The 56673-nt window shown below is 73.8% G+C and carries 50 protein-coding genes and 3 tRNA genes (1 of these 53 only partly in view); 22 read left to right on the top strand and 31 right to left on the bottom strand.

Features of this window, described 5'->3' with window-relative positions; translation table 11 throughout:
* The 6 genes from AB0469_RS16875 to AB0469_RS16850 all read left to right on the top strand — a co-directional run.
* Positions 1-946 carry the 3' portion of a peptidoglycan-binding protein gene (locus tag AB0469_RS16875; RefSeq protein ID WP_366452293.1) on the top strand. The gene continues 134 nt to the left of window position 1, outside the view, so the window shows 946 of its 1080 coding nt (coding positions 135-1080); the start codon falls outside the window, past its left edge; it ends in the stop codon at positions 944-946.
* A 1340-nt stretch (positions 947-2286) separates the two neighbouring features.
* Positions 2287-4290, top strand: coding sequence for an SPFH domain-containing protein (locus tag AB0469_RS16870; RefSeq protein WP_366452151.1), 2004 nt, complete (start codon positions 2287-2289; stop codon positions 4288-4290).
* A 211-nt stretch (positions 4291-4501) separates the two neighbouring features.
* Positions 4502-5113: a lytic polysaccharide monooxygenase gene (locus AB0469_RS16865; protein ID WP_366452150.1), complete on the top strand. Its 612-nt coding sequence runs from the start codon at positions 4502-4504 to the stop codon at positions 5111-5113.
* Between the two features lie 26 nt (positions 5114-5139).
* On the top strand, positions 5140-6930 hold the full coding sequence (locus AB0469_RS16860) for an AMP-binding protein (protein ID WP_366452149.1): 1791 nt from the start codon (positions 5140-5142) through the stop codon (positions 6928-6930).
* Between the two features lie 50 nt (positions 6931-6980).
* Entirely contained in the window at positions 6981-7736 is a 756-nt protein-coding gene (locus tag AB0469_RS16855; RefSeq protein WP_366452148.1) for a hypothetical protein, read from the top strand.
* Positions 7737-7795: 59 nt separating this feature from the next.
* A tRNA-Lys gene (locus tag AB0469_RS16850) sits at positions 7796-7869 on the top strand.
* A gap of 95 nt (positions 7870-7964) precedes the next feature.
* On the opposite strand, the gene AB0469_RS16845 is transcribed toward AB0469_RS16850, so the two are convergent.
* Entirely contained in the window at positions 7965-8723 is a 759-nt protein-coding gene (locus AB0469_RS16845) for an IclR family transcriptional regulator C-terminal domain-containing protein (protein WP_366452146.1), read from the bottom strand.
* A 248-nt stretch (positions 8724-8971) separates the two neighbouring features.
* On the opposite strand from AB0469_RS16845, the gene AB0469_RS16840 reads away from it, so the two are divergent.
* Both AB0469_RS16840 and AB0469_RS16835 read left to right on the top strand, forming a co-directional pair.
* Positions 8972-10189 carry an LLM class flavin-dependent oxidoreductase gene (locus AB0469_RS16840; protein WP_366452145.1) on the top strand — a complete coding sequence of 406 codons (1218 nt, stop codon included), beginning with the start codon at positions 8972-8974 and terminating at the stop codon, positions 10187-10189.
* A gap of 277 nt (positions 10190-10466) precedes the next feature.
* Positions 10467-12170: a glycosyl hydrolase family 18 protein gene (locus tag AB0469_RS16835; RefSeq protein ID WP_366452144.1), complete on the top strand. Its 1704-nt coding sequence runs from the start codon at positions 10467-10469 to the stop codon at positions 12168-12170.
* 105 nt (positions 12171-12275) lie between these two features.
* Here the strand turns inward: AB0469_RS16835 and AB0469_RS16830 are convergent, their stop codons facing one another.
* On the bottom strand, positions 12276-14105 hold the full coding sequence (locus AB0469_RS16830) for an EAL domain-containing protein (RefSeq protein WP_366452292.1): 1830 nt from the start codon (positions 14103-14105) through the stop codon (positions 12276-12278).
* Between the two features lie 459 nt (positions 14106-14564).
* On the opposite strand from AB0469_RS16830, the gene AB0469_RS16825 reads away from it, so the two are divergent.
* The gene (locus AB0469_RS16825; RefSeq protein WP_366452142.1) at positions 14565-15806 is read left to right on the top strand and encodes a M6 family metalloprotease domain-containing protein; all 1242 of its coding nucleotides are present in this window, start codon (positions 14565-14567) and stop codon (positions 15804-15806) included.
* A 67-nt stretch (positions 15807-15873) separates the two neighbouring features.
* On the opposite strand, the gene AB0469_RS16820 is transcribed toward AB0469_RS16825, so the two are convergent.
* The 4 genes from AB0469_RS16820 to AB0469_RS16805 form a co-directional block, all read right to left on the bottom strand.
* Positions 15874-15947, bottom strand: a tRNA-Lys gene (locus tag AB0469_RS16820).
* Positions 15938-16543 carry a bifunctional DNA primase/polymerase gene (locus AB0469_RS16815; protein ID WP_366452141.1) on the bottom strand — a complete coding sequence of 202 codons (606 nt, stop codon included), beginning with the start codon at positions 16541-16543 and terminating at the stop codon, positions 15938-15940. Before AB0469_RS16815 ends, AB0469_RS16820 begins: the two co-directional genes overlap by 10 nt.
* 142 nt (positions 16544-16685) lie before the next feature.
* Positions 16686-17030, bottom strand: a complete 345-nt coding sequence (locus tag AB0469_RS16810; protein ID WP_042809094.1) for a hypothetical protein — start codon at positions 17028-17030, stop codon at positions 16686-16688.
* Between the two features lie 73 nt (positions 17031-17103).
* On the bottom strand, positions 17104-17661 hold the full coding sequence (locus tag AB0469_RS16805; RefSeq protein ID WP_366452140.1) for an NAD(P)H-dependent oxidoreductase: 558 nt from the start codon (positions 17659-17661) through the stop codon (positions 17104-17106).
* A 135-nt stretch (positions 17662-17796) separates the two neighbouring features.
* Between AB0469_RS16805 and AB0469_RS16800 the strand changes: the two genes are divergently transcribed.
* A complete protein-coding gene (locus tag AB0469_RS16800; protein ID WP_366452139.1) occupies positions 17797-18279 on the top strand; it encodes a MarR family winged helix-turn-helix transcriptional regulator in 483 nt (160 codons plus the stop codon).
* A 34-nt stretch (positions 18280-18313) separates the two neighbouring features.
* Here AB0469_RS16800 and AB0469_RS16795 read toward each other — a convergent pair whose 3' ends face one another.
* Genes AB0469_RS16795 through AB0469_RS16780 form a run of 4 tightly spaced genes read right to left on the bottom strand, consistent with a single transcriptional unit; the run spans position 18314 to position 23169 of the window.
* On the bottom strand, positions 18314-19645 hold the full coding sequence (locus AB0469_RS16795) for an AAA domain-containing protein (protein WP_366452138.1): 1332 nt from the start codon (positions 19643-19645) through the stop codon (positions 18314-18316).
* Positions 19642-21213, bottom strand: coding sequence for a hypothetical protein (locus AB0469_RS16790; protein ID WP_366452137.1), 1572 nt, complete (start codon positions 21211-21213; stop codon positions 19642-19644). The genes AB0469_RS16795 and AB0469_RS16790 overlap by 4 nt, the downstream gene beginning before the upstream one ends.
* A complete protein-coding gene (locus AB0469_RS16785; protein WP_366452136.1) occupies positions 21201-22370 on the bottom strand; it encodes a hypothetical protein in 1170 nt (389 codons plus the stop codon). Before AB0469_RS16785 ends, AB0469_RS16790 begins: the two co-directional genes overlap by 13 nt.
* Entirely contained in the window at positions 22309-23169 is an 861-nt protein-coding gene (locus AB0469_RS16780) for a phosphatase PAP2 family protein (protein ID WP_366452135.1), read from the bottom strand. Before AB0469_RS16780 ends, AB0469_RS16785 begins: the two co-directional genes overlap by 62 nt.
* Before the next feature lie 117 nt (positions 23170-23286).
* Between AB0469_RS16780 and AB0469_RS16775 the strand changes: the two genes are divergently transcribed.
* The gene (locus tag AB0469_RS16775) at positions 23287-23883 is read left to right on the top strand and encodes a histidine phosphatase family protein (protein ID WP_366452134.1); all 597 of its coding nucleotides are present in this window, start codon (positions 23287-23289) and stop codon (positions 23881-23883) included.
* Between the two features lie 42 nt (positions 23884-23925).
* Here the strand turns inward: AB0469_RS16775 and AB0469_RS16770 are convergent, their stop codons facing one another.
* Positions 23926-25248, bottom strand: a complete 1323-nt coding sequence (locus AB0469_RS16770) for a tetratricopeptide repeat protein (RefSeq protein WP_366452133.1) — start codon at positions 25246-25248, stop codon at positions 23926-23928.
* Positions 25249-25483: 235 nt separating this feature from the next.
* Between AB0469_RS16770 and AB0469_RS16765 the strand changes: the two genes are divergently transcribed.
* Together AB0469_RS16765 and AB0469_RS16760 are read left to right on the top strand one after the other, a co-directional pair.
* Positions 25484-25930, top strand: a complete 447-nt coding sequence (locus AB0469_RS16765; protein ID WP_366452132.1) for a hypothetical protein — start codon at positions 25484-25486, stop codon at positions 25928-25930.
* A 25-nt stretch (positions 25931-25955) separates the two neighbouring features.
* Entirely contained in the window at positions 25956-26849 is an 894-nt protein-coding gene (locus AB0469_RS16760) for a fused MFS/spermidine synthase (protein ID WP_366452131.1), read from the top strand.
* Positions 26850-26867: 18 nt separating this feature from the next.
* On the opposite strand, the gene AB0469_RS16755 is transcribed toward AB0469_RS16760, so the two are convergent.
* Positions 26868-27428, bottom strand: coding sequence for a hypothetical protein (locus AB0469_RS16755; RefSeq protein WP_366452129.1), 561 nt, complete (start codon positions 27426-27428; stop codon positions 26868-26870).
* A gap of 78 nt (positions 27429-27506) precedes the next feature.
* Between AB0469_RS16755 and AB0469_RS16750 the strand changes: the two genes are divergently transcribed.
* The 4 genes from AB0469_RS16750 to AB0469_RS16735 all read left to right on the top strand — a co-directional run bounded on the left by AB0469_RS16750 (position 27507) and on the right by AB0469_RS16735 (position 30894).
* Positions 27507-28193 carry a response regulator transcription factor gene (locus AB0469_RS16750; RefSeq protein WP_366452128.1) on the top strand — a complete coding sequence of 229 codons (687 nt, stop codon included), beginning with the start codon at positions 27507-27509 and terminating at the stop codon, positions 28191-28193.
* A 109-nt stretch (positions 28194-28302) separates the two neighbouring features.
* Positions 28303-29709, top strand: a complete 1407-nt coding sequence (locus AB0469_RS16745) for a HAMP domain-containing sensor histidine kinase (RefSeq protein ID WP_366452127.1) — start codon at positions 28303-28305, stop codon at positions 29707-29709.
* A 133-nt stretch (positions 29710-29842) separates the two neighbouring features.
* Positions 29843-30517, top strand: coding sequence for an NAD(P)-binding domain-containing protein (locus AB0469_RS16740; protein ID WP_366452126.1), 675 nt, complete (start codon positions 29843-29845; stop codon positions 30515-30517).
* An 86-nt stretch (positions 30518-30603) separates the two neighbouring features.
* Positions 30604-30894 (top strand): hypothetical protein, encoded by a 291-nt coding sequence (locus tag AB0469_RS16735; protein WP_366452291.1) that lies wholly within the window; start codon positions 30604-30606, stop codon positions 30892-30894.
* A gap of 274 nt (positions 30895-31168) precedes the next feature.
* On the opposite strand, the gene AB0469_RS16730 is transcribed toward AB0469_RS16735, so the two are convergent.
* From AB0469_RS16730 to AB0469_RS16715, 4 genes are all read right to left on the bottom strand, one after another.
* Positions 31169-31241 (bottom strand) — tRNA-His (locus tag AB0469_RS16730).
* Positions 31242-31345: 104 nt separating this feature from the next.
* Positions 31346-31948 (bottom strand): oligoribonuclease, encoded by a 603-nt coding sequence (gene orn / locus AB0469_RS16725; RefSeq protein WP_366452124.1) that lies wholly within the window; start codon positions 31946-31948, stop codon positions 31346-31348.
* A 91-nt stretch (positions 31949-32039) separates the two neighbouring features.
* Positions 32040-33212 (bottom strand): helix-turn-helix domain-containing protein, encoded by a 1173-nt coding sequence (locus tag AB0469_RS16720; protein ID WP_042814801.1) that lies wholly within the window; start codon positions 33210-33212, stop codon positions 32040-32042.
* 376 nt (positions 33213-33588) lie between these two features.
* Positions 33589-33912: a hypothetical protein gene (locus AB0469_RS16715; RefSeq protein ID WP_366452290.1), complete on the bottom strand. Its 324-nt coding sequence runs from the start codon at positions 33910-33912 to the stop codon at positions 33589-33591.
* Positions 33913-34387: 475 nt separating this feature from the next.
* Here AB0469_RS16715 and AB0469_RS16710 point away from each other — a divergent pair, with 475 nt between their 5' ends.
* Together AB0469_RS16710 and AB0469_RS16705 are read left to right on the top strand one after the other, a co-directional pair.
* The gene (locus AB0469_RS16710) at positions 34388-34918 is read left to right on the top strand and encodes a universal stress protein (RefSeq protein WP_366452123.1); all 531 of its coding nucleotides are present in this window, start codon (positions 34388-34390) and stop codon (positions 34916-34918) included.
* A gap of 96 nt (positions 34919-35014) precedes the next feature.
* Positions 35015-35584 (top strand): GPR1/FUN34/YaaH family transporter, encoded by a 570-nt coding sequence (locus AB0469_RS16705; protein ID WP_366452122.1) that lies wholly within the window; start codon positions 35015-35017, stop codon positions 35582-35584.
* A gap of 88 nt (positions 35585-35672) precedes the next feature.
* Here the strand turns inward: AB0469_RS16705 and AB0469_RS16700 are convergent, their stop codons facing one another.
* The 4 genes from AB0469_RS16700 to AB0469_RS16685 form a co-directional block, all read right to left on the bottom strand.
* Positions 35673-36083, bottom strand: coding sequence for a hypothetical protein (locus AB0469_RS16700; protein WP_366452121.1), 411 nt, complete (start codon positions 36081-36083; stop codon positions 35673-35675).
* 144 nt (positions 36084-36227) lie between these two features.
* Positions 36228-38045: a glutamine--fructose-6-phosphate transaminase (isomerizing) gene (glmS, locus tag AB0469_RS16695; protein WP_366452120.1), complete on the bottom strand. Its 1818-nt coding sequence runs from the start codon at positions 38043-38045 to the stop codon at positions 36228-36230.
* A 90-nt stretch (positions 38046-38135) separates the two neighbouring features.
* Complete coding sequence (locus tag AB0469_RS16690) at positions 38136-38411, bottom strand: hypothetical protein (RefSeq protein ID WP_366452119.1); 276 nt, start codon at positions 38409-38411, stop codon at positions 38136-38138.
* Positions 38412-38517: 106 nt separating this feature from the next.
* Complete coding sequence (locus tag AB0469_RS16685; RefSeq protein WP_366452118.1) at positions 38518-39408, bottom strand: DUF4429 domain-containing protein; 891 nt, start codon at positions 39406-39408, stop codon at positions 38518-38520.
* A 63-nt stretch (positions 39409-39471) separates the two neighbouring features.
* Between AB0469_RS16685 and AB0469_RS16680 the strand changes: the two genes are divergently transcribed.
* Positions 39472-41079: a family 20 glycosylhydrolase gene (locus tag AB0469_RS16680; RefSeq protein ID WP_366452117.1), complete on the top strand. Its 1608-nt coding sequence runs from the start codon at positions 39472-39474 to the stop codon at positions 41077-41079.
* Here the strand turns inward: AB0469_RS16680 and AB0469_RS16675 are convergent.
* The 11 genes from AB0469_RS16675 to AB0469_RS16625 form a co-directional block, all read right to left on the bottom strand.
* Positions 41046-41366, bottom strand: a complete 321-nt coding sequence (locus tag AB0469_RS16675; RefSeq protein WP_366452116.1) for a serine hydrolase — start codon at positions 41364-41366, stop codon at positions 41046-41048. The two genes, AB0469_RS16680 and AB0469_RS16675, sit on opposite strands and share 34 nt — an antisense overlap.
* Before the next feature lie 249 nt (positions 41367-41615).
* Positions 41616-43400: an IucA/IucC family siderophore biosynthesis protein gene (locus tag AB0469_RS16670; protein WP_366452115.1), complete on the bottom strand. Its 1785-nt coding sequence runs from the start codon at positions 43398-43400 to the stop codon at positions 41616-41618.
* Entirely contained in the window at positions 43397-43984 is a 588-nt protein-coding gene (locus AB0469_RS16665) for a GNAT family N-acetyltransferase (protein ID WP_366452114.1), read from the bottom strand. Before AB0469_RS16665 ends, AB0469_RS16670 begins: the two co-directional genes overlap by 4 nt.
* Entirely contained in the window at positions 43981-45282 is a 1302-nt protein-coding gene (locus AB0469_RS16660; RefSeq protein WP_366452112.1) for a SidA/IucD/PvdA family monooxygenase, read from the bottom strand. Before AB0469_RS16660 ends, AB0469_RS16665 begins: the two co-directional genes overlap by 4 nt.
* Positions 45266-46765 (bottom strand): aspartate aminotransferase family protein, encoded by a 1500-nt coding sequence (locus tag AB0469_RS16655; protein ID WP_366452111.1) that lies wholly within the window; start codon positions 46763-46765, stop codon positions 45266-45268. Before AB0469_RS16655 ends, AB0469_RS16660 begins: the two co-directional genes overlap by 17 nt.
* A 139-nt stretch (positions 46766-46904) precedes the next feature.
* Positions 46905-47831 carry a siderophore-interacting protein gene (locus tag AB0469_RS16650; RefSeq protein WP_366452110.1) on the bottom strand — a complete coding sequence of 309 codons (927 nt, stop codon included), beginning with the start codon at positions 47829-47831 and terminating at the stop codon, positions 46905-46907.
* Positions 47832-47858: 27 nt separating this feature from the next.
* Positions 47859-48902, bottom strand: a complete 1044-nt coding sequence (locus tag AB0469_RS16645) for an ABC transporter substrate-binding protein (protein WP_366452109.1) — start codon at positions 48900-48902, stop codon at positions 47859-47861.
* 191 nt (positions 48903-49093) lie between these two features.
* Positions 49094-50254 (bottom strand): acyl-CoA dehydrogenase family protein, encoded by a 1161-nt coding sequence (locus AB0469_RS16640; protein ID WP_042810595.1) that lies wholly within the window; start codon positions 50252-50254, stop codon positions 49094-49096.
* Between the two features lie 7 nt (positions 50255-50261).
* On the bottom strand, positions 50262-51182 hold the full coding sequence (locus AB0469_RS16635; RefSeq protein ID WP_366452289.1) for a hydroxymethylglutaryl-CoA lyase: 921 nt from the start codon (positions 51180-51182) through the stop codon (positions 50262-50264).
* An 11-nt stretch (positions 51183-51193) separates the two neighbouring features.
* A complete protein-coding gene (locus AB0469_RS16630; protein WP_366452108.1) occupies positions 51194-53368 on the bottom strand; it encodes a biotin carboxylase N-terminal domain-containing protein in 2175 nt (724 codons plus the stop codon).
* Between the two features lie 30 nt (positions 53369-53398).
* Entirely contained in the window at positions 53399-55015 is a 1617-nt protein-coding gene (locus tag AB0469_RS16625; RefSeq protein WP_366452106.1) for a carboxyl transferase domain-containing protein, read from the bottom strand.
* A gap of 101 nt (positions 55016-55116) precedes the next feature.
* Here AB0469_RS16625 and AB0469_RS16620 point away from each other — a divergent pair, with 101 nt between their 5' ends.
* Positions 55117-55695, top strand: coding sequence for a TetR/AcrR family transcriptional regulator (locus tag AB0469_RS16620; RefSeq protein WP_366452104.1), 579 nt, complete (start codon positions 55117-55119; stop codon positions 55693-55695).
* Between the two features lie 68 nt (positions 55696-55763).
* Positions 55764-56582: a phosphatase gene (locus AB0469_RS16615; protein ID WP_366452103.1), complete on the top strand. Its 819-nt coding sequence runs from the start codon at positions 55764-55766 to the stop codon at positions 56580-56582.
* Positions 56583-56673 lie beyond the last annotated feature (91 nt).

The following is a 56673-nucleotide window of genomic DNA, read 5'->3' as shown; positions in this document are numbered from 1 at the left end:
GGTCCCCTACAGCATGTCCGAGTACTGGACGGACGGATACCGGCAGGACTGCTCGGGATACGTCTCCATGGCCTGGAACCTCGGCACGAACGAGTGGACCGGCAGCCTCGACACCTTCGCCACGAAGATCACCAAGGAAGAGCTGCTGCCCGGGGACATGCTGCTGTTCCACAACCCGGCGGACCCCAACAAGGGCTCGCACGTCGTCCTCTTCGGCGGCTGGGTCGACGAGACGCACACGCACTACATCGCCTACGAGCAGACCCCGCCGCTCACGCGGCGGCTCGCCACGCCGTACGGGTACTGGGAGAACAGCGCGAAGTACGTCCCGTACCGGTTCAACGGGGTGGCCGGCGGGATCCTCCCGGGCGACTCGGTGCCGCCCGCGCAGCAGCCCACGGTCACCTTCCCAGGGGCGTCCAAGTTCGGGCCCGGCGCCGACAACAAGTACGTCGCCGAGCTGGGCCGGATGCTGATCGACCGCGGCGCCCTGCGGTTCTACCCGCACGGGCCGAGTACGAAGTGGAGCGAGGCCGACCGGCAGGCCACGCAGGCGTTCCAGCAGGCGCAGGGCTGGACGGGCACCGATGCGGACGGCATCCCCGGCGAGCACACCTGGCGGCTGCTGGTCCAGCGCCAGGGCAACGACATCGTGCCCACGAGCCGCACGACGCCCCCGCCGGCCCCGCGTCCCGGCCCCGCCGGAGCCCCCGCCCACCCGGGGCCGGGGGTCTTCCGGCCGGGCGGCTCCCATCCGGCGATCGCGGCGATGGGCCGCCGGCTGGTGCAGAAGGGCTTCGGCAAGTACTACACGTCCGGCCCGGGCCAGGCCTGGACGGAGGCCGACCGCCGCAACGTCGAGGCCTTCCAGCGCGCGCAGGGCTGGCGCGGCGCCATGGCCGACGGCTACCCGGGCCCGGAAACCTGGCGCCGGCTGTTCGCATGACGGAGGCAACGATGCAACCCACCCGCACCACGTCCACGACGGGCACGTTCCACCCCTGCGCGCCCTCCGCCACCCGGCAGACCGCACCCGGGCATGCGGCGACGCACCCCGCCACCGCGCAGCCGGTCTCCCGGCCCGATGCCGCGGCGCCCCGGCGGCCGGCCCCACCGGGAACGCACCCGGTGGAGCAGGCCGCGGCGTCGCCCACCACCCCGGACTCCCGGCACGGCGCCCCGCCAGCCGGGCTCCGCCCCGACGCCCCGAGCAGCGGACGCCCGCCCGCGTGCGGGCCGGCGGGGGCGTACCCCGGCGCCCCGGAGTCCCGGTACGGCGTACCGGCGCCCGAGGCCGGGCCCGGTGACCTGAGCACCCGGCGTCCGCCCGCGTCACCCCCGTCCGGGCAGGCGGAGATGCGCCCCGGCGCCCCGGAGTCCCGCCTGGATGCCCCGAGCGCGCCGCCCGCGTCGCCGGGGGAGACCCCGGCCGGGCGGGCCGCGGCGTACCCGGGAGCCCCGTGGGCCCGGTACGACACCCTCCCACCGGTGTCCGGCCCCGACGCCCCGACCCTCCAGCGACCCATCCCGCCGGGAACGCTCCCGGTGGCCGCGGCGTACCCCGGCGCCCCGGAATCCGGGGAGGGCGGCCCGACTTCAGGGGTTCGACCCGATGCCCCGGGCCTTCAGCGGCCCACGCCGCCGGGGACGACTCCGGCGTACTCCGGAGCCCCGGCGTTCCAGGAGGGAGGTTTGACCTCCGGGGGCCGGGCCGGTGTCCCGAGCAGCCCGCAGCGGCCCATCCCGCCGGGAACGCTCCCGGTGGCCGCGGCGTACCCCGGCGCCCCGGAATCCCGGGAGGGCGGCCCGACGTCCGCGGCCCGGGCCGGTGATCCCGCCGTGCGGCGGTCGACGCCGTCCCCCGCACGGGACGCGGCGGCCCCGGCCCGCGCCGGAGACTCCGTCTCCCGGTTCGACGGATCCGGGGCCCAGCCGCACCGGGCCCCCGTCCGCACCGAAAGCGCCGCCCCGCAGGCCCGGGCCCGGACCGACGGTGTCGCGTCGGCCTGGGCCCCGGATCCGACGCGCGTGGTTCGGGCCGCGGCTCCCGCCCGCCCGACGGGCCCTGGCGCGGAGCCCCGTCCGGCCGGAGCCACCCGCTTCACCTCCGGCCCCGCCGCCCCGGCCCTGACGGCCCGCCCGGAGCCGCAGGCCGCGCACACCGCCGCCCCGGCCGAACCGGTACGCGCGGCACACCCCGCCACGGCAAGGCTCCCGCACCGTGCTGAGGGCCCGGCCGACCCGGTACGGGCGGTCCGGTCCGCCGATCCGCGCGCGGTGGCCCCCGTGCCGCAGCCGAACCTGCCCCCGCACGCCACCGCGGCGCGTGTGGAGGCGGCCCTGTCGTCGGCCGGCCCCACCACGGCGGCTCCGTCCGGGAGCCCGGAGCCGTCGATCCGGGCCGGCCACCCCGCCCACACCGACCCCGCCCGAGAGCCGGCGGCCACCCCGGCCCGGACGACCGCTCCCGTGCCGGAGGCCGCCGCTTCGACCCGGACGAGTCGTTCCTCGTCGGAGGTGACAGACGCGGCCCTGGAGGCCGTTCCCGCGCCGGACGTTCACGTCGCCGACGCGCTCCGCCCCCCGCCCGCGGAAGCGGGCGCCGAGGAGCAGCCGCGCCCGGCCGCCCCGGCACCCCGTGCCGAGCGGCACCCCCGCACCGACCTCGTCGGGCCGGACTCCACGGTCGGTCCGGTGCGCACCGCGTGGCAGGCCCCGGCCGCCCGCACCGGCCCGCAGGGCGACACCGACCCCGCGGAGCCGCCGCAGCCGGACGCCCGCAGGGGGCCCCGCCCCTGCTCCTCCGGCGGGCAGCCGCCGTACCCGGACGCTCCGGCCGCCCCCTCCGCGCCACAACCCCCGGTCGCCTGCCGGGAACCGCACCCCTCCGCCCCCGCCGCGCAGCGCCCGCAGACGGCCCGGGCCGAAGCGCCGCCCCCCTCCGCGGCCACCCGCGCGGAGCCGCCCCCGGCCGCCCCCGCCCCCCGTACCGCGCCGCACGACCCGCCGGTCGTGCCCCTCGCGCACGCCGGGCCGTACGACCGGGACCACACCGCCCGGCCGGAGCCGGGGCGTGCCGGTGGTTCCCGGGGGGAGGTGCCCGCCGCGCGGGAGGCCGTCGTGGGGATCCCGCATCCGCAGGGGTCCGGCGTTCCCGGGCCCGGGGTGGCCGAGATCGTCGCCCAGGCCGTCGCCCGGGGGATCGACGGCAAGGACGGGGTGCGCGGGGACGCCGACGCCGGCCCGCTCGCCCGCCGCGGGCCCGTGAAGGGGGCCGCCGTGACGGAGGTTCCAGTGCACCTGCCGTTCCGCCCCGGCCCCGGGGCCCCCGCCCCCGCCCCCTCCCGCCGCCCCGCGGAGCGCACGGCGCCGGCCGGGCGGCGGGTGCCCCGGGCGGACGAGCGGCTCCGGGAACACCGGGGTCCGGTCCTGCCCGGGTGGATCGCCGTGGCCGTCGGCGCGCTCGCCCTCGCCGGCTGCGCGGCCGTGCTGTGGCGGGCCGGAGTGGTCCCCGCCCCCCTGGTGGCCGCCTTCGGGGTGCATCCCCGCCCCTACCACGGGCTCCGCGCCACCCACTGGCCCCCGCTCGCCTTCCTCGGCGTCGTCACCCTGCTCTCCCTCGGAGGCCTCGGCCGGGCCAGGGCCGGCCACGCCTGGGTGCTCACCCTGTTCGGCAGCTACCGCGGCACCGTCCGCCGTACCGGCCTGACCTGGATCAGCCCCCTCCTGCTGCGCCGGCGCGTGGACGTCCGGCTGCGGCACTGGCGCAGTGAGCCCATGCCCGCCGTGGACTCGGGCGGCCTCGCCCTCCAGGTGGTCGTCCAGGTCGTCTGGCAGGTCCGGGACACCGCCCGTGCCACCCTCGCCGTCGAGGACCACATCGAGTACCTCGCCGAGCAGGTCGAATCGGCCACGGCCCGGGTGCTGTCCCGGCTCCCGGCCGACGCCTTCCACGACGACGCCCCGACCCTGCGCGACGCCGAGGCCGTCGGCGAGGCGCTGACCCGGGCCCTCGCCGCCGACACCGAGGCCGTCGGCATCGAGGTGTTCTCCGCCCAGCCCACCCGTATCGAGTACGCCCCGGAGGTCGCCGAGGCGATGCGACGCCGCAGGATCGCGGCGATCGACGCCAAGCACCGGGACACCGTCCTCACCGCCGTCGTCGACGCCGTGGACGACACCGTCCACCGGCTCACCTCGCGCGGGATCGTCGAACTCGACGACTACGAGCGCAAGGCCCTGGTGAAGGACCTCACCGTCGCCTTCTACACCGGCAGGTCCGACCAGTAGCAGCAGCCGAAACGGGTGGCCGGTGACGACCGGACCACCCGTTTTCGCATTGGTATAGACATGGCCAACTCCCGTCAATACTGTGGGACTTGGTCTAGACCTAGCGCCCCCCACCCGTACCCGGCCCCGCCGAGGGGCCCGCTCCCCCTCCCCGGCGCGCCCCCATGCGCGCACGCCCCGCCAGGCTCTCCCCCCACACCCAAGGAGCATCATGCGTCCCTTCCGCATACCCGGACGCGCCGCCGGCGCCACCGTGCTCGGCGCCGCCCTCCTCGCCGGCGCGACCCTGTTCGCCGCCCCCACCGCCAGCGGCCACGGCTACACCGACACCCCCATCAGCCGCCAGAAGCTCTGCGCCAACAAGACCGTCCCCGACTGCGGCCCCATCCAGTGGGAGCCGCAGAGCGTCGAGGGCTACAAGGGCTTCCCGGCGGCCGGTCCGGCCGACGGCCAGATCTGCTCGGGCGGCCACGGCGAGTTCGCCCAGCTCGACGACCCCCGCGGCGGCACCTGGCCCGCGACCCGGGTGAACGCCGGCCAGCCCTTCGACTTCCGCTGGCAGTTCACCGCGAACCACTCCACCACCGACTTCAAGTACTACGTCACCAAGAACGGCTGGGACCCCACCAAGCCGCTCACCCGGGCCTCCCTCGACCCCCAGCCCTTCCTCGTCGTCCCCTACAACGGCGGGCGCCCGGACATGACCACCATCCACCGCGGCTCCATGCCCGCCGGCAAGACCGGCCGGCACCTGATCCTCGCCGTCTGGACCGTCAACGACACCCCCATGGCGTTCTACGCCTGCTCCGACGTTCAGTTCTGACGTAACGTCAGCTACCCTCCGGCGGCATGCCGACGACGACCACGAACGGAACCGGTCCCGCTCCGCAGTACGGGGCGGGAACCGTCGCGGAGCTCATCGCACGCCAGTGGGGCGACCACCGGCCCGGGCTGAAGCACGGCGCGGAAGGAGGGCCCGGCGCCGCCCGGACGCCGGCCGCCGTCCTCAGCCGCCACCGGACCGCCCGGCAGTCCGCAGCCCGCGCCGCGCTCCTCGTCGACCTCCTGCCGCCGGGGGCGGAGCCGCACGTGGGGGTGCTCCTCGACAACACCCCCGAGTTCCCCTTCTGGCTCGGCGCGGCGGCCCTCGCCGGGGCCGCCGTCGCCGGGATCAACCCCACCCGGCGGGGCCCCGAGCTGGCCCGCGACATCCTGCACACCGACTGCCGCCTCCTGGTCACCGAGCCCGCCCACCTCCCGCTCCTGCGCGGCCTCGACCTGCCGGGCGTACGGATCCTGGTGACCGGCACCGAGGAGTACGAGGCCCTGCTCGCCCCCTACGCCGCAGCCGAGCCAGGCGAGGCCCGCGTACGCCCGGGCGGCCCCGGCCCGGACACCCGGCTGCTCCTCTACTTCACCTCCGGCTCCACCGGCGCCCCCAAGGCCGCCGTCTGCAGCCAGGGCCGCCTCGCCGCCGCCGGCCACTCCCTCGCACGCCACTTCCGCGTCACCCCCGACGACGTCCACTACGTCTGCATGCCGCTCTTCCACGGCAACGCCGTCATGGCCTGCTGGCTGCCCGCCCTCGCCGCCGGCGCCCCCGTCGCCCTGCGCCGCCGCTTCTCCGCCTCCGCGTTCCTGGACGACGTACGGAGCTACGGCGCCACCTACTTCACCTACGTCGGCCGGGCCGTCCAGTACCTCCTCGCCACCGACCCCCGCCCCGACGACCGCGAGCACCCCCTGCGCCTCGGCTTCGGCACCGAGGCCGGGGCCGTGGACGCGGCCCGCTTCGAGGAGCGGTTCGGCGTCCGGCTGGTCGAGGGGTACGGGGCCACCGAGGGCGGCGCCTCCGTCCAGCGCACCCCCGACACCCCGCCGGGCGCCCTCGGCCGGGCCGGCGCGGGCGACGACCTGGCCGTCGTCGACCCGGAGACGGGCCGCGAATGCCCCCCGGCCGTCCTCGACGCGCGGGGCCGCCTGCGCAACGGCGAGGAGGCCATAGGGGAGCTGGTCAACCGGGGCCGCAGCCGCTTCGAGGGCTACTGGCGCAACCCCGCGGCCGAAGCCGCCCGCACCCGCCGGGGCGCCTCCGGGACGGGGCCCGGGGAGGGCTGGTACTGGACCGGCGACCTGTTCTTCCGCGACCCCGACGGCTTCCTCTACTTCGCGGGCCGCACGGACGACCAGCTGCGCGTCGACAGCGAGAACCTGGCCGCCGCGGTGATCGAGAACATCCTGGCCCGCTGGGAGGCCGCGGCCGCCGTCGCCGTGTACGCCGTCCCGGACGAGGCGGCGGGGGACCAGGTGATGGCCGCCGTGGCCCTGCGCGGGGGCGCGTCCTTCGACCCGGAGGCCTTCGCCGCCTTCCTCGCCGCGCAGCCGGACCTGGGGACGAAGATGGCCCCGCGCTACGTCCGGATCCTCGACGCCCTGCCCGTCACGGCCACGAACAAGGTCCACCGGGCCGCCCTGCGCCGCACCGGCTTCCTCCCGCACCCGCCGCGGGACGGGGCCCCAGTCCCCGGACCCGTCTGGCACCGCGTCGGCGGGGCCTACCGCCCGCTCGACGGGCCGGCCCTGGACACGCTGCTGTCGGCGTACGCGGCCCACGGCCGCCGGGATCTGCTGGAGCGCTGAACGGAACCGGAGCGGGCGCGGAGCCCTCTTCACCGGGGAGGGGGGTTCCCATGACGACCACACCACCCGCCGCGCCGTCGCCCGCGAAGGCCTGGACGGCAGCGGCCGCCCTGCTCCTGAGCCTCGCCCTGGCGGCGTGCGGCGCGCACGTGGCGGGCCGGGCGGCCCCGCCCTCCCCCCTCCCGGCCTCCTCCACCTGCGGCCCGGGCGCCGCGGACCTCCCCACGGAGGAGCGCGGCGGCAGCGCCCCCGAACCCCCGACCGAGGACCAGACCGCCACCGCCCCCCAGCCCCCGACGGAAGAGGACCCCGGCACCCCCCAGCCCCCGACGGAAGAGGACCCCGGCACCCCCCAGCCCCCGACGGAAGAGGACCCCGGCACCCCCCAGCCCCCGACGGAAGAGGACCCGGGCGCCTCCCAACCCCCGACGGACCAGGACCCCGGCACCCCCGGCCCGCCCACCGACGGCGGCGACGGCGGCACCGGTTCCGCGCGCCCCTGCCCGGTCGTGGACGGCTGGTACGACATGACCCGCGAGTTCGAGGCCTACTACGCCCGCCACCGCACCGCCGCGGACGGCCTGATGCCGCCCGGCAGCGTCAAGGAGGTGCGGGTCCACAAGGCCGGGGGGACCTCGCAGGCCCGGGTCGCCTTCACCACCGGCTCCGTCGGGAAGGGCCTCGGCGAGGACGCCCGCCGGGTCGCCCAGGTCTTCGCGGACTGGCGCCACGAGGTCTACGGGGACACCGGCACGGTCCGGGTCCGGGGCGCCGGAGGGAACGGGGCCGCGGACCTCTCCTGGTGACCGAGGGGACCTGGTTTGGAGCACCCCTCGGGACCAGGTAGTATTTTCTCTGTCAGCAAGCGCCGCTAGCTCAGTTGGTTAGAGCAGCTGACTCTTAATCAGCGGGTCCGGGGTTCGAGTCCCTGGCGGCGCACCTGATCTTCGGGCGGTTACCGGTTCACCGGTAACCGCCCGAAGTGCTTTCCTGGCCCTGCCCGCAGGGCCCGCCCCCTGCGATCCGCCCCTCGCTCAGAGCGTGAGCGACAGCAGCAGCGGGGCGGCCTTCCGGTTCAGCGCGTCGGCGGCGGCGCGCAGCCGGTGCGCGTGCTCGACGGGCATGGACAGGGCCAGGCAGCCCACGGCCGCCCCGGCCGTGATCGGGACCGCCGCGCAGACCGTGCCCACGGCGTACTCCTGGAGGTCCAGCACGGGCACGGTGGCCGGCTGGCTGTCCAGCTTCGAGAACAGGATCCGCTCGTTCACGATCGTCTTCGACGTCAGCCGGGCGATCTTGTGCCGGGAGAGGTGGTCGCGCCGCCCGTTCTGGTCGAGCTGGGTGAGCAGGCACTTGCCGACCGCGCTGGCGTGCGCCGCGGACCGGAAGTCGACCCACTCGTGCACCTTGGGCGTGCGCGGGCTGTCCGCGAACTGGGTGATCCGGACCTCGCCGTCCACGTAGCGGCTGATGTAGACGGCCGCGCCGACCGAGTCGCGCAGCCGGTCGAGGGTGTCCTGGAGCTTCTCCTGGAGGGCCTGTTGCCGGTCGTTGCCGGACCCGAGCAGGACGAGGGAGTCCCCTATGGCGTAGGCGCCGTCGGAGACCTGGAGGACGTACCCCTCCCGGCGCAGCATGAGCAGCATCGGGGTGAGATGGACCGCGGGCAGGCCGGTCTCACGCGCGATCTGCACGTCGGTCACACCGCCGGTGTGCCGCGAGATCGTTTCGAGTACGCGCAGGGCGTACTGCACCGAGTGGAACGGCGCGGTCGGCTCGGGCTTCAGCGCCACGGTTTCCCCCTACCAGGTTGTTACCGCTTGCTCTACCACGATAGCCATCAAGAGGCCCACGTGGAGCGTCTGTTGAGGAGATTGATGGCTTAATCAGACCCGTCTGGCTGGGCCTATCCGCCTGGCATATGCCACCGGCACGAACCTGCCCTGGTCTGCCGGGAATGCCCGACGGGCGGTCGCCGTTCCCCTTCTCCGTACGGGCGCCCCCAGGGGCGCGCGAGGCGGACGGAACGGGAGTGACGACGATGAGCGACGCGGAGGCCAAGGGCGCCGGGAACGCGGGATCCGCGGGCGCGGAACCCGATACGACCGGAACCGGAGCCACACGTCCGGGCGCGGCGCGCGCCGGCGCGAGCGGAGCCGGCGTGTCGGCCCCGGGTGCGCCGCAGGCCGCCGGAGCCGGCCCCGTCCGCGGGACCGCCCGGGGCGCGGCACCGGTCCCGCTGTCCGTCCTCGACCTGGTCACCGTCGGCGCCGGCAGCACCGCCGGCGCCTCCCTGCGCACCAGCGTGGAGATATCCCGGCTCGCGGAGTCCCGCGGCTACCACCGGCACTGGGTCGCCGAGCACCACTCCATGCCCGGGGTCGCCAGCTCGTCGCCGGCGGTGATCCTGGCCCACCTCGCCGCGCACACCTCCCGCATCCGCCTGGGCTCGGGCGGGGTCATGCTGCCCAACCACGCCCCGCTGGCCGTGGCCGAGCAGTTCGGCACCCTGGAGGCGCTCGCCCCCGGCCGGGTCGACCTCGGGCTCGGCCGGGCGCCCGGCACCGACCCCCGCACGGCCGCCGCGCTGCGCGGGCCCGGACGGCTGGACGAGGCGGCGGACGAGTTCCCCCGGCGGCTCGCGGAGCTGACCCGCTTCCTCGACGACGACTTCCCCGACGGGCACCCGTACGCCCGCGTGCACGCCGTGCCCGGCCCGGTGCAGGGCCCCTCCGCCCGGCCCCCGATCTGGCTCCTCGGCTCCTCCGGCTTCAGCGCCCGCCTCGCCGGGGAGCTGGGGCTGCCGTTCGCGTACGCCCACCACTTCTCCGCCGCGGGCACCCTGCCCGCCCTCGACCTCTACCGCCAGAGCTTCCGCCCCTCGGCCGTGCTGGACGCCCCGTACGCCCTCATCGGGGTCTCGGCGCTGGCCGCCGACACCGCGGCGCAGGCCCGGGCGCAGGTGCTCACGGGCGCGCTGTCGATGCTCCGGCTGCGCAGCGGCCGGCCCGGGCTGGTGCCGACGCCGCAGGAGGCGGCCGCGTACCCCTTCTCGCCGCTGGAGCGGGAGTTCGTGGACGGCTGGCTCGCGAACGTCGTCCACGGCACCCCCGACGAGGTCCGGTCCGGACTCGACGCGCTGGTGGCGCGGACGGGCGCGGACGAGCTGATGCTGACCGCCAACGCGCACGGCGGGGACGCCCGGCTGCGGTCGTACGGTCTCGTCGCAGACGCGTACGGCATGCCCGCGGCCGCCTAGTCGCGGCCTCGATTCCCACCAGGGCCCGGGAGAACGGGGTTTGGCTGGTTTGTTGCCGAAACCTTGCCGGGGCATGGCCTAAGGGATCCTTAAACCGCTCGTCACCCGGGGTGGCGGGCGGTTTCCGTAGTGCCTCCAGGGCTCTGACGAGGGCATTTACCCGCTCAGTGGTCTAGTCCTTCTTTGGTCCAAACCATTGACTGGGGTGCGCCGTGATCGCTATCACTTCTCTCACCCGAAGCTGATGCCCTCCCCTCCCACCCCCCGGAGGCAGTTCATGCACATCCGTAAACCCCTCGTCGCGGCCGCCGCCACGGCCGCGCTGGCAGCCGGGGCGCTGGCCGCCTTCGCGGGAATCGGCACCGCCCAGGCCGCGGGCGCCTCCGCCTCCGCGGGCACCGCCGCCGGCGGCGTGCGGATCGCCTACTACGACCAGTGGAGCGTGTACGGCAACGCGTTCTACCCCAAGCACCTGGACACCCGGGGCATCGCGGGCAAGCTCGACGTCATCAACTACTCCTTCGGCAACATCCACCCCACCGACCTCACCTGCTTCGAGGCGAACAAGGCGGCGGGCGACGACAACAACCCCAACGCCGGTGACGGGGCGGGCGACTCGTACGCGGACTACGGCAAGTCCTTCAGCGCGGCCGACAGCGTCAGCGGGGTCGCCGACAAGTGGGACCAGCCGATCGTGGGCGTCTTCAACCAGTTCAAGCAGCTGAAGGCGAAGTACCCCAACCTGAAGGTCAACATATCGATCGGCGGCTGGACGTACTCGAAGTACTTCAGCGACGCGGCGAAGACCGACGCCTCCCGCAAGAAGTTCGTGTCCTCCTGCATCGACCAGTACATCAAGGGCAACATCCCCAAGGCCGACGGCTACGGCGGCCCCGGCACGGCGGCCGGCATCTTCGACGGCATCGACATCGACTGGGAGTACCCCGGCTCCTCCGGCGGCCACCTCGGCAACCACTACGCGCCCGAGGACAAGCAGAACTTCACGCTGCTGCTCAAGGAGTTCCGCGACCAGCTCGACGCCTACGGCCAGGCCAACGGCGGCAAGAAGTACCTGCTGACCGCGGCCCTCCCGGCCGGCCAGGACAAGATCAAGTACATCGAGACCGACAAGATCGGCGCGTACCTCGACTACGCGAACATCATGACGTACGACATGCACGGCGCCTGGGACGGCGACGGGCCGACGTACCACCAGTCCCCGCTGCTGAACTCGGCCGCCGACCCGACCGACCCGATCGCCCCGGGAACCCAGAAGTACGGCATCAAGAACGCCATCGACTCCTGGCTCGACGGCAACCCGGCCTACGGCATCGCGGGCGGCTTCCCCGCCAACAAGCTGACCCTGGGCTACGAGTTCTACTACCGCGGCTGGAAGGGCGTGCCCGCCGGCACCACCAACGGCCTCGCCCAGGCCGCCACCGGCCCCTCCGGCGCGCGCCCCACCTCCCAGCAGGCCGGCATCGCCAACTACAAGGAGCTCGGCGGCATCGTCGACAACCCGGCGACCACCTTCTGGGACGACCAGGCCAAGGCCTCGTACTTCTACAAGGACGGCGAGTTCTTCACCGGCCTGAACCAGAAGTCCATCCAGGCCCGGGTCGACTACGGCAGGAGCCGCGGCCTGGCCGGCGCGATGATGTACTCCCTGCTCGGCCTGGACGACAAGACCACCCTGCTGAACCAGATCAACGACGCCCTCGGCGGCACCACGACGCCCCCCACCACCCCGCCGACGACGCCGCCCACCACCCCGCCCACCACGCCCCCGACCACGCCTCCGACGACGCCCCCGGGCACCGGCTGCGGCAGCACCCCGGCGTACGTCGCGGGCCAGGTCTACACCGCCGGCAACGAGGTCGCGTACAACGGCCGGAAGTGGAAGGCCCAGTGGTGGACCCAGAACGAGGTGCCCGGCACCACCGGTGAATGGGGCGTCTGGAAGGACCTCGGCGCCTGCTGATCTCCCCCCACCCGGCGCCGAGCGCCGACCGCCCCCGTGCCTCCCGCGAGGCCGGGGGCGGCCGTGCGTGCGCAGCCCCGTCCAGGGCCCCGGCGCCCGCGGACCTCAGCGCCGGCGCACGTCCGGGCGGGCGCTGATCATCTCCGCGATCCGCTCCGGGGCCACCGCGCGCGAGTACAGCCAGCCCTGACCGGTGTCGCACCCGACCCGCCGCAGCCGGGCCGCCTGCCCGGCGGTCTCCACGCACTCGGCGGTCACCGTCAGCCCCAGCCGGTGCGCGAGCTGGACCAGGGCCTCCACGATGGTCTCGTCGGCCGGGTTCGGGTGCGCGCCGTCGTCGTAGCGGAAGCCGCGCACGAAGGAGCCGTCCAGCTTCAGCACCGACACCGGCAGCCGCGACAGGTAGGCCAGGTTGGAGTACCCGGTGCCGAAGTCGTCGATGGCGATCCGCACCCCCATGTCGCTGAGGGCCTGGAGGGCCTGGAGCGGCCGTCCCGCCGAACCCATCACCGCCGACTCCGTCAGCTCCAGCTGGAGCAGCTGAGGGGCCAGCCCGGTCTCGGCGAGGATCTCCGCGACGTCGCCCACCAGGTCCGAGTCCCACACCTGGCGCACCGCCACGTTCACCGACACGAACACCGGCGAGTCGCTGGGCTGCTCGATCTGCCAGCGCCGCGCCTGCCGGCAGGCCGTGCGCAGCACCCACTGGCCCAACTGCACGATCGAGCCGTCCTCTTCGGCGATGCCGATGAACCGATTCGGCGTCAGCGTGCCGAACTGCGGGTGGTTCCAGCGCACCAGCGCCTCGACCCCGCGCACCACGCCGCTCTCCAGGTCCACCAGCGGCTGGTACTCCAGCTCGAACTCCCCGCGCTCCACCGCCGGGCGCAGCGAGCTCGACAGGGCCTGGCGGGTCATCCGGTGCGCGTTGCGCTCGGGGTCGAAGAGGGTCCAGCGGGCCTTGCCGTCCGCCTTCGCCCAGTACAGGGTCGTGTCCGCCGCCTGCATCAGGCCCGTCGCCGAGGTCCCGGCCGCGTCCCGCTCGACCACGCCGATCGACGCGGACACCGACAGCCGCTGCCCGGCCAGGTCGAAGGGCTCCTGCACGGCGGCCAGCACGCTGCGCGCCAGGTCCGCGAGCTGCTCGGTGCCGGTGGAGTCCTCGACCAGCAGGGCGAACTCGTCGCCGCCGAGCCGGGCGACCAGGTGCCCGCCCGAGCGCCCGTACCCGGACTGGTCGGCGCAGTGGGTCAGCCGGGCCGCCACGGCGGTCAGCAGCCGGTCTCCGACCCGGTGGCCCAGGGTGTCGTTGACGGCCTTGAACCCGTCGAGGTCCAGGTAGCACAGGCCGATGCGGCCGGTTCCGCCGCTGCCGTACGCGGAGCCTTCCAGGGCCGCCGTGAGCCGTTCGAAGAACAGCGCCCGGTTGGGCAGCCGGGTCACCGGGTCGTGCATCTGGAGGTGGCGCAGCCGGGCCTGGAGGTCGCGCCGGTCGCTGATGTCGGCGACCGACAGCAGGACGTCCGGGGTGCCGGGCACCGGGCCGAGGGTGACCTCGGTCCACAGCGAGTGCCCGTCGGGGTGCTTGAGGCGGCGGGTGCAGCGCAGCCGGGCCTGCCGGCCGCGGAGCACCTCCTGGTAGGCCTGCCAGGTCCGGGCCTCCGCCGCGAGGTCCACCAGGTCGGCGGCGCACTGCCCGGCGAGCTCGTGGGGCTCGCCGCCCAGCAGGGAGGCGAGGGCCCGGTTGGCGGCGATGACGTCGCCGTCGCGGTCGACGACGGCCATGGCGAGGTGGGCCGCGTCGAAGGCGGCGCGGTAGTCGCGGGGTTCGCCCGCTCCGGCGGCGCCGCCGATCACCGCGGCGGCCCTTGCGTCGGTCCCGTCGGGGCCGGCGGTCCCGGGGGTGGACCTCGTCCTCGGCGGCGGCGCCGACATGCCCGGCACGGCCGGCACTGCTTGGTGACGCTCCGTAAGGGCCGGTCGGATGCTGTCGGCCGCCGAACCGGTTCCCTCTGAGCTTCCGTTCACCGTTGGCTCCCGCAGTGTTCGTGAGTGTCGGTGCAGGAAAGTGTGCCGATCATAGAGGGTGACGGAGGCCCTATCCAGCGGCGTCGCCGTGTGGGGCACGGGTCGTCGCCGTGCTGACGCCCTGTCGGCCGGTCGCTGACACCGTGTCGGCCGCCGCGGCGTGACGGATTCCGCACGGCTGTGAGCGCACCGTGCCCTGGTCTGATCCTGGGTGATCGATAGTGACGTTCTGTAGGCGAGGGCGTTCGACCCGGGGGTCACCGACTTGCCGTAGTGCTCACCCGTGTGGGGTAGGGGAACCATGCATAAATAAGACAATCGCCTCAAGGTGGATGGAACAAGACGAATCCACCACCGGAGGTCGATGTGCCGCGACAGCTGACACCCGGGGGAGTGGACCGCTCCCGCATGCGAAGTACGGCGGCCATCCTCACCTCGATGACGGCGCTGGCCGCCATGTCGCTCGTCTCGGGACCCGCCGTGGCCGCCGGACCCGCCACCGGCGGTCCCTGCGCGCTGACCCGCACGGCCGCGCACCACTCCCTCGGCCTGGACACCTGGAACCGGGCCTACCCCAAGCCGGAGCGCACGCTCCACGCGGTGATGGTCTTCCTCTCCTTCCCCGACCACCGGACGGCCGTCACCCCCGAGGAGCTGGCCGCCGACTACTTCCCGGCCACCAGCGACTTCTTCGAACGGGCCTCCTACGGCCGCTTCCGGCTGGTCCCGCACCCGCAGCGGCAGTGGATCCGGATGCCCCGGCCGTCGACCGCGTACGGGATACGGCGCGACTGGGCCCCGGACGCCCGGGCCGCCTACCTGCGGGACGCGGTCGCCGCCGCCGATCCGACGGTGGACTTCAGCGCGTACGACGTCGTGTACTTCGTCGCCGACCCCAACGCCCCCGGGGTGGACTCCGACGCCACCAAGGTCGTCAACTTCGACCGCCCCCTGCGGGCCGACGGCACCGACCTGCGGCGGATCGTCACCGTCTTCGAGCGGCACCCGCCGGACCGCAACGTGCTGGCGCACGAGACCGGGCACGTCTTCGACCTGCCCGACCTCTACCACCGCCCGACGGACGGCAAGGGCGACTGGGACACCTACGTCGGCGACTGGGACGTCATGGGCAGCCAGTTCGGGATGGCCCCGGACCTGTTCGGCTGGCAGAAGTGGAAGCTGGGCTGGCTGGACGCCTCCCAGGTCGACTGCGTGCGCTCCGGGACCTCCCTGCACACCCTCCAGCCGCTCTCGCAGCCCCTCAAGCCCGGCGCCACGGGCGGCACCCGGCTCGCCGTGATCCGTACGGGCCTCGGCAGCGCGATCGCGGTCGAGGCGCGGGGCTCCGCCGGCAACGACGGGGACACCTGCACGGAGGGGGTCCTGGTGTACCGGGTCCGCAACGAGGCGGCGTCGGGCGGCGGCCCGATCGAGGTCCTCGACGGCCATCCGCGCACCGAGGCCTGCTGGGACCGCTCGGTGTACCCGCCGCTCGCCGACGCCCCGCTGGAGGTCGGGGAGACGTTCACCGTCCCGGGGGAGCGGATCACCATCGAGGTCGCCGACCGGACGCTGTCGGGCGCCTACACGGTGAAGATCACGACGTGACGGCGGATCCGGTGTGACACGACGAAGAAGGCCCCCACTCTGATGAGTGGGGGCCTTCTCCCGTCTGTGCGCCGCCAGGGACTCGAACCCCGGACCCGCTGATTAAGAGTCAGCTGCTCTAACCAACTGAGCTAGCGGCGCTTGCTGACGAGGTAGACACTAGCATCCGAATCCGCCGAACCAAAAATCGATACCGGGGCCGGACCCCTCGCGGCGTGCAGGAACGCCCACAGGAGGCAGTCCGGGCCGGGCAGCCAGGGGAGCCGGGCGTCCGGCGCGACCAGCCACCGGGAGGGGCCGGGGCCGGGCCGCAGCGGGGGCACGGTGACGGCGTCGCCGTGGCCGTGGCAGAGGGGGGCCGGGGCCGGGGCGGCGGGACCCCACTCCTCCCAGGCGAGCAGCGCGGGGAGCCGCTGGGCGGTGCCGGGGGAGGCGAAGAGCAGCATCCGCCCCCGGTGCACGGCGGCCGGCCCGGAGCCGGGGCCCTGCTCCCAGAGCAGGTCGAGCATGCGCCGGCCGAGGACGAGCGGAACGTTGACGACGTCGAAGGCGGTCCCGCAGGGCAGCACGGCGTGCGCGTCGGGCCGCCCCTCCCAGACGGCGAGGGTGCTCCCCGGGTGCGCGGAGGCGGAGGCCAGCCAGGCGGCTCCCTGCGGGGTGACCTGGGTGGCGGGCGCGGTGCGCGCGTCGATGCCGTCGAGGGCGGGGCAGTCGGTGGCCGTCGTCAGGATCGTCATATGCCAATGTCTACCGCCCGTAGTGTGTCGGTTCCCACGAGTTACCGGAAACCGGGACGGGGGCGGGTCGGTTGCGCTATCGTGCGCGCCGCACGTGCCGGTGGCGACCGGCGGGGGCGGGGCCCGGCCCGCCCCCGCCCGCTCAAGCCTCCGGGGGCGTGCCGCGCTGGAGGTCCTCGCCGAACTCGATCATGCGGCGCGCGTAGTCCTCGGTCCACTCCGCCGCCTCGGCGATCGCGGACGGCGAGAGGCGGTCGAAGCGGCGGGGGTCGGCCAGCTGGGCCGCCGCCAGGGCCTGGAACTCCTCGGCCCGGTTCTGCGCGGCCCGGAACGCCAGCGTCAGTTCGGTGGCGCGCGCCAGCAGCTCCCGCGGGTCCTCGATCGACTCCAGGTCGAAGAAGTGCTCCGGGTCCGCGACGGCCTCCGAGGGCTCGAAGAGCAGCGGTGCGGGCCGCTGCCTCCGCTCGGTCCGCTCGGGCTCTGCCATGCGTGTCCTCCTGCGCTTGCGAATTCCTCCGGGCCACCCTCCATTGTCCAGCGTCACGCAAGGGCGCCGGGCGTCACGCCGACGCGGGCTCCTTCACCAGGGCCGCGATGTCGTCGAGGACGCCCGACACCTCGGCCGCCAGGCCCTCCGGGGCCTCGAACCCCTCGGCGCCGACCAGGCCGAGGACGCCGGGCACCGCCACCGAGCGGGCGGCCGGCACCAGGCCGACCTGGGTGAGCACCGGCAGCAGCATCGCGGCGGCCGGGGCGCCGCCGCTGCCGCCCGCGCTGTAGCTGACCAGGCCGACCGGCTTGCCCTGCCACTCGGCGTAGAGGAAGTCCACGGCGTTCTTGAACGGGGCGGTGAAGCCGCCGTTGTACATCGGCAGGACGAACACGAACGCGTCGGCGGAGTCGACGACCGCGCTCCAGTCGCGGGTGTGCTGGTGGGCGTAGTTGCCGCTGGAGGGGAACTCGGGCTCGTCCAGGAACGGCAGCGCGATCTCCGCGAGGTCCACCGGGGTGACCTCGAAGGTGCCGTGCTCGCGGGCGAGGTCGGCCACCCACCGGGCGAGGGGGCGGCCGGCGGAGGTGGGGCGGTTGGCGGCGGAGACGACGAGCAGGCGGGTCATGGCGCGAACTCCCTTGGGGGGCTGGTGTGATGGGTGGTGCCAGTCTTGTTGTTGACGTGTCACCTAGGAAAGTCGCCGGTGCGGGTTGTGTCAACTAGATAGGTGACGTGTCACCAAACTCGCTAGGCTGCCCCCATGACCGAAGTGCCCGAGCCGGCCCACCCCCGCTGGCTCACCGAGTCCGAGCAGGACGCCTGGTACGCCTGGCGCCGGATGTTCCCCCTCGTCGACGCGGAGATCGCCCGCGACCTCCAGCAGGACAGCGGACTGTCCGAGGCCGACTACGACGTGCTGTCCGTCCTCGGCTCGACCGACGGCCACCGCATGCGCGTCACCGCGCTCGCCGGACTGATGAGCTGGTCCCGCAGCCGGCTGTCCCACCAGCTCACCCGCATGGAACGGCGCGGCCTGGTACGGCGCGAGGAGGTCGCCGGCGACGGCCGCGGGGCGGAGGTGGTGCTCACCGCCGACGGGGTGGCCGCGATCACCGGGGCCGCCCCGCACCACGTGGAATCCGTACGCCGCCACCTGATCGACGTCCTGACCCCGGATCAGCTCCACACCCTCGCCGAGATCGGCGAAACCCTCCGCCACACCTTCGGCGCCACCCGCAAGTAGGAGCGGCTCCGCCCGATCCGGGACGCGGCAGGCCCTACGGCCGCCAGGGGACGCGGTGTTCGGCGAGGTGGGAGAGGACCGAGTGGTTGGCCTCCCAGCCGTCCGGGAACTTGATCGTCGCCCCCAGCTGCACCGGCTCCGTGGACGGGTGGTCGTCCAGGAGTTCCGCTATGCCCGCCCGGGCCACCACCACGCAGGCGTGCCGGTGCCGCGAGGCCAGGACGCACAGGCGGCCCGTCTCCAGGTGGAAGGCCGTCGCGTCGGGGCGGCCCGACAGGGGGTGGAGGACCACCGTGAGGTCGTACTCGCGGCCCTGGAGGCGGTTCGCGGTGTCCACCGTGACGCCGGTGACGCCCAGGGAGGCCAGGGCCGTGCGGACGGCCGCCGCCTGGTCGCGGTGCGCGGTGCCCACCGCGATGCGCGCCGGGGTCAGCGGAGACGGGACCGGGGAGCGCTCGTCGGAGGTCACCGCGCCGCGGTCCAGGGCGCGGCGGACCACCAGGGCCACCGCCCCGACCGCCTCCGGGTCCGTGCGCGGGGTGTGCCGGGCGGGGAGTTCCAGCAGGCCCCAGCCCGCCTCGGCCGCCTCGTCCAGCACCCGGTCCGGACCGGAACCGTCCGACGCGACCCCGTAGGCCAGCCGCCGCTCGCCCGGCCCCGTCCCGCTGCGGAACTGCGAGTACGGGTAGAAGGCGCGCGAGACCAGCGGCGCGGCCGTCGCCGGCAGCCGCCACGACACCGGCAGCCGGTGCTGCGGCAGCCGGGGGTTGTGCGCCAGCAGGGTGGAGACCGCGGAGGCGGAGGGGTCGTAGGACAGCCCGGCCCACTGCTCCGCGCCGACCACGCTGAACGGGTCCAGCTGCCCCGGGTCGCCCACGAACAGCGCCCGCTCGAACAGCCCCGCCACGGCCAGCAGTGCGTCGGAGCGCATCTGGTAGGCCTCGTCGACGATCGCGTGCTCCCAGGGCTCCGCCTTCACGTACGCCCACTTCGCGGCCGTCGAGATGGTGACGGGCAGTTCCGCCAGGTCGGCCGGCTTCGCGGAGAGGGTGACGGAGGGCAGGTCGCGCAACGCCGGGTCGTAGGCGTCGGCGTCGCTGCTGTGCAGCCGGCCCACCTTCAGCTCCGGGTCCTTGTCGGCGAGCCGCAGCACCAGGTCGTCGACCTGCGCGTTGGTCTGCGCGACCACCATCAGCCGGCGCCCTGCGGCGGCCAGCTCCCGGGCCGCACGCACCACCAGCGTCGACTTCCCGGCCCCGGGCGGGGAGTCGACGACCACGCCCCGCTCGCTGCCGTGCAGGGTGTCGCGGAGGATGGCGGCGGTCGCCCGGTCGGCGGCCGCGCCCGGGTCGAAGGCGGTGCTCACAGGATGTCCTCGTCGGTCACGGCGTCCAGGGCGGGGGCGGCGGCGGATCCCGGCGGGCCGCCGTGCGTCCAGGGGGTGTTCTCCGGGTCGGGCAGCTTCGGGCCGCCGCGGGCGTCGTGCTCGAACAGGGTCCAGCACACCCGGTCGCCCTTCTCCGGCACCGAGCCCGCCACCGGCTCCCGTCCGGCGCCCATCTTGTCGAGGACGCGCAGCACCAGCCGGCCGTCCTCCTCGCGGCGCACGAACTCGAAGGCCTGCTGGCGGCCGTCCAGCGAGCGGAAGACCTTCCCGCCGCCCTCGTCCGCCAGCTGCGGCCGGTCCTCGGTGGCCACCGTCAGCAGCGGGCGCGGGCGGGGCCGCCTGCCCTCCGTCCACTCCATGGCCACCTCGGTGACCTCGCCGGCGAAGGCCTCGCCCGCGAACCGCCGGCCCGCCATCACCAGCGGGTCGTCCAGGGCCTCCTGCGCGTCCAGGCGCACCTGCTCGGTCTCCCGCGTGGCCAGCTTCTGGGCCGCCGTCACCGCGTCGTCGCGGCGCGGCTGCGGCGGCTCGCCCGCCCGGACCCGGTCGCGGTGGCCGGTGAAGGACCAGCGGTCGCGGGTCCAGCGCTCCTCGGTCCGCTCGCCCGGAGGCAGGGCGCGCACCAGGTCGATCGCCTCCCAGGTCTGCCGCCAGGCGGGCTCCATCTGCTCCGCGACCAGCCGCCGGACCTCCTCCTCGGCCCGTCGCACGGCGTCCGCGTCGCGGGGCCCGTCCGCCGAGCGGGCGGCGTCGAACCGGGCGATCGCCGGCGCCAGCAGCCGGTTGTCGAAGGCGGGGTCGGTGGCCGGGCCGGCCGGCGGGAACAGCAGCAGGCCGTCCCGGTCCCGGCCCAGCTCCACCCTGAGCGCCCACTCGGCGCCCGAGACGCCCTCCGGCGGGGCGATCCAGCCCAGCAGGGAGCCCAGGTGCTGGTCCTCCAGGTTGCTCTGGCCCGTCGCCCAGTGCCGGGAGAGCAGGTCGGTGGCGGACAGCAGCATCGAGGACCCGGGCACCCGGGAGCGCTCGGCGAGGTGCGTGAACCAGCGGCCCAGCAGCGGGACCCGGGTGGGCGCCGGGTAGGGGTTCTCCGGGTCCTCCTCGGCGGTCCGGCGGAACCGCATCGAGCGGCCCAGCAGGCGTACGTACTCGATGCCGGCCCGGCTCGGTACGACGATCTGCGGCGCGTCCACGCACAGTTCGGCCTCGACCTTGGTCTTCTTCCCGGTCTCCGGGTCGGTCTCGGTCCGCTCGGCGGGCTCGACCACGTCCGCGTAGGACTCGACGTACGGCATCAGCTGCCGCGCCAGCTCGCCGAGGAACTGCCAGCGCAGGTCCCGGTCGCGGGGCTGCGGTATGACGAGGATCCGCGGATCGTGCCGGTCGGTGCCCAGCATCGCGCCGAGCGGGGCCCCGGCCTCACCGGCGGTGGTCAGCGGCACGAAGACCAGCGGCTGCGCGCCCAGGTGGCGGTGGCGTACGGTCGCCAGCGGCCGGGCGCGGCCCGCGCGGACCGCCTCCAGCCGGGCGAGGGTGGTCAGCAGGGGCATGCGGGGGTCTCCGGGGCCTGGTGCGGGGGTCGGACGGCGGCCGCTTCCAGGGCCTCGGCGCGCAGCCGGGCCGCCTGGCGCAGTGCGTCGGCGGTGGGATCGCCCTCGGGGCCCGCGCCCGCGGCGGCCGCGAGGGCCTCCTCGACGCTGCCCAGCCCGCCCAGCTCGCCGCGGACGGACCGGCCGAGCGCGGCCGGGTCCCCGGCGGCGCGGGAGCGCTCGCGGCAGTGGAAGGCCAGCTCGCAGGCGGCCAGGCACTCGGGGGCGTAGGCGGCGGAGACGGCGGAGACGGCCCGGGTCAGCTCCTCGGCCGGCCGGGCGGGGTCGAAGCAGAGCCCCTCCGGCAGACCCGCGGTCAGCTCCTCGATCCGGGTCAGCCGCTCCAGCTGGCGGCGGGTGACCGAGCGCTCGCGGCGGACGTCGACGGGTTCTGCGGCGGGCAGGTTCGAGAAGTCCTTCGGGCAGACCAGCAGCACCCGGTGGTCGACCTCGGCGCCGGACAGCTTCGCGGCGGTCTGCTCCAGGGCGAGGACGTACACGGCGGCCTGCCGGGCGGCGGACCCCACCTTCGCGGCGTCGGCGGCCCCGTCGATCATCGGGAACGACTTGATCTCCACGACGGTCCAGCGTCCGTCGGGGTGCACCACGACGGCGTCGGGCTCCAGGTAGGCGGGGGTCCCCGCCACCTCCAGGGCCAGCATCGGATGGTCCAGCAGGGTCCAGGTCCGCGCGGCGGTGGCCTCCCGCAGGGCCAGCGCGGTCCGGGCGGCCCGGCCCTCCGGCCCGGCGGCGGTGAGGTCGGGCACCCGGGCGTCCGGCCCGGGGGGCTCGGCGCCGGCGCCCAGCCGGGCGTGGACCAGGCGCAGCAGCTCGGCGCCGCCGTCGCCCTTGACCTTGGCCTCGAAGGAGTTCCCGCGGACGATCGCGAACTGCGACTGGCCGAAAGCCGCCGGTGTGCCGAGGGCCGCGGCCAGGGCGGTCTTGTCCACCCCGGCGCCGTCGAGGACCGCCCGTCTGCCGCAGCCCGGGTTCGCGGCGAGCGCGGCGAGCGCCCGCGCGTCGAGCGGACGGGGCGGTACGGCGGGGCCGCGCAGGTCAGCGAGCCGCTGCCGCAGTGTCGTCGTCTGGGGCGGGCCGCTGGGCGGGTAGGAGCTCACGGGCGGAAGTGTCCCATCCGCCACTGACAATCGTGGACTTACGGCGGAAACGGACCGGTTCCCGCCGCCCGGGCCCGTCCGGGCCCGCGCCCCACCGGCGGGCGAGGAGCAGGCCGGCGCCCATCACGGCGGCTCCGGCGACGGCGTCGAGGAAGTAGTGGTTCGCCGTGCCCATGACCACCACGGCGGTCGCCGCCGGGTACGTCGCCCCCAGCGCCCGCACCAGCGGCCGCCGCGCGTGCCGCCACAGCAGGACCCCGCACCACAGCGCCCAGCCGACGTGCAGGCTTGGCATGGCGGCGTACTGGTTGGTCAGCGCCCCCAGCCCGCGCGGGGCGCTGGCCTCGGCGCCCCACCAGCCGTACGCGCTGAAGCGGGCCATCGTGTCCGTGAACCCGTACGCGCCGTCGAGCAGCCGGGGCGGGCAGGTGGGCAGCAGGGCGAAGCCGGCCAGCCCGAGCAGGGTCGAGGCCACCAGCCAGCGGCGGGCGTCCCGGTAGTGCGCGGCGCGGCGGTGGTAGAGCCAGAGCAGCACGGCCGGGGTGGCGAGGTAGTGCAGGGAGGCGTAGAAGAAGTCGGCCGGTATGCCGAGCAGGCCCTCGTGGGAGAAGAGACGGTTCAACGGCCGTTCGAGGTCGAGCCCCAGCAGCCCCTCGACGCGCAGGACGGCCAGCCCGTGGCCGACGGCCAGGTCCGCGTCGCCCCGGGCGAGGAGCCTGCCGCCGGAGTAGGCGCCGTAGACGAGCACCAGGAGCAGCAGCTCCACCCGCCGTCGAAGGGGCCGCTGCGGTGTGGTCATACGTCGTATGACGCGTGCCGGCCGGACGGAGTTGCCCTGCGTTCACGTCGGCGATGATGGACGGACGACGGATTCGCGCACCACAGGGCGAACCACCACGGACCGGGAGAAACACAGATGGCCCCCCGCATCCTGCTGGCCCGCCACGGCCAGACGGCATGGTCCCTGCTCGGCAAGCACACCGGGCGCACGGACGTGCCCCTGCTGGAGGAGGGCAGGCAGGGGGCGAAGCGGCTGGGCGAGCGGCTCGCCGGCGAGCCCTGGGTCTCCCTGCGCGGCCTGGAGGTGCGCACCAGCCCCCTGGTCCGGGCGAGCGAGAGCTGCGACCTGGCGGGCTTCGGGGCGCAGGCGGAGCCCTGGGACACCCTCATGGAGTGGGACTACGGCGCCTACGAGGGGATGACGCCGGCCGAGATCCAGGCGGTCCGGCCCGGCTGGCTGATCTGGCGCGACGGGGTCCCCGGCGGCGAGTCCGTCGCCGACGTGGCGGCCCGCGCGGACGAGGTGGTCGCCTGGGCCCGCTCGGCGGAGCGGGACGTCCTGGTCTTCGCGCACGGGCACGTCCTGCGCACCCTCGCCGCCCGCTGGCTGGGCTTCGAGGCCTCCTTCGGCGCCCGCATCCGCCTGGACCCGACCTCGCTGTCCGTCCTGGGCTGGGCGTACGGGGCGCCGGCGCTGGAGCGCTGGAACGACACGGGGCACCTGGAGGGGTAGGGCCCCGCCCCGCCGAGGGTGGGCCCCCGCCCCGCCGACGGGCTACGCCTGGGCGTGCCGGGTGAGGAACGCGCCGACGCGGGGGGAGCGCTGGTGCGGGACCAGGGTGCGGGCGGTGCCGGCCAGCATGGAGCGGATGCGGGTCGACTGGACCTCCGTCAGCAGGTCCAGCACCCGTCCGCCGGCCCAGGCGGCCTCGTCGGGCGCCCCGGCGCGGGCCAGGTCGTCGGCGAGCTCGGCGGTGTAGAGGGCCACGTTCCGCGCGAAGTGCGGGTCCTGGAGGTCGGCCGCGCGGCGGGCGTGCCGGGCCGCGCGGGCGTACTCCCCGAGCGCCGCCCAGCAGCGGGACTCCAGGGACTCCAGTTCGGCCTCGCCGAAGAAGGACATCCACTCCGGGTCGGCGGCGCTCGCCCCCCGCGCGAACTCGGTGTGCGCCCGGGTCAGCGCCTCCTCGCAGGCCCGGCGGTCCCCGAGCCCCGACCAGCCGCCCGCCTCCCGCAGCGCCAGCAGCGCCAGCAGGCGGGGCGAGCCCAGCGAGCGGGCCGCGCGCCGGCCGGCCTGGGCGGCCCGCACCGACTCGCGGGGGCGCCCGCAGTCCCGGGCCAGGAAGGCCATGTTGCTGAAGGCGTGCGCCTCCAGGCCCGCGTCCCCCGCCACCCGGGCGGTGGCCAGGGCCTCGGCGTAGTGCGAGCGGGCGTCCTCGAAGCGGCCCGAGTCGTGGGCCAGCCAGCCCACGGAGACGGCCAGCTCCCCGGCCCCCGCGTGCAGCCGGTCCTCGGTGGACTGGCGGGTGGCCCCCGCGTCGAGCAGGGCGTAGGCGGTCCGCAGGGGCTGCGCGGCCCGCCGGTAGAGGGCGTCGGCGCCGTGCCGGTCGTCCAGCAGCCGGATCTGGCGCACCGCGTCCTCGACGGCGGCGGCCTCGGCCTCGCCGGCGCGGGAGGGGATCCGGCGGCTGTCGCCGAGCAGGGTGAGGCTGAGCGTCGCGGCCGCCACGGTCGCGGAGCCGCCCGCCATGAAGGCGCGGCGCAGCACGTCGCTCTCCTTGGAACGGTGGATGAGGTGGGTGAAGACGGGCGGGGCGGGCAGGGGGCGCTGCGCGGCCCGCCCGCGGACCGCCTCGCGGGGGGAGAAGCCCAGGTCGGCCAGGGTGCGGCCGGGGAACATGTGGAGGAAGACCCGCTCGTAGGCGTAGTTGGGGCAGCGGATCTCGCCCGACTCGACGCGGCCGATGTAGCGGGCGTCGCAGGAAACCGTTTCGCCGATCTCCCGTGCGGCCCGTCGCACCATGGCGGCGAACTCGGCCGGGGAGTGCGCTCCGCGAAGCCGCCGGAAGCAGGAGTTGGGTGAGTGGGGTGACGCCGCCATGGACGCTGCCTCTCTGGACACGCTCGCCCCGGAGTCGGGTGCTCCGGCGCGCACGAACGTACCGCCGGTGAGGGGGCTCCCACGCGGTGTTTGGCTACAAAACGGATATCTCACCCGCGATCCGCCATGAACTGCCATCCTTTGCAGCGTCTTGCCGCCGCACCTGTTGACGCTTCGCCGCGTTGAACCCATGCGGATACGGATCGAGGAGGGGTTCCCCTTGGTGGAGGCCGGCATGGACAGCATTGGTACGAACACCGCGCCCGACGCCGGCGCGAACCCGTTCACCGCCCTGGCCGCGGCCGGGCTCCCCGCCCCGGTTCCGGCCCCGGACCTGGTGACCGTCTCCGTCCGGCAGGGGCTGGAGGCGGTGGACATCATCCGCCGCGGCGCCGGAAGGGCCGCCCCCGCGGTCGGCCCCGTGCTGCACGACGGTTCCGGCGACACGCTCGGGTTCCTCGTCCCGCCGGGCACCGCCGACGCCTGGGACCTTCCGGGAAGCGCCTGTACGCAGACCAACGGGCGCGGCATGCGCTTCGGGGACCTCGCCGCGCCCACCGCGGGCGGTACGGGCTGGCTGCTGCCGCCCGAGTCCGTGGGCCCGGTCACCGATCCGGACGTGCTGCGGGCGGCGCTGGGCGAGGCGGCCCGGCTCATCGAGGCGGCCGACAACTGTCGGTGAGGTTCTGGCCAGCGATAATGGTGGGGTGGCAGGCAGAGGTACGGGCAGGGACAAGGGCAGGAACCGCGACGGGGGCCGGCGGGGCGCCGCCGAGCCGGTCACCGGCGAGGTGGGCGGCGGCCTGGCTGAGCTGTCCCCGGACCGCGAGCGCGCCCGCGCCTGGACCCTGCTGGTCAACGGGGCCCCGCAGTCCCACGTCGACCTGGACGACCCCGGGTACCTCGACTTCGCCTACCAGCGCCGCATCGGCCACCTGATCGACCTCGCCGCGCCCGCCCGGCAGCCCCTGAACGTGGTGCACCTGGGCGGCGGGGCCTTCACCCTGGCCCGCTACACGGCCGCCGCGCGCCCCCGCTCCGCGCAGCAGGTGGTGGAGATCGACGAGGCCCTGGTGGCCTTCGTACGGGAGCACCTGCCGCTCGACCCGCAGGCGCGGGTGCGGGTCCGGGCGGTCGACGCGCGGGCGGGCCTGGCGAAGGTGCCGGACGGCTGGGCGGACCTGGTCATCGCCGACGTGTTCAGCGGGGCGCGCACCCCGGCACACCTGACCAGCGCCGAGTTCCTGGACGACGTGCGCCGGGCGCTGTCGCCCACCGGGTGGTACGTGGCCAACCTGGCGGACGGTCCGCCGCTGGCCCACCTGCGCGGCCAGGTGGCCACCGCGGCCTCCCGGTTCGAGCGGCTGGCGCTGGCCGCGGATCCCGTCGTCTGGCGGGGGAAACGTTTCGGCAATGCGGTGCTCGTGGCCTCCGACCGGGAGCTGCCGGTCGCGGAGTTCACCCGCCGCGTGGCGAGCGACCCGCACCCGGGACGGGTGGAGCACGGCCGGGCCCTGGCGGACTTCACGGGCGGCGCCGTCCCGGTCCGCGACGCCTCGGCGGTGGCCTCGCCGGAGCCCCCGGCCTCGGTGTTCCGGTAGGCGGGAGCCCTGGCGGGGCTACGGGTCGACGGTCTCCACCGTCGGCGGGTGGTCGTGCCAGGTGCAGAACACCGACACCTCGCGGTTGTCCCGGGTGAAGGTGACCCGGATCCAGAAGTCCTGCTTCCACACCTGCACCCGCCACCCCGCCTCCGGCGTCGCCGAGACCAGGGCGGCCGAGGAGGTCCCGAGGTCGAAGACCACCCGGCCGCCCGAGACCGAGTACCCCTTCACGCCGCCGGAGCCGGAACCCTGCCCGCCGCCGTCCGGGTACGGGCGCTGCTGCCCGGCAGGCGGCGGGGACTTCGGCTTCGCGGACGGGGAGGGGGCGGCGGCCGGTGCGGAGGGCGACGGCGACCCGGACCCGGACGGCGACGGCGACGCGGAGCCCGAGGGGCCGGGCGGCGGCGGCTCCGCGCCCCGCGTCGCGGAGGCCGGCGGCAGGGTGGTCAGCGGGACCGCCAGCGGGGGATCGTAGGCCGTCCCGGACATGACGGTGTGCACACCCCACCACGACAGGGTCACGGCGGCCGCGGTCGCCACCACCCAGGCCATGGCATGTACAAGTCCTCGTCGCATCAGGGCACATACTGCACCACACGTCACAGAGCAGTCCCGGCACCTCCCGGGGTCGCCCGGATGGACTACCGTGCGCCCATGGCTAGTGTGCTCGTGGTCGAGGACGACCAGTTCGTACGTTCCGCCCTGATCCGGCACCTGACCGAGGCCGCCCACACCGTACGGAGCGTGGGCACGGCCCTGGAGGCCCTGCGCGAGGTCGCCCACCACCGGTTCGACGTGGTCATCCTCGACCTCGGACTGCCCGACCTCGACGGCTCCGAGGCGCTGAAGATGCTGCGCGGCATCACCGACGTGCCGGTCATCATCGCCACCGCCCGCGACGACGAGGCGGAGATCGTCCGGCTGCTCAACGACGGCGCCGACGACTACCTCACCAAGCCCTTCTCCGTCGAGCACCTCTCCGCCCGGATGGCCGCCGTCCTGCGCCGCTCCCAGGCCGCGGCGGCCGAACCGCCCCCGCGCGTCCTGCACGTCGGCGGGCTCGCCATCGACCCGCTGCGCCGCCAGGCCGAGCTGGACGGGGCCGTACTCGACCTCACCCGGCGGGAGTTCGACCTGCTGGCCTTCCTCGCCGGCCGGCCGGGCGTGGTCGTGGCCCGGCGCGAGCTGCTCGCCGAGGTCTGGCAGCAGTCGTACGGGGACGACCAGACCATCGACGTGCACCTCTCCTGGCTCCGCCGCAAACTCGGCGAGACCGCCGCCCGGCCCCGGTACCTGCACACGCTGCGGGGTGTCGGGGTGAAGCTGGAGCCGCCGCTGTGAGCGTCGCACGCGCGGCCGCCGGGCCGCGGACGAGCGCGATGGCCGCACCGTTGCGCCGCGCGGGCGGCCGGGACACCAGCCGCTGCCGCGACAGGGCGGGCCGACAGCGGTGAGGTGGGCGCTGGTCAAGGTCTGCCTTGCCGTCACCACCATGGTGGTCGTGGCCTTCGCGGTGCCGCTGGGGCTGGTGGTGCAGGAGATGGCCAGCGACCGGGCCTTCTCCAACGCTGAGCGGCAGGCCGCCACCATGGGCCCCACCCTGTCCATCACCACCGACCCGGTGCAGCTGCGCAAGGCCGTCGAGTCCACCGAGATGGGCGCCGCCCGGCGGATGGCCGTCCACGTCCCCGCGATGGCCGGCGCCGCCCCCGTGGACATCGGCGACGGCTGGGCGGGCGCGCACGCGGTGGCGGAGACCCGCTCCATGGGACGGGCCACCACCGCGAAGGCCGCCGGAGGGGGCTCCGCCCTGCTCCAGCCCATCGCCCTCGGCTCCGGGGACATAGCCGTCATCGAGATCTACGTACCGGAGAGCGAGGTCAGCAACGGGGTCGCCACCGCCTGGCTGGTCCTCGCCGGCGTCGGCCTCGCCCTGGTCGTCGGCTCCGTGGCGGTCGCCGACCGGCTCGGAGCCCGCCTCGTGCGGCCGGCCGAACGGCTCGCGGACGCCGCGCACCAGCTGGGCGAGGGCCGGCTCGGGGCCCGGGTGCCCGAGGACGGTCCGAAGGAACTCCGGTCGGCGGCCGTCGCGTTCAACTCGATGGCCGACCAGGTGGTCGAACTCCTCGCCAACGAGCGGGAGCTCGCCGCCGACCTCTCGCACCGGCTGCGCACCCCGCTGACCGTGCTGCGGCTCAACGCGGCCTCGCTCGGCGACGGCCCGGCCGCCGAGCACACCCGGGCGGCGGTGGAGCAGCTGGAGCGGGAGGTCGACACGATCATCCGCACGGCCCGCGAGCAGCGCCCGGCCGCCGCTGCGGCGGCCACCGCCGGCTGTGACGCCTCCGAGGTGATCCGCGACCGGATGGCCTTCTGGTCGGCGCTCGCGGAGGACGAGGGCCGCGAGGTCAGGCTCGCGGGCGTGGACCGCACCGTACGGGTCCCGGTGGCCCGGCCCGAGCTGGCGGCCGCCCTCGACGCCCTGCTCGGCAACGTCTTCCGGCACACCCCCGAGGGCACCCCCTTCGCGGTCGACGTGCACGACGCGGGGGACGCCGTCATCGTCCTCGTCTCGGACGCGGGCCCCGGCATCGCCGACCCGGACGCGGCCCTGAGGCGCGGCAACGACGGCGCCCGCGACGGCTCCACGGGGCTCGGCCTGGACATCGTGCGCCGGGTCGCGGAGTCGACGGGCGGCGACGTGCGCCTGGGGCGCTCGGTGCTCGGGGGCAGCGAGGTACGGGTGTGGCTCGCTCTGGACGACCGGGGCCGGCGCGGCGGGCGCGGCCCGGGCGGCCGCCGCGCCCGGCGCACCCGCAGCAGGCGCCGGGGAGAGCGCACCGACCCGACCGGGTGAGGGAGCGAGCCGGAAGCCGCGCCCGTGGAATACCGTACGGTCCGCGCCGGTTGGGGGCCGTTGGGCACCGGCCGACCGCCCGGCCGCACCCCGCGCACGGCACGTGCCACATCCCTCCCGATTGGACATCCGCATGCGTTACGCAGTTCTCGGCACCGGCATCGTCGGCCGCACGGTGGCCGACCGCCTGGCCTCGCTGGGCCACGAGGTGGTCATCGGCACCCGCGACCCGCGGGCCACCCTGGACCGGGCGGAGTACGCCGAATGGCAGGAGGCCCACCCCTCGATCGGCCTGGCCCCCTTCCCGGAGGCCGCGCGGCACGGCGAGACGCTGGTCAACGCCACCGGCGGGCAGGTCAGCGTCGAGGCCCTGAGGGAGGCGGACGCCGCCCACCTCGACGGCAAGGTCCTCATCGACATCGCCAACCCGCTGGACTTCTCCCACGGCTTCCCGCCGCGCCTGGACCCGGTCGACGACGACAGCCTCGGCGAGCTGATCCAGCGCACCTTCCCGCAGCTGCGGGTGGTCAAGACGCTCAACACCATGAACTGCCAGATCATGGTCGATCCCGCCCGGGTCCCCGGCGAGCACTCCGTCTTCCTCTCCGGCGACGACGCCGACGCGAAGAAGGCCGTCCACGGCCTGCTGAGCTCCTTCGGCTGGCCCGACGCGTCGATCATCGACCTCGGCGGCATCGAGACCGCACGGGGCACGGAGATGCTCCTGCCGCTGTGGCTGCGCCTGATGGGCTCCCTGGGGCACGCGGAGTTCAATTTCCACGTCCGGACGGCCCGCCCCTCCTCCTGACCCCGCCCGGACGGGGGCGCAGATGTTGCCGCGCCCCCGGCCCGTGCGGAGGGTGGCTGTGACGGAGGGAGCCACACGTGAGAGTCATGCTCAGGGCCCACCTGGACACGGCCGCCGCCAACGAGGGCATCAAGACCGGGGCGCTGGTCCAGGCCATGAGGAAGTTCATGGACCGGGTCCGGCCGGAGGCGGCCTACTTCGGCCTCCACGAGGGCGTGCGCTCCTGCTGGATCGTCTTCGACGTCCAGGACAGCGCCCAGGTGCCGCTGCTGACCTGGGACCTGTTCAGCCGGTTCCACGCCGAGGTCGAGATCGGCCCGGTCACGACGGGGGAGGAACTGGCGGAGATCCTCTCCGAGGTCCGCACCCTCGCCTAGGCCGTCCCCCTTCCGGATCCCGACCGGCGCGCACCGCCCGGGCCCGTCCGCCCGCCGCGCCGGCCGGCGAGCCGGCCGATCACCGGGCCGCCGAGGGCCTGGCCCGGCCAGAAGGCGGCGGCGACGGTGCCGGCCTCGCCGATGCCGTCGTGGTCGCGGTCGTGGTCGCGGTCGCCGGGGACGCCGGCCCGGGAATTCCGGCCCGGGGACCCCGCCGGACCCGGAGAACGCGGAAGGCCCCGGCTCGCTCGCGCGAACCGGGGCCTTCCCACAGGGTGAGTGACGGGACTCGAACCCGCGGCCACCTGGACCACAACCAGGTGCTCTACCAACTGAGCTACACCCACCATGTCCGGTCGGGGAACGACCGGCCGAAGAAAAGGGTACAGGGTCCGGGAGGGTGCTCGCTCCCCCCTTTCCCCGCACCCCTCCGGCGGCTCCCGCGGCGGTCCTACTCGCCGGCTACCACGTGCTTGGCGGCGATGGCCTTGGCCGTGTCCGAGTCGGGTCCCGGCTGCGGCACGAAGACCGCCTCGCGGTAGTACCGCAGCTCGGCGATGGACTCCTTGATGTCCGCGAGCGCCCGGTGGTTGCCGTTCTTCGGCGGGCTGTTGAAGTAGGCCCGCGGGTACCAGCGGCGCGCCAGCTCCTTGACCGATGACACGTCCACGATCCGGTAGTGCAGGTGGGCCTCCAGCGCGGGCATGTCGCGCGACAGGAAGCCGCGGTCGGTGCCGACGGAGTTCCCGCACAGCGGGGCCTTGCGCGGCTCCTTGACGTGCTCGCGCACGTACGCCAGGACCTGCGCCTCGGCGTCGGCCAGGGTCGTGCCGGCGGCCAGCTCGTCGAGCAGGCCGGAGGCGGTGTGCATCTCGCGCACCACGTCCGGCATGTTCTCCAGGGCCGCGTCCGGCGGGCGGATCACGATGTCCACGCCTTCGCCGAGCACGTTGAGCTCCGAGTCGGTGACCAGCGCGGCCACCTCGATAAGTGCGTCGTCCGTCAACGAGAGCCCGGTCATCTCGCAGTCGATCCACACCATGCGATCGTTCATGCGTCCCACCTTATGCCGAAGGCCCCCCGCCGTGGTGTCCTGCCGGTGCGGGGGGCCTTCGTCGTGCGTCTCGCGGACGTCCGGGCGGTGGCTACGCGTGCTCGCGCAGCGCCCGGCCCGGGGCGTACAGCTCCGTCACGCTCGGACCGGAGGCGGCCAGGGCCGCCGCGGCCCGCTGGGGCTGCGGGGTGCGCTGGTGCGGCAGCGGGGTCCCCGAGATCTCCGACACGGGCGACACGTCGGCCTGCGGCCGGCGCGCCCGGTAGGCGGAGCGGTAGGCGGCCGGGGAGGACCCCAGCTGCCGGCGGAAGTGCCCGCGCAGGGCGACCGGGGAGCGGAAGCCGCAGCGTCCGGCGACCTCGTCGACCGAGTAGTCGGAGGTCTCCAGCAGCCGCTGTGCCTGGAGCACCCGCTGGGTGATCAGCCACTGGAGCGGCGCGCTGCCGGTGAGCGAGCGGAACCGCCGGTCGAAGGTGCGCCTGCTCATGTAGGCGCGGGCGGCCAGCGTCTCCACGTCGAACTGCTCGTGGAGGTGCTCCAGGGCCCAGGCCACGACCTCGGCGAGCGGGTCGGCGCCGATCTCCTCGGGCAGCGACCGGTCGAGGTAGCGCTCCTGGCCGCCGGTGCGGCGCGGCGGGACGACGAGCCGGCGGGCCAGTGCCCCCGCCGCCTCGCTGCCGTGGTCCGTGCGCACGATGTGGAGGCACAGGTCGATTCCGGCCGCGGTGCCGGCGGACGTCAGCACGTCGCCGTCGTCGACGAAGAGCTCGCGCGGGTCGACGTGGACGGACGGGTAGCGCTTGGCCAGCGTCGGCGCGTACATCCAGTGCGTCGTCGCGGGCCGGCCGTCCAGCAGCCCGGCGGCGGCGAGCACGAACGCCCCCGTGCACAGGCCGACGATCCGGGCGCCCTCCTCGTGCGCCAGCCGCAGGGCGTCGAGCGCCTCCGGCGGCGGCGGGGAGGTGATGGAGCGCCAGGCGGGGACGACGACCGTGCCCGCCCGGGCGATGGCCTCCAGCCCGTACGGCGCGGTCAGTTCGAGTCCGCCGGTGGTCCGCAGCGGACCGTCCTCCCCGGCGCACACGAGCAGTCGGTAGCGCGGCACTCCGGCGTCCTGGCGGTCGATGCCGAACACGGACAGCGGAATGGAACTCTCGAAGATCGGCCCGCCGCTGAACAGCAGCACGGCGACGATCTCTCTGCGGCGACGCCCCGCGAGCTTCCTGCCCGCGTCGGCGATGACTGCGGTGGAATCCTGGCTCATGGCGCTAAGCCCCCCTTGGGTGTCGCGACTCCTTGGTCTGGTCGCACCTGCACGTTTCCCCTCGGCCTTGCACGTGGATCCCCCGCCGTAAATACATGATCGAATCTACTGCGTCCCGTGGTGTCGGCGTGACAAGTTCAGCACGCACCGCTATGTCGACTTGGCAACTTGGCGAAAAGCATTCGATCAGGAAGCGTTCCACTCCGCTACCCGTACGGGAACCTCACGATCCGGTCGTGGCCAGTACCCATGGGGTGTTTTCGCCCCCTTCGCTCTGTCGTCGCTGGTGGTGGGGGGGTTGGGGGGACATTCCGGCAAGGGAAGCGTCCAGTCCGGAAGTTGGCTGAAAACAACCGGGTGTGTACGTGCGAATCGGTCAGTCGTGAGGGGAGGGGCCCGGGGAGCCGTGGCAGCCGCGGTGCGCGCCGGACCCGCTGCGGGAGTGCCGGCCCCGGTGTCCGTGCGGAGGCTGCTCCTCCGGCCGCACCCGGGCGGCGGCCCGTCCGGCCTTCTCCGAGTGTCGCAGCAGCACCCGGCAGGCCGCGGTGACGGCCGCCAGCCCCAGGGTCGCCACGGCGGCCCCGCCGTACGAGGTCCCGTAGACCACCAGGACGACGGGCACGAGCAGGCAGCTGAAGGCCGCCCAGCGCACCACGTCACCCGCGGGGTCGTCATGCGGACGTCCCGCGGCGGACCCCACGGACGGGTGAAGCCGGGAGCGGCCCGGCGGGAGGTGGGGGGGCCGGGCGGACGGGGCGTACTGCGTCGGCGGAGCGGGCTGGACGGGCTGGACGGGGTGAACCGGATGGCCTGGCACGGCGTACTCCCTGCGGGCTCTTCCTGGACGGTCGGACGCCTGTCCAACGCCCGTGCACAGGTGCCGGTCACTGCGCGCACGGGTGGCGCGGGGGTCATCCGTCACTGGCTGTAGGGGACAGCGGCCATTGCCAAGGGGGCTCCTCTCCGGCATGCTCCCTTGGACGCTCTCCAAGGGCGGCATGCCCTGTGCAGGACGGGAGTGTCGCCGTACCCTGATGGGTAAGGGCTTGGAAAGATGCTTCCAGGACAGAACTCCGTCACGCAGCGTCGCCGAAACGCCCGCGTCGTCGTCAGAAAGCCCGAGTCGCCGCAACCGCCCCTGTCGCTTCCCCCGAGGACTCTTCGCCGAGACATCCATGGCCGGTCACGAATTCTTCGAACCCGCGGACCGCAAGCGCAAGCACCTCGCCGATTCCGTATCGAGCGACCTGCGCGCGGTGGAACAGACACGCCTGCCCTGCGACCCGGCCTTCCGGCACGGAGTGGTGGTCGGCTTCGACGGCTCCACGTCCAGTGAGCGCGCCCTCGCCTACGCGATCGGCATGGCCCGGCGCTCCGGCTCCGGCCTGATCATCGTGCACGTGGCGAACCGGCTCCCCACCACGGTGTGGGCGGGCTGCGAGCCGCCGGTCTTCGTGGACGTGCCGGACCACCGCACCGAGGTGCTGGGCCTGGAGCTGGCCTGCGCGGACTACCTGTCCGAGGTGCCGTGGATCCTGGTCGAGCGGGGCGGGGACATCTGCCACGAGCTGGAGGAGGTCGGCCGGGAGTACTCGGCGGACGCCATCGTGGTGGGCTCCACCCACGGCATCGTGGGCCGGATCTTCGGCTCGGTCGCGGGGCGTCTGGCCAAGCGCGCACAGCGACCGGTCGTTGTCATTCCGTGACCCCCTGTATTCCGGTTGTGCGGTTGTGAACCCCTGTAAAGGGTAGATAAATGCTGCTGGGACGCAGCAACAACTGCAGATCGAAGGGAGCCCGCCGTGGACAACGGTGTCTCTGCGGGAAGCACGGCCTCGACTTCGACCCTGGGGAACATCGCCCTGGGCCTCACCCTTCTCGCGTTCGGTATCGGCCACACCGGCGTCCTCGACGGTGTCACCGCTGCCGACTCCGTGTCGCTCGCGATGTACGTCGGCGGCGCGGCCCTCTTCCTCCTCGGCCTCCTGGAGTACCGGGGCGGCAACGGGTTCAACGGCACCGCCTTCGCGGGCCTGGGCGTCTTCTGGTTCACCTGGGCCAAGGGTGCGGGTACCGCGGTGTCCGGCGAGGCGGCCGGAACGTTTCTGGTCCTCTTCGCGATGCTCGCGCTGACCCTCACGCTCGCCGCCGCGAGCGGTCCGTTCGGCCAGGGCGTCTACGGTCTGCTCACCCTCGCCCTCGTCCTGCTGGCCACGGCCTCCTTCGCGGACAGCGCGGGCCTGGCCAAGGCGGGCGGCTGGGTCGCGGCCGTGTCCGGGCTGCTGGCCTGGTACGGGGCCACCGCCGCGCTGGCCCACTGGCCGATGGCCTTCGGCAGGCCGGCCGGCCGCGGAGCGGTCGCCGCGGGCTGAACGCCCGCCCGGAGCACGGGCACGACGGGCAGGGGCGCCACCGGAGTCACCGGTGGCGCCCCTGTCGTGTGCCGGGCTGCGGCGCGCTTCAGCCGCGGTCCTGCCAGGGGAAGGGGGCCAGGTCGGGTTCGGTCCAGGCGGCCTTCGCCTCCGGCGAGGCCAGGGCGGCCGCGCTGTAGAAGCGCCCCGGCAGGTCCTTGTCCAGGAGCTCGGGGTTGCGGGCGGCGAACTCATCGAAGTCCCCGGCGGGTTCGCCCCCGCCGTGGCGGTGGGCGACGAGCTCCACCCAGGCGCGGGTGAGGGTCGCGTGGAACTTGCCGGGCACCCCCGCCCGGGTCGCGGTCGCCAGGATCCCCTCGCCGACCAGGTCCACCGCCGCCGCCGGGCCGTGGGCGCGCACCGCCAGCCAGGTCAGGTGGACGTGCTCGCGGTGGCCGAAGCGGCCGGTGGCGGCCGTGGCCTCGGCCATCAGTTCCTCGAAGCGGCCGGGCTCGGTCATGGGGGTACCTCGTTCGGGGGAGTCTCGGGGGAGTGCGGGAAGGCGGAAGGCGGAAAGGGCGGAAGGCGGAAAGGGCGGAAGGCGGAAAGGGGGAACGGCCCCCGGGGGATCCCCGGGGGCCGTCCTGCGCCTGTGGTGCGGCTGCTACTCGACCGTGACCGACTTGGCCAGGTTGCGCGGCTTGTCGATGTCCCGGCCCAGGGCCAGGGCGGTGTGGTACGCCAGCAGCTGGAGCGGGATGCCCATCAGGATCGGGTCCAGCTCGTCCTCGTTCTTGGGCACGAGGATCGTGTGGTCGGCCTTCTCCTGCGTCCGGTGGGCGACCGCCAGGATCCGGCCGCTGCGGGCCTTGATCTCCTCCAGCGCCGCGCGGTTCTTCTCCAGCAGGTCGTCGTCCGGGACGATCGCGACCGTCGGCATCGCCGGCTCGATGAGCGCGAGGGGGCCGTGCTTGAGCTCGGAGGCCGGGTAGGCCTCGGCGTGGATGTAGGAGATCTCCTTCAGCTTGAGGGAGGCCTCCAGGGCCACCGGGTAGCCGCGCACCCGGCCGATGAACATCATCGACTTGGCTTCGGCGTACTCGGCCGCCAGCTTCTTGATGTCCTCCTCGCCCTCCAGGATCTCCTGGATCTGGCCGGGGAGCTTGCGCAGGCCCTCGATGATCCGCTTGCCGTCGGCGACGGACAGGTCGCGGATGCGGCCCAGGTGCAGGGCGAGCAGGGCGAAGGCGGTGACGGTGTTCGTGAAGCACTTGGTGGACACGACGCAGACCTCGGGGCCGGCGTGCACGTACACGCCGCCGTCGGCCTCGCGGGCGATGGCGGAACCGACCACGTTGACCACGCCGAGGACGCGGGCGCCCTTGCGCTTGAGCTCCTGGACCGCCGCGAGCACGTCGTAGGTCTCACCGGACTGGGAGACGGCGATGTACAGGGTGTCGGGGTCCACGACCGGGTTGCGGTAGCGGAACTCGGAGGCCGGCTCGGCGTCGGCGGGGATCCGGGCGAGGCTCTCGATGAGGCCCGCGCCGATCATGCCCGCGTGGTACGAGGTGCCGCAGCCGAGGATCTTGACCCGGCGGATGCCGCGCGCCTCGCGCGGGTCCAGGTTCAGGCCGCCCAGGTGCACGGTGGAGAAGCGGTCGTCGATCCGGCCGCGCAGCACGCGGTCGACCGCGTCGGGCTGCTCGGAGATCTCCTTGTGCATGTACGTGTCGTGGCCGCCCATGTCGTAGGAGGCGGCCTCCCACTCCACGGTCTCGGGCGTGGCGGTGGTCGTCGTACCACTGGTGGTGTAGGTGCGGAAGTCGTCGGCCTTCAGGGTGGCCATCTCGCCGTCGTCGAGGGTGACGACCTGGCGGGTGTGGGCGACGAGCGCGGCGACGTCCGAGGCGACGAACATCTCCTTCTCGCCGATGCCGAGGACCACCGGGGAGCCGTTGCGGGCGACGACGATGCGGTCGGCGAAGTCGGCGTGCATGACGGCGATGCCGTAGGTGCCCTCGACGACCTTGAGCGCCTCGCGGACCTTCTCCTCCAGGGTGACGGCCTGGGAGCGGGCGATCAGGTGGACGAGCACCTCGGTGTCGGTCTCGGAGACGAAGACCACACCGTCGGCCTCCAGCTTGGCGCGGAGCTCGGCGGCGTTGTCGACGATGCCGTTGTGGACGACCGCGACCTTGTTCTCGGCGTCGAGGTGCGGGTGCGAGTTGATGTCGCTCGGCGCGCCGTGGGTGGCCCAGCGGGTGTGGGCGATGCCGGTGGTGCCGGCGAAGCGCTTGGGGACGCGGGACTCCAGGTCACGGACCCGGCCCTTGGCCTTGACGACCTTCAGGGCCGCCGACTTCGGGCTGTTGACGACGATGCCCGCCGAGTCGTAGCCGCGGTATTCGAGCCGCTGGAGGCCCTCCAGCAGCAGTGGTGCCACGTCGCGCTTGCCGATGTAACCGACGATTCCGCACATACGGTGTTGCCCCTCCTGAAGTTCGGTGTCCGTGCCCGGACGCGTACCGGCCCCGTGCGGGGCCGTCCCGGCTGGAGACGATGCGGCGCCTCAGCCGTAGACGATGCGGCGCAGCTGCCGGAGCGAGAGCTCCGGAGGCGCCACGGCGCGGTGCGGCAGTTCCGCCGCGATCCGCTCGAAGATCTCCGCGTTGACCGCTCCGCCGGACTGCAGCTCGCGGTGGCGGCGACGGACGAACTCCTCGGTCGTCTCGTCGAAGTACGCGAGCACGTCGAGCACCACCCGGGAGGCCTCGCCGCGCTGCAGCGCGGTGGTGCGAACCAGGTGGTCGACGAGTTCGTCATGCGACGGTCGGCGGTCGAGCACCAGTAGATATTGACGGCCCAGGGGCAGAAACGCAAAGATCCTGCCCGGAATCGGGCAGGATCATGCTGGTCTGGACCAAGGAACAGGTGATTCCGGTCTCGTTTGGTTAGAAACCACCCAAAATGGCAGCCTTCGCCGCCGAGAACTCCTCGGCCGTGAGGATCCCGTTCCGGTGCAGTTCCCCCAGCTCGCGCAGGCGCCGCAGCAGGGTGTCGTGGTCCGCCGGCTCGCCCGCCAGGGCCGGGGCCGACTCCGCGAGGGGGAGGGCGGCGGGGGCCGCCGGAGCGGGGGCCGGGGCCGCCGGGTGGGGCATCCGTACCGCGACCGCCGCCGCGACCAGCGCCATCAGGGGGTCCTTCTTGAACCCGAAGAGCTCCACGGTGCAGGGGTCGTACTTGGGCGCCGGCGCCGGCGGGGCGCCCGCCAGGGTGAAGCGCAGCCAGCCGTTCTCCAGCCCCTTCGACGGGGCCCACTCGACGGCCCGCACGTCCCCGACCCGGAACTCGCGCGGACCCCCGGACGCCTTCGCCTCCTCGGTGGTCCAGTTCCAGTCCAGCACCACCCGGTCGCCGTCGAAGGCCGCGCTCCCGCCGCCCGCCGCGACCGAGATCGGCACCGCCGGGCCCGGCAGCAGGTACGCGTCCGACGGACCCGGGTCCACCCCGTCCAGCAGCAGCGCGTTGCGCACCTCGTCGACGAAGTACTCCGCCACCCCCGTCCGGTCCGGCTCCACGGTCAGCCGGTACGGATCCGACTGCTCCGGCAGCCGCCCGCCCGTCACCTGGAGCAGCGGATCCGCGCCGTCGCGCACCCGCAGCCGCAGCCGGCCCGCCTTGCGCCCGGGCTCGTGGCTGATCCCCCCGATCGCCCGCAACGGCACGACCACCTCACCGAGCTGCTGCCGCAGCAGCCCCACCCCCTTGTCGCGGCCCGGCACGATGCGCACCGCGTCCCCGTCGAAGGTCCACGTACCGTCCTTCTGGATGATTTCCGCCATCCGGGGATTCTCCCACCGGTATGTGGGCCCCGCGGGGCGGGCGTTGGGCCTATACCTGGGCGCATGAGAGTCCTGCGAGTACCGCGCCGCACACCCGGCGCCCTCTGCGCCCTCCTGCTCCTCACCGCCCCCGTCTCCTGCACCGCGGCGCACGGCGACGACGCCAAGCCGGCCGCCGCCTCCGCCCCCCTCTCCCCGTTCGAGCGGCTCCTGCCGGCCCCGGCCTCCGTGCGGCCCGAGGGCCCCGGGTACGCCTTCGGGGCGGGCACCGTCGTGCGCACCGGCGGCCCGGGCGCACCGGAGGAGGTCCGGCGGGTCGGCGAGCTCCTCGCGGAGCAGCTGCGCGGGCCGACCGGGCTGCCGCTGCCGGTGGTGGACGGCGAGGGCGGCGAAGACGGCGACGGGGTCCGGCTGCGGCTCGACGGCGGGGCCGGGGAGCTCGGGGAGGAGGGCTACCGGCTCCGGACCACCCCCACCGGCGTGACCCTCACCGCCCGGACCCCGGCGGGCCTCTTCCACGCGGGCCAGACGCTGCGCCAGCTGCTGCCGGCGCGGGGAGCGGGGACGGTCCCGGGCGGGACGGTGGCGGACACCCCCCGCTTCGCCTACCGCGGGGCGATGATCGACGTCGCCCGCCACCACTTCCCGGTGGAGCAGGCCAAGCGCTACGTCGACCAGCTCGCCCAGTACAAGATGAACACCCTGCACGTGCACCTCACCGACGACCAGGGCTGGCGGATCGCCGTCGACTCCTGGCCCCGCCTCGCCGCGTACGGCGGCGCGAGCGAGGTCGGCGGGGGCCCCGGCGGCTCCTGGACCAAGGACGAGTACCGGGACCTGGTCGGCTACGCGGCGGACCGCTACGTCACCGTCGTCCCGGAGATCGACATGCCGGGCCACGTCAACGCCGCCCAGGCCTCCTACGGCGAGCTCACCTGCGACGGCAGGGCTCCGGAGCGCTACACCGGCACCAAGGTCGGCTTCAGCTCCCTGTGCGTGGGCAAGGAGCGCACCTACGAGTTCGTCGACGACGTCCTCGGGGAACTCGCCGCCCTCACCCCCGGCCCCTACCTCCACATCGGCGGCGACGAGGCCCACTCCACCCCGGCGGCGGACTACGCGGCCTTCATGGACCGCGCCCAGGCGGTGGTGGCCCGGCACGGCAAGAAGGTGATGGCCTGGCACCAGCTGGCCTCCGCCCGCCCGGCCCCGGGAGCGGTCCTCCAGTACTGGGGCCACGACAGGACGTCGGCGGCGGAGAAGGCGGCCGTGGCCGGCGCCGCCAAGGCGGGCCACCCCCTCGTCCTCTCCCCGGCGGACCACGCCTACCTCGACATGAAGTACGACGAGCGGACCAAGCCCGGCCTGGCCTGGGCCGGCTACGTCCCCGCCCCGCGCGCCTACTCCTGGAACCCGGGCACCTACCTCCCCGGCGTCCCCGAATCCGCGGTCCTGGGGGTGGAGGCCCCCCTCTGGACGGAGACCATCTCCACCCGCTCCGACTGGGAGCTGATGGCCTTCCCCCGCCTCCTCAGCCTGGCGGAACTCGCCTGGTCCCCGGCCGCCGCCCTCGACTGGAGCGCCCACCGCCTGCGCCTGGCCGCCCAGGGCCCCCGCCTGGACGCCCAGGACATCGCCTACTTCCGCGCGCCGGAGGTGCCGTGGCCGTAGCGGGCGGGCTCATCCCGTGCGCGGCGCGAGCTGCCGGTGGCCCGGGTGCGGGCCCAGCTGCGGAGGTCGTCGAGGTCGGAGACCATCGCGCCCGCCGCCCAGGCCCAGGAGGGGTTCCAGCCGGTCGCGTCCTCGGTCCGGCCCGAGGCCGTCTGGTCGGTGTAGCCGTGCGCGTACGGGGCGGGCGGCGCGGAACCCGTGGGGAAGGCCGTGGAGCGCAGGCCCGCCGGTCCCAGGACGTCCCGGGTGACGACCTCGTGGAGCGGGCGGCCCGTGAGCTTCTCCACGACCAGGCCGAGCCGGGTTGGTATTGGAGTGGTCGAAGCGGGCGCCCGGCTCGAACCGCGGCCCGTGCCGGAAGGAATGCGCGAGCAGCTGTCGCGGCGAGAAGTCCTGCTCGGGGTCGTCCGAGGAGCCGGGCGAGACCCCAGCGTGGGCCCGGCCCGGCCGGTGCGCGCGGCGAGCCGGGGTGCAGGAGGCCGGGAAGAAGGGGCGCGGCTTCGAGGGACCGTGTCGAAGCCGCGCCCCTCCCTTGATCACCGTCGCACGGCGAAGGGCGCGACGGGGTTCTCGAGGGTGCCGATCAGCTGGAGGGCCGCGGACGGGTCGGTCAGGTCGACCATCTGCTTGTTGTTGCGCAGCTGGAGGCGGTTCAGGCAGGAGAGCTGGAACTCGGGTGCGAAGAGGTCGTAGCGGGCGAAGCGGTCCACCAGGGCGGGGACGGAGTCCTGGTAGTCGTGGGCGCAGTCCGCCACCGCCCGCCAGAAGACCTCCTCGGTGCAGATGCCCTCCGTCACCAGGATCGAGTTCAGGAAGCGGAAGAAGCAGTCGAAGACGTCCGTGAAGATCGACAGGAGCTTCATGTCCTCCGGGACGTCGGCGCGGATCCGCTCGACGGCCGGGGGGAGGACCGCGTCCGGGTCCATGACCACGATCTCCTCGGCGATGTCCTTGAAGATCGCCCGCTGGACCACCCCGTCCTTGATCACCAGGATCGTGTTCTCGCCGTGCGGCATGTAGGCGAGGTCGTACTGGTAGAAGCAGTGCAGGAGGGGGAGGAGGTAGGCGCGGAGGTAGGGCTTCAGCCACTCGGCGGGGGTGAGGCCCGATTCGGCGATGAGGGCGCCGACGAAGGACTTGCCGTCCTCGTCCACGTGGAGGAGCGAGGCCATCGTGGCCAGGCGCTCGCCCTCGCGCAGGGAGTCGACCGGGGACTCGCGCCACAGGGCGGCCAGCATCTTGCGGTACGGGGAGTAGCGGTCCGTCGCGCGCTCGTACTGGCGGTGGTGGTAGCCGATGGCCGCGCGCTCGCGGATGATCGAGAAGTCGACCGACCGGAGGACCTCGTCCCCCTCGATCAGCTGGTGGAGCCAGTCGTTGATGGCCGGGGTGGCCTCCATGTAGGCGGCCGACAGCCCGCGCATGAAGCCCATGTTGAGGACGGAGATGGCCGTCTTCACGTAGTGCTTCGTGGGCGTCGTGGTGTTGAAGAAGGTGCGGATCGACTGCTGGGCCAGGTAGGCGTCCTCGCCCTCGCCCAGGAGGACCAGGCGGCGGTTGGCGATCTCGGCGGCGAAGGTGACCGTCGTCTTGTTCCACCACTGCCAGGGGTGGACGGGCAGGAAGTGGTAGTCCGCCGGGTCGAGGCCGAGGGCCGTCAGCTTCGCCGAGAAGCCGGCGACGGCGGCTTCGCCCAGCTCCTCGCGCAGGAACGTGTCGTGGTCCAGGCCCGCGCCCGCCGTGAAGGTGGAGACGTCCTTGCGGGCCGCGACCCAGACCAGGTGGACGGGGTTCGCGGTCTCGGGGGCGTACGCGCGGTACTCGTGCACGCCGAAGCCCAGGCGGCCGTTGTTGGCCACGAAGCAGGGGTGGCCCTCCGTCATGCCCGTCTCGATGTCCTGGAAGGAGGACTTCGCGAGGACGGCGGAGGAGACCCGGGGCTTGGTGTACTTGTAGCCCGTGCCGGCCAGGGTGGAGGAGATCTCCTCCAGGTAGACCGGGAGGACCTCCGCGCTCAGGCCGAGGGCGGCCCGGAGTTCTATGTGGAAGTCCAGGGCGTCGAGGTCGAGCTCGGTGCCGTCGCGGTGGCGGGTTATGGACCGCTCGTCCACCGACCAGTGGTCCAGGGCGTGGCGGACGGCACGGAAGCGGTACTCGACCGTGCCGTCGTCGCTGCGGACCGCGTAGCGGTCCCCGCCCAGGGGCTCGGGGGTCAGCAGGCGTTCGTGGGAGAACTCCGCCAGGGCCTTGCGGACCAGGGCGCGGTTGGCGCGGGTCCACAGCCCGGGGGCGAGGTGGGCGATGTCGGCGGAGAGGTTCATATCGAGCCCCCGGTGGTGAGGGCGGTGGCCGCCTCGAACTGCGCGCGGGTGCAGAAGCTGAGGAGGGCCTCCTTCTCCGGCTTGGTGACGGGGCCTTCGGCGACGAAGCCGACGGCCTCGTTGAGGGCGTGGACCGCCCTGTTGCGGACGTCCGGTTCGACGACGACGCGCTCGGTGGCCGGGTCCGCGAAGAGGGCGGCCATGACCGTGGTGATGACCGCGCGGGTGAAGCCGGAGAGCGGGGTGTCGGTGGGGGCGACGAGGAAGTGCATGCCCACGTCGCCCGGCTGCGCGTCGTAGAGGCCGACGAGCTCCAGGTGCGCCGGGTCGTAGCTCTCCATCAGGAAGGCCGGGCGGCCCTCGTGGAAGCCGAGGAAGGCGTGGTGGTGCTCGTGCGTGGTGATGCGCACGTACTCGCGCTCGACGTCCGGGAGGGTGGCGTCCTGCATCATCCAGAACGAGGCCTTCGGGTGCGTGACCCAGCCGTGCAGCAGCTCGGCGTCCGTGAAGGGGTCGAGCGGCCGGATCGAGAAGGTGCCGAGGGCGGGGTCGGTGCGGGTGAAGAGGGTCTCGGTGGTGCTCATGCGTGCATGCCTTCCGGGGCCGCGAACTGCTGGAACGCGATGGACTTCTCGACCTTGTAGTACTCGCGGCCGAGCAGCTCTCCGACGAGGTACGCGTTGCGGTACGCGGCCATGCCCAGGTCGGGCGAGGTGATCGAGTGGTTGTGGGTGGTGCCGTTCTGGAGGTAGACGCCGCGGCCCGTGACGTCGACGGCGTAGTTGCGGCCGGCGTCGAGGCGGCCGTGGCCGTCGAAGTTCAGGCGGTCGCGGACCGGGGCCAAGAACTCCGGGACGCGGTACTTGTAGCCCGTGGCGAGGACCAGGCCCTCGGTGGCGAGGGAGAAGTCCCGCTCCTGCTCCTCCTGGCGCAGGCCGAGGGTGTACGTGCCGGTGGTGGTGTCGTACGCCGTGCTGTTCAGGGAGGTGTTGGTGAGCAGGGTCGTGGGGACCGGGCCCGGCATGGTGATCTTCTTCTGGTAGAGCAGGTCGAAGATGGCGTTGATCAGTTCGCCGTCGATGCCCTTGAAGAGGTTCTTCTGCCGGGTCTCCAGCCGGTAGCGGGTCTCCTCGGGGAGGGCGTGGAAGTAGTCCACGTACTCCGGGGAGGTCATCTCCAGGGTGAGCTTGGTGTACTCCAGCGGGAAGAAGCGCGGGGAGCGGGTCACCCAGTTGAGCTGGTAGCCGTGGACGTCGATCTCGGCGAGGAGGTCGTAGTAGATCTCGGCGGCGCTCTGGCCCGAGCCGATCAGGGTGATCGACTTCTTCTTCTGCAGGGCTTCCTTGTGCTCCATGTACGTGGAGTTGTGGAGGAAGTCGCCGCCGAGGCCCTCGCAGGACGCGGGGACGTGCGGCGGGGTGCCGGTGCCGAGGACCAGGCGGCGGGCCAGGAACGTTTCGCCGGTGTCCGTGTGCACCGCGTAGAGGCCGGCCGCCTCGTCGTGGGCGACCTCGGTGACGGAGGTGGAGTACCGGACGTTGTCGAGCCGGTCGGCGGCCCAGCGGCAGTAGTCGTTGTACTCGGCGCGCAGCGGGTAGAAGTTCTCGCGGATGTAGAAGGAGTACAGCCGGTCCTTGTCCTTCAGGTAGTTCAGGAAGGAGAAGGGCGAGGTGGGGTCGGCGAGGGTGACCAGGTCCGACATGAACGGCGTCTGCAGGTGCGCGCCGTCGAGGAACATCCCGGCGTGCCACTCGAAGTGCGGCTTCGACTCGATGAACAGGCCGTTCAGCTCGTCGATCGGCGCGGTGAGGCAGGCGAGTCCCAGGTTGAAGGGGCCCAGGCCGATGCCGATGAAGTCGTAGGGCTCAGTGGTGGACGGCAAGGGACTCTCCCAGGAACTGCTCGGCGTGTGCGGCGACGAGGTCGAGGACGGCGGTGATGTCGGCCGTCGTGGTCTGCGGGTTGAGGAGGGTGAACTTCAGGTACTGCTTCCCGTCGACCTTGGTTCCGGCGACGACGGCCTCGCCGGAGGCGAACAGGGCCTTGCGGGCGTGCAGCTGGGCCTCGTCGAGGAGCTCGGGGCGCGGGCCGTCGCCGTCGGCGGCGGGGACGTAGCGGAAGACCAGGGTGGAGATCTGCGGCTTGACGACCACCTCGAAGCGGGGGTCGGCGTCGAGGATCTCCCAGCCGGCGGCGGCGAGGCCGACGACCTCGTCGAAGAGCGAACCGACCCCGTCGGCGCCCATGATGCGCAGGGTCATCCAGAGCTTGAGGGCGTCGAAGCGGCGCGTGGTCTGGATGGACTTGTCGACCTGGTTCGGGATCCGCTCCTCGGCCATCCGGCGCGGGTTGAGGTAGTCCGCGTGGTAGGTGGCGTGCTTGAGGGTGTCGCGGTCGCGCACCAGCATGGCGCTGGAACTGACGGGCTGGAAGAAGGACTTGTGGTAGTCCACGGTCACCGAGTCGGCGTGCTCGATGCCGTCGAGGAGGTGCCGGCGGGTGGGGGAGACCAGCAGTCCGCAGCCGTAGGCGGCGTCCACGTGCATCCACGCGGAGTGCTCGGAGGCCAGGCGGGCGATCTCGGGGAGCGGGTCGATGGACCCGAAGTCGGTGGTGCCGGCGGTGGCGACGACGGCCATCGGGAAGAGGCCCTCGGCGGCGCACTCCTCCAGCTCCAGGGCGAGCACGGAGGTGTCCATGCGGCGGCTGCGGTCGACGGGGACCGCGATGACCGCCTCGTAGCCGAGGCCGAGCATGGCGGCCGACTTCTGCACGCTGAAGTGGCTCGCCTCGGAGGTGAAGATCCGCAGTTTGGGGAGGAGCTCGGCCTTGGTGAGCTCGGCGCCCCGGTCCAGGGCCCGCTTCATGACGATCCGGCAGGCCTCGTCGCGGGCCAGGAGCAGCGCGTGGAAGTTCGACTGGCTGCCGCCGGAGGTGAAGATGCCGTCCGCGCCCTCGCCGAGGCCGATGCGGCGGGCGGTCCAGTCGATGAGGCGGCGCTCGATGAGCGTGCCGCCGATGGACTGGTCCCAGGTGTCGAGGGAGGAGTTGACGGCCGACAGGACGGCCTCGCCGACCACCGCCGGGATGACGACCGGGCAGTTGAGGTGGCCCAGGTAGCGCGGGTGGTGGAAGTACACGGCGTCGCGCAGGTAGACGTCCTCCAGCTCGTCGAGGGCGGCGGCGGCGTCGCCCAGCGGGCGGTCGAGGTCGATGCCCTCGATGACCGGGGCGAGTTCGTCCACGGAGATGCCGGTGTGGGGGCGCTGCGTCGTCGCGAGTTTGGCGGCGATGCGGCCGACGCCCTCGGTGACGGTGCGCCGGTACAGGTCCGCGGTCGTCTCGTTCAGCAGATGCGAGCGCATCAACTTTCCTCCGGGCAGGGATGCGGGGGGTGGCGTGCAAGATTTAGGTTAGCCTAACCTAAGTTAGATCACAAATGAGGAAGGGCCCCGGCTGATGCCGGGGCCCTTCCTCAAATACCTTGTGCGTAAAGCGAGTTGCCTAGAGCTCGGACGCGGGGTCCTCGCTCGGGGCCTGCCCCGCGTACGCCTCGGCGAGCAGCTGCTCCTCGCTCGCGCCGAGCCGCCAGTAGCCGGTGAAGCGCACCGCCCGCCGGTCGACGGAACGTTCCTGCACCAGATGGCGCCGTACCGCCCTGACCGTCCCCGCCTCGCCCGCGAGCCAGGCGTACGGGGCCCCGGAGGCGGGGAGCTGCGCCGCGCGCAGCTCGGACAGGACCCTTTCCGCGCGCTCCGCCGCACCCGCGGCCTTCTCGCGCACGATCCAGGTGATGTCCGTGTCCGCGAGGGTGTGCAGGCCGAGCCGGTCGTCCGCGTGCGGTACCTCGAACCAGGCCTTCACCCGGGTCCCGGCGGGCAGCCGGTCCAGGATCGCGGCGGCGGCCGGCAGGGCCGTCTCGTCCGCGTACATCAGCACCGCGCCGGTGCCGGCCGGCCGCTGGAAGCGGACCGACTTGTTCTCCGCGACGGCCGGGCCGATCGCCATGATCCGCCGGCCGGTGACGGCCCGCCCCGCCCAGCGGGAGGCCGGGGAGGAGTCCCCGTGCAGGACGAAGTCGATGTCCACCTCGTCCGCCCCGCCGGCCGTGCGCCGCTGCTCGCGCACGGTGTACGAGCGCATCACCGGGCGCTCCTCGTCCGGCATCGCGCGCCAGGCCCCGAACCAGGTGTCCTCGTCGGTGGAGGGGAGTTCGGTGTGCTCCTGGTCGCCGCACGGAAGGAACAGCGAGAGGCTCTGGTCGTAGCCGCCCGAGCGGAAGTCCGCGAGGGACCCGCCGCCGAAGGTCACGCGCAGGAAGGAGTGGCCGAGGCGGCGGGTGCGCAGGACTTCGAGGGTGAAGAACCGGAAGTGCGCGGCGGCCGGTACCGCGGCGGGAGCGGCGGAGTCGGAAGCGGTGGTGGCGGTCATGCGGAGGTCCCCCCTTGGCTTACCGGGTCAGCCGAGCTTCTTGGCGTTCTGGATGGTCTTCGCGAGGTCCTCGAGGATCTGCGCGCACTTCTCGTACGAGTAGATCGGCTCGGTCACGCGCGGTGCGACCTGGCCGGCCTTGACCGCGGGGAGCTCGTTCCAGGTCGGCTTGGCCTTCAGGGCCTCGGGCTGGAGGGCCTGGGTGCGGTTGTCGAGGAGGATGACGTCGGCCTTGTACTTGCCGGCGTTCTCCCAGCTGAGGCTCTCGTAGAAGCCCTGCGGGTCCAGCTTGTCCTGCTCCGGGTTGACGAACTCGACGCCGAGGGACTCGAAGTACTTCAGGTCCGCGGAGGTCTTCGCGGTGGAGACGTAGAACATCTGGTCGGATCCGGAACCGACGAGGACCTTGACGCCCGGGTTGGCCTTGACGGCCTCGCGGACCTTCGCGGAGGCGGCGTCGAAACGGGCCTTCGCGTCGGCGCTCTTCCTGGTGTTGAGGTCGGCGCCGAGGGACTTGGCGAGGTCGGCGGTGCGCTCCAGGGCCTTGTCCATGGAGACCTTGTCGCCGACGCCGATCGCGGCGGCCGGGGCCAGCTTCAGGATCTTGTCCTTGGAGGCCTCGGGGACGTACCAGTACGTGCCGTCCCAGGTGTTGGTGGCGAGGAGGTCCGGCTTGAGGGCCGCGTACTTCTCGACGTTGAACTCGTCGTAGACGTTGCCGAGGATCTCGACCTTGGAGATGTCCATCGTGCCGGCCATCGGGTCGGGCTTGCCGTCCGCCAGCCTGGTCGGGCCGAAGACGCCCTTGACCTGCACGCCGTAGTCGGACAGCGCGGCGGCGGTGCCGGTGTAGGCCACGATGTTCTTGGGCGTGGACTTGGCGGTGGCCTCCTTGCCCAGGTCGTCCTTGAAGCTCCAGGGGCCCGACGCGGAGGTGGCGCCCTTGTCGCCCGCACCGTCCTTCGCCTTGTCGGTGCCGCCGCACGCGGTGAGCGCCGCGACGAGGCCGAGGGCACCGCCGGCCGCGACGAGTCCGCGGCGGGAGAGGAAGGGGGAGCTGGGCTTGGGCATGTCGGTGTCCGCTTTCGTGCGTGCAGGGCGGCTGCGAGGGTGGGGCGTTCGGGGGGAAGGTTAGCCTAACCTTGGCCGAAAGCGGTAAGGCGGCCCTAACCTCTTCCGGGGGCGCACGGGCGCACGGACGCGCAACGGCCCGCGCCGGGGGCGCGGGCCGTTCGTCGGGGTGGTGCGGGGCGGGACCGGAATCAGCCGGCGAAGCCCAGTTCGCGGGCGATGAGCATGCGCTGGACCTCGCTCGTGCCCTCGCCGATCTCCAGGATCTTGGAGTCCCGCCACATACGGGCCACGGGGTACTCGTTCATGAACCCGTAGCCGCCGTGGATCTGCGTGGCGTCCCGCGCGTTGTCGACGGCGACCGTGGAGGAGTACAGCTTGGCGATCGCCGCCTCCTTCTTGAACGGCTCGCCCGCCACCAGCCGCGAGGCCGCGTCGCGCCAGCCGAGGCGGGCCATGTGCGCGCGCGTCTCCATGTCGGCCAGCTTGAACTGGATGGCCTGGTTGTCGCCGATCGGCTTGCCGAAGGCCTGGCGCTCCTTGGCGTACTTCACCGACTCGTCCACGCAGCCCTGCGCCAGGCCGGTGGCCAGCGCCGCGATGGCGATGCGGCCCTCGTCGAGGATCCGCAGGAACTGGGCGTAGCCGCGGCCCTCCTGGCCCACCAGGTTGGCGACCGGCACCCGGACCTCGTCGAAGGACAGCTCGCGGGTGTCGGAGGAGTTCCAGCCGACCTTGGAGTACGGGGCGGCGACCGTGAAGCCGGGGGTGCCGGACGGGACGATGATCGAGGAGATCTCCGGACGGCCGTCCGCCTTGCGGCCGGTGACCGCGGTGACCGTGACCAGACCGGTGATGTCCGTGCCGGAGTTGGTGATGAAGCACTTGGAGCCGTTGATCACCCACTCGTCGCCGTCGCGGACGGCGGTGGTGCGGGTGCCGCCCGCGTCGCTGCCGGCGCCGGGCTCGGTCAGGCCGAACGCGCCGAGCACCTCGCCGGAGCACAGCTTCGGCAGCCACTCCCGCTTCTGCTCCTCGGTGCCGAAGAGGTAGAGCGGCATGGCGCCCAGGGAGACGCCCGCCTCCAGGGTGATGGCCACCGAGGAGTCGACGCGGGCCAGCTCCTCCAGGGCGATGCCGAGCGCGAGGTAGTCGCCGCCCATGCCGCCGTACTCCTCCGGGAAGGGCAGGCCGAACAGGCCCATGCGGCCCATCTCGCGGACGATCTCGTACGGGAACTCGTGGCGCTCGTACAGGTCGCCGATCTTGGGTGCCACCACGTCGTGCGCGAACGCCTCGACGGTGCGGCGGAGTTCCTCGTGCTCGGGGGTGAGCCGGTGGTCGAGGGGCATGGCTTCGTTACTCCTTGTGGGAGAGGGCGCGGACGGTACGGGAGGGGCTGGGACGTCCCAGCCGTTCGGCCATCCACACGCTCGTGGCGGTGAGGGCGGCCAGGTCGACCCCGGTCTCGATGCCGAGGCCGTCGAGCATCCACACCAGGTCCTCGGTGGCCAGGTTGCCGGTGGCGCTCTTCGCGTACGGGCAGCCGCCGAGGCCGCCGGCGGAGGCGTCGACCGTGGTCACGCCGTGCTGGAGCGCGGCGAGGGTGTTGGAGAGGGCCTGGCCGTAGGTGTCGTGGAAGTGCACGCCGATCCGGTCGGTGCCCACGCCGGCCGCGTTCAGCTCGCCCAGCAGCGCCTGGACGTGGCCGGGGGTGGCGACGCCGATCGTGTCGCCGAGGCTCAGCTCGTCACAGCCCAGGTCCAGCAGGTCCTTGGCGACGCGGACCACCTGGTGGACCGGGACCGCGCCCTCCCAGGGATCGCCGAAGCACATCGACAGGTAGCCGCGCACGTGCGCCCCGGCCTCCTTGGCCCGGCCCACGACGGGCTCGAACATGGCCAGGGATTCGGCGACCGTACGGTTCAGGTTGCGCGCGGCGAAGGTCTCGGTGGCCGAGCCGAACACCGCGATGCGGGTGGCCCCGAGGGCCAGGGCGCGGTCGAGGCCGCGCTCGTTGGGCACCAGGACGGGGAGGTCCGCCGGGACGTCGGAGAGCAGGGGGAAGAGCTGCTCGGCGTCCGCCAGCTGCGGCACCCACTTGGGGTGGACGAAGCTGGTGGCCTCGATCGTGGTCAGGCCGGCGGCGGCCAGCCGGTGGACGAACTCGGCCTTCACCTCGGTGGGGACGGCCGTCTTCTCGTTCTGGAGCCCGTCCCGGGCGCCCACCTCGTGGATCCGCACCCGCGGCGGGAGCCCGGCGGGCGCCGGGACGGTCATGGGCAGCCCGTTCACGCGTCCGCCTCCGCGTCCTCGTCGGGGGTGACGACGGCCAGGACCTGGTCCATGGCCACCGTCGTGCCGGGGGTGACGTCGAGTTCGGTGACGGTGCCGGCGTGCGGGGCGGAGATGACGTGCTCCATCTTCATCGCCTCGACCACCAGCAGGCTCTGCCCGGCCGCCACCTTGTCGCCGACGGCCACCTTGACCACGGTGACGGTGCCGGGCATCGGGGCGGCGAGCGTGTCGGCCCCGGCGTGGCCGCGGCCGCTGAGGGCCGCGGTGACGGGGTCGTGCCGCTGGAGGTGCCAGGAGTCGGCGTCGCGGCCGAGCCAGGTCCCCTCCGGGGAGGTGGCGTGGCTGAACCGGTGGGTGACTCCGTCCAGTTCGAGGGTCACGGTGTCGTGGCCGAGGCTGATGATCCGGCCGCGGGCCGTCGTCCTGGGGCTCTGCCCCAGACCCCGCTCCTCAATCGCCGACGGGGCTGGATTGCGCGCGGCACCGCTGTCGGCTGCGGGCGCGTCGAGGAGGACTTCCTGGTCGGAGCCCCGCTGGCGGGTGCGGACCGTGACCGGGTCCTGGCCCGGGAGGCGGAAGTGGTGGACGGTCCAGGCGGGGGTGCCGCCCAGGCGCCAGCCGTTGACTGCGGAGAACGGGTCCGTCCATGCGCCCGCACTGTTCGAACCGGCGCCGGCCGCCTCCAGCCCCGCCGGCGTTTGAGGCGCGGGTGTCCGGGGGCGGAGCCCCTGGTTTCGGGAAGGGGCGGGGTGGGGGAGGGGCGCCCGGGCCAGCAGCGCGGCCGCGGCGTACACCTCGTCCGGTACGCCCTCCGGCAGCAGGCCGGACAGGTCCCGTTCGACGAGGCCCGTGTCCAGGTTGCCGGACACCACGTCCTCGTGGGCCAGCAGCCTCCGCAGGAAGCCCGCGTTGGTCTGGACGCCCAGGATCACGGTGTCCGCGAGGGCGGCCCGCAGCATGCGCAGGGCCGTCGGGCGGTCGGGGCCGTGGACGATGACCTTCGAGAGCATCGGGTCGTACGTGGAGCCCGTGTCCACCCCGGCCGCCAGTCCGGAGTCCGTCCGCACCGCACCGCCCGAGGGCTCGGACAGCGCCAGCACCGTCCCCCCGGAGGGCAGGAACCCGCGCGCCGGGTCCTCCGCGCAGACGCGGGCCTCGATCGCGTGCCCGGTCAGGGTGACGTCGTCCTGCCCGAAGCCCAGCTCCGCACCCGCGGCCACCCGCAGCTGGAGCTCCACCAGGTCCAGGCCGGTGATCAGCTCGGTCACCGGGTGCTCCACCTGGAGGCGGGTGTTCATCTCCATGAAGTAGTACGAGGACGGGTCCCCGCCCGGCACGATGAACTCCACCGTGCCCGCGCCGACGTACCCGCAGGCCCGCGCCGCCTCGACCGCCGCCGCGCCCATCGCGGCCCGGATCTCCGGCGTCAGCAGGACCGACGGGGCCTCCTCGATGACCTTCTGGTGGCGCCGCTGGAGCGAGCACTCGCGCTCGCCCAGGTGCACCACGTTGCCGTGCGCGTCGGCCATCACCTGGATCTCGATGTGCCGCGGCCGGTCCACCCAGCGCTCCACCAGCAGGGTGTCGTCGCCGAAGGAGGAGCGCGCCTCGCGCCGGGCCGCCGCGATCTCGTCCGCGAGCAGGGCCCCGTCCCGGACCAGCCGCATGCCCTTGCCGCCGCCGCCCGCGGAGGGCTTCAGCAGCACCGGCATGCCGATCTTCTCGGCGGCCTCGACCAGTTCGGCGTCGGACAGCCCGCTGCCCGAGGACCCGGGCACCACCGGCACCCCGGCGGCCTTCACGGTCTCCTTGGCCCGGATCTTGTCGCCCATCAGGGAGATCGCCGAGGCGGGCGGCCCGATGAAGGCCAGCCCGGCGTCCGCACAGGCCTGCGCGAAGGCGGCGTTCTCCGCGAGGAAGCCGTACCCGGGGTGGACGGCCTCGGCCCCCGTGCGCCGGGCGGCGTCGAGCAGCTTCTCGACCGACAGGTAGCTCTCGGCGGCCGCCGCCGGCCCGATCCGGACGGCCGTGTCGGCCTCCCGTACGTGCCGCGCGTCCGCGTCGGCGTCGCTGAAGACGGCCACGGAGCGGATCCCGAGCTCCCGCAGGGTGCGGATGACCCGTACGGCGATCTCGCCCCGGTTCGCCACCAGAACAGTGCTGAACATCAGTGAGGTCCTCACGTCACAAGTCACGGATCACATGCGGAAGATGCCGTAGCCGCGCTCGCCGAGCGGGGCGTTCGCGCACGCGGTCAGGGCCAGCCCCAGCACCTGCCGGGTCTCCAGGGGGTCGATGACCCCGTCGTCCCACAGGCGCGCGGTGGCGTAGTAGGCGTTGCCCTGCTCCTCGTACTGCGCGCGGACCGGGGCCTTGAAGGCCTCCTCGTCCTCGGCGGGCCACTCCTGGCCCGCGCCCTCGATCTGGTCGCGCTTGACCGTGGCCAGGACGGAGGCGGCCTGCTCGCCGCCCATCACGGAGATCTTGGCGTTGGGCCACATCCACAGGAAGCGCGGCGAGTACGCCCGGCCGCACATCGAGTAGTTGCCCGCGCCGTACGAGCCGCCGACCACGACCGTCAGCTTCGGGACCCGGGCGCAGGCCACGGCCGTGACCATCTTCGCGCCGTGCTTGGCGATGCCGCCGGCCTCGTAGTCGCGGCCGACCATGAAGCCGGAGATGTTCTGGAGGAAGAGGAGGGGGATGCCGCGCTGGTCGCACAGCTCGATGAAGTGGGCGCCCTTCTGGGCGGACTCGGAGAAGAGGATGCCGTTGTTGGCGATGATGCCGACCGGGTGGCCGTGGATCCGGGCGAAGCCGGTGACCAGGGTCTGCCCGAACTCCGCCTTGAACTCCTGGAAGCGCGAGCCGTCCACGACCCGGGCGATGATCTCGCGGGCGTCGTAGGGGGTGCGGGAGTCGACGGGGACCGCGCCGTAGAGGCCGTACGGGTCGACCTTGGGCTCCTCGGGTGCCTCGACCGACCAGGGCAGGTCCCCGCGCCCAGGCAGGGTCGCCACGATGTTGCGGACGATCCGCAGCGCGTGCGCGTCGTCCTCCGCGAGGTGGTCGGTCACGCCGGAGGTGCGCGAGTGCACCTCGCCGCCGCCGAGCTCCTCGGCCGTGACCACCTCTCCGGTGGCGGCCTTCACCAGCGGCGGGCCGCCGAGGAAGATCGTGCCCTGGCCGCGGACGATGACGGCCTCGTCGCTCATCGCCGGGACGTACGCCCCGCCCGCCGTGCAGGAGCCGAGGACGGCCGCGATCTGCGGGATGCCGGCGCCGGACATGCGGGCCTGGTTGTAGAAGATCCGGCCGAAGTGCTCCCGGTCGGGGAAGACCTCGTCCTGCATGGGCAGGAAGGCGCCGCCTGAGTCGACCAGGTACAGGCAGGGGAGCCGGTTCTCCAGCGCCACCTCCTGCGCCCTCAGGTGCTTCTTCACCGTCATCGGGTAGTACGTGCCGCCCTTGACGGTGGCGTCGTTGGCGACGATCACGCACTCGCGGCCGCTGACCCGGCCGATGCCCGCGATCACGCCGGCCGCCGGCGCCGCGCCCCCGTACATCCCCTCGGCGGCCAGCGGGGCCAGCTCCAGGAAGGGGGACCCGGGGTCGAGGAGGGTGTCCACGCGGTCGCGGGGCAGGAGCTTGCCGCGCGCCGTGTGGCGGGCGCGGGCCTTCTCACCGCCGCCGAGGCGGGCCGCGTCCAGCCGGGCGCGCAGGCCCTCGGCGAGCTCGCGGTGGGCGGCCTCATTGGTCCGCCAGGCCCCGGACGCCGGGTCCGCGGCGCTCGTCAGCACTGGTGCCTGCTGCATCGGTCGAGCTCCCTTGCTCGGTACCTGCTGTGTTAATGACCGTTAACGCGTGTGGGTCACAGGTTAACGAGCGCTAACCGCCCTGTCTAGAATGGATTCCCATGAGCACCAGAGCTGCCACCCCGACCCGCCGCGAGCAGATCCTCCGAGAAGCCGCTCGTCTTTTCGCGGAGCGCGGCTTCCACGGCGTGGGCGTGGACGAGATAGGGGCCGCGGTCGGCATCAGCGGCCCGGGCCTCTACCGCCACTTCGCCGGCAAGGACGCGATGCTCGCCGAGCTGCTCGTCGGGATCAGCGAGCGCCTCCTGACGGGCGGGCGGCGCCGGGTCGAGGAGGCCGCGGACGACCCGCGGGCGCTGCTCGCCTCCCTGGTCGAGGGGCACATCGACTTCGCGCTGGACGACCGGGCGCTGATCACCCTGCACGACCGGGAGCTCGACCGGCTCCGGGACGAGGACCGCAAGCTCGTGCGGCAGCTCCAGCGCCAGTACGTGGAGCTGTGGGTGGCCGTCGTGCGGGAGCTGCACCCGGAGGTCGGCGAGGCGGAGGTGCGCGTCGCCGTCCACGCGGTGTTCGGCCTGCTGAACTCCACCCCGCACCTGGGCGCGCTGGGCCGGGAGGCGACGGAGTCGCTGCTGCGCCGGCTCGCGCACGGGGCCTTCGGGGCGCTGTCGGGCTGAAGCGGGGCGCGGGCGCGGGCTCGAGGGCGGCTCGGCGGAACGGACGGATCCGGGCGGGCGGCGGCAGAATGGACCGCATGCCGATGCCGACAGAGCCCATACAGACCCCTGCCGCCCCCAGCCGAGCGGAACTCGTCGACCACCTGGTGCGCACCCGCATCGCCGGGCAGGTGGCCACCCCGCGCGAGAACAACCTCTCCCACTACCGCAAGCTCGCCAACGGCGACCGGCACTACTGGCTCGGTCTGGAGCTCGGCGACCGCTGGGCGGACGAGCAGGACGTCCTGGCCGTGATGGCGGAGCGCGTCGGCGTCGTCGACGACCCGGCGCACCGGGCCGGGCAGGACACCATCGACCCGGAACTGACGGTCGCGGGCCTCGACCGGATGGCGGCCCGCCTGCGCAAGGCCGCCCTCGACCGGCAGAGCGTGCTCTTCGCCACCGGGCACCCGGGCGGCCTCCTGGACGTCCACCGGGCCACGGCGGAGGCGCTGCGCGCCGCGGGCTGCGAGATCGTCCGCATCCCCGCCGGGCTGTTCGCCGACGAAGGCTCCGTCTGGCAGTTCGCGGACGTGGCGGTCCTGGAGCGGGGCGCGACCCTGTGGCACACCCACTCGCCCGCCCCGATGGCGGCCGTCCTCGACGGCCTGGCGGCGGAGGGCAGGCCGCAGCCGGACCTGGTCGTCGCCGACCACGGCTGGGCGGGCTGCGCGGCGCAGCGGGGGCTGGACGCGGTGGGCTACGCGGACTGCAACGACCCGGCGCTGTTCCTCGGAGAGGCGGAGGGCACCCTCCAGGTGGCGGTCCCGCTGGACGACCACGTCCGCGACCCGCGCTTCTACGACCCGATGGTCGCGTACCTCCTCGCCGCAGCGGGCCTGCGCTAGGCCCTGTATTGAGTCGTGATCGGTTTGCGGGATCTGCCCTCGCTGCGAGGGCAGATCCGGTAGTCCGGTACTCATGACGCGTGCGCAACTG

It is taken from the genome of Streptomyces sp. NPDC093801, from assembly GCF_040701585.1.
Lineage (GTDB): Bacteria > Actinomycetota > Actinomycetes > Streptomycetales > Streptomycetaceae > Streptomyces.
This window is presented reverse-complemented; position numbering and strand designations above follow the sequence as displayed.

Bases quoted from the DNA above. Each gene is read 5' to 3' on its own strand.
- AB0469_RS16865 (WP_366452150.1), top strand. From the start codon at position 4,502: ATGCGTCCCTTCCGCATACCCGGACGCGCCGCCGGCGCCACCGTGCTC.
- AB0469_RS16860 (WP_366452149.1), top strand. From the start codon at position 5,140: ATGCCGACGACGACCACGAACGGAACCGGTCCCGCTCCGCAGTACGGG.
- AB0469_RS16855 (WP_366452148.1), top strand. From the start codon at position 6,981: ATGACGACCACACCACCCGCCGCGCCGTCGCCCGCGAAGGCCTGGACG.
- AB0469_RS16840 (WP_366452145.1), top strand. From the start codon at position 8,972: ATGAGCGACGCGGAGGCCAAGGGCGCCGGGAACGCGGGATCCGCGGGC.
- AB0469_RS16835 (WP_366452144.1), top strand. From the start codon at position 10,467: ATGCACATCCGTAAACCCCTCGTCGCGGCCGCCGCCACGGCCGCGCTG.
- AB0469_RS16830 (WP_366452292.1), bottom strand. From the start codon at position 14,105: ATGTCGGCGCCGCCGCCGAGGACGAGGTCCACCCCCGGGACCGCCGGC.
- AB0469_RS16815 (WP_366452141.1), bottom strand. From the start codon at position 16,543: ATGACGATCCTGACGACGGCCACCGACTGCCCCGCCCTCGACGGCATC.
- AB0469_RS16810 (WP_042809094.1), bottom strand. From the start codon at position 17,030: ATGGCAGAGCCCGAGCGGACCGAGCGGAGGCAGCGGCCCGCACCGCTG.
- AB0469_RS16805 (WP_366452140.1), bottom strand. From the start codon at position 17,661: ATGACCCGCCTGCTCGTCGTCTCCGCCGCCAACCGCCCCACCTCCGCC.
- AB0469_RS16800 (WP_366452139.1), top strand. From the start codon at position 17,797: ATGACCGAAGTGCCCGAGCCGGCCCACCCCCGCTGGCTCACCGAGTCC.
- AB0469_RS16790 (WP_366452137.1), bottom strand. From the start codon at position 21,213: ATGCCCCTGCTGACCACCCTCGCCCGGCTGGAGGCGGTCCGCGCGGGC.
- AB0469_RS16780 (WP_366452135.1), bottom strand. From the start codon at position 23,169: ATGACCACACCGCAGCGGCCCCTTCGACGGCGGGTGGAGCTGCTGCTC.
- AB0469_RS16775 (WP_366452134.1), top strand. From the start codon at position 23,287: ATGGCCCCCCGCATCCTGCTGGCCCGCCACGGCCAGACGGCATGGTCC.
- AB0469_RS16770 (WP_366452133.1), bottom strand. From the start codon at position 25,248: ATGGCGGCGTCACCCCACTCACCCAACTCCTGCTTCCGGCGGCTTCGC.
- AB0469_RS16765 (WP_366452132.1), top strand. From the start codon at position 25,484: ATGGACAGCATTGGTACGAACACCGCGCCCGACGCCGGCGCGAACCCG.
- AB0469_RS16755 (WP_366452129.1), bottom strand. From the start codon at position 27,428: ATGCGACGAGGACTTGTACATGCCATGGCCTGGGTGGTGGCGACCGCG.
- AB0469_RS16750 (WP_366452128.1), top strand. From the start codon at position 27,507: ATGGCTAGTGTGCTCGTGGTCGAGGACGACCAGTTCGTACGTTCCGCC.
- AB0469_RS16740 (WP_366452126.1), top strand. From the start codon at position 29,843: ATGCGTTACGCAGTTCTCGGCACCGGCATCGTCGGCCGCACGGTGGCC.
- AB0469_RS16735 (WP_366452291.1), top strand. From the start codon at position 30,604: ATGCTCAGGGCCCACCTGGACACGGCCGCCGCCAACGAGGGCATCAAG.
- orn (WP_366452124.1), bottom strand. From the start codon at position 31,948: ATGAACGATCGCATGGTGTGGATCGACTGCGAGATGACCGGGCTCTCG.
- AB0469_RS16720 (WP_042814801.1), bottom strand. From the start codon at position 33,212: ATGAGCCAGGATTCCACCGCAGTCATCGCCGACGCGGGCAGGAAGCTC.
- AB0469_RS16710 (WP_366452123.1), top strand. From the start codon at position 34,388: ATGGCCGGTCACGAATTCTTCGAACCCGCGGACCGCAAGCGCAAGCAC.
- AB0469_RS16700 (WP_366452121.1), bottom strand. From the start codon at position 36,083: ATGACCGAGCCCGGCCGCTTCGAGGAACTGATGGCCGAGGCCACGGCC.
- glmS (WP_366452120.1), bottom strand. From the start codon at position 38,045: ATGTGCGGAATCGTCGGTTACATCGGCAAGCGCGACGTGGCACCACTG.
- AB0469_RS16685 (WP_366452118.1), bottom strand. From the start codon at position 39,408: ATGGCGGAAATCATCCAGAAGGACGGTACGTGGACCTTCGACGGGGAC.
- AB0469_RS16680 (WP_366452117.1), top strand. From the start codon at position 39,472: ATGAGAGTCCTGCGAGTACCGCGCCGCACACCCGGCGCCCTCTGCGCC.
- AB0469_RS16670 (WP_366452115.1), bottom strand. From the start codon at position 43,400: ATGAACCTCTCCGCCGACATCGCCCACCTCGCCCCCGGGCTGTGGACC.
- AB0469_RS16665 (WP_366452114.1), bottom strand. From the start codon at position 43,984: ATGAGCACCACCGAGACCCTCTTCACCCGCACCGACCCCGCCCTCGGC.
- AB0469_RS16655 (WP_366452111.1), bottom strand. From the start codon at position 46,765: ATGCGCTCGCATCTGCTGAACGAGACGACCGCGGACCTGTACCGGCGC.
- AB0469_RS16650 (WP_366452110.1), bottom strand. From the start codon at position 47,831: ATGACCGCCACCACCGCTTCCGACTCCGCCGCTCCCGCCGCGGTACCG.
- AB0469_RS16645 (WP_366452109.1), bottom strand. From the start codon at position 48,902: ATGCCCAAGCCCAGCTCCCCCTTCCTCTCCCGCCGCGGACTCGTCGCG.
- AB0469_RS16640 (WP_042810595.1), bottom strand. From the start codon at position 50,254: ATGCCCCTCGACCACCGGCTCACCCCCGAGCACGAGGAACTCCGCCGC.
- AB0469_RS16635 (WP_366452289.1), bottom strand. From the start codon at position 51,182: ATGACCGTCCCGGCGCCCGCCGGGCTCCCGCCGCGGGTGCGGATCCAC.
- AB0469_RS16630 (WP_366452108.1), bottom strand. From the start codon at position 53,368: ATGTTCAGCACTGTTCTGGTGGCGAACCGGGGCGAGATCGCCGTACGG.
- AB0469_RS16625 (WP_366452106.1), bottom strand. From the start codon at position 55,015: ATGCAGCAGGCACCAGTGCTGACGAGCGCCGCGGACCCGGCGTCCGGG.
- AB0469_RS16620 (WP_366452104.1), top strand. From the start codon at position 55,117: ATGAGCACCAGAGCTGCCACCCCGACCCGCCGCGAGCAGATCCTCCGA.
- AB0469_RS16615 (WP_366452103.1), top strand. From the start codon at position 55,764: ATGGACCGCATGCCGATGCCGACAGAGCCCATACAGACCCCTGCCGCC.